The sequence below is a fragment of the Neisseria bergeri genome (assembly GCA_003044455.1).
Classification (GTDB): domain Bacteria; phylum Pseudomonadota; class Gammaproteobacteria; order Burkholderiales; family Neisseriaceae; genus Neisseria; species Neisseria bergeri.
The window spans coordinates 57,672-101,951 of sequence record POWY01000008.1; the positions used below are offsets into that span (position 1 = coordinate 57,672).

Here is a 44,280-nt window from a genome sequence, read left to right on the forward strand (position 1 = left end):
CAGCGTCAGCAGCGGGCCGCACACGATGTCCACTGCCACCACCAGCTGATAAAGCGACAGACCGCCCGTCAGCTCGGCATAAGGATAAGGATACCAAACCTTAAAAACCAGCAATGCCGCCAGCCCTGCAACCGATAGGCTGATTAAGAGGTGCCAGCCCGCACTTTTCAAGGCAAAACGCCATCTCGAAACTGTTTTTCCGTTTTCCATCATATCTTGTTCAAATCAAAACTAACCGTAAAAACAGAGCGCATTGTACAACAGATAAAGACTCCTTAAAATGCGGCGCCGTCTGAAAACCTGCCGTTCAGACGGCATCCTTCACCCGATATCAATGCACAGATATTTCAAGTCCCAATATGCCGCACCGTCGTCAAAGGCTTTCGGCGCAAAGCGGACAAGTTGGATCTGATTGCTTTCTTTGTTTCTCAAATATAGGGTGTTGGCAGGCTTAGGCAATAAAATCCTTATGCCGTCTGAAGCGTCCCTGTTCTCCCAAAACGCACCCTGCACGGGGATCAGGCGCAATCCTGCTGCCTGTTTGCCCGACAATCCGGCACGGTTGCCCCAGATTTCATCCGCCCAATCCCAAGGCACATAACATAACCTGCGCGCGTACCAAACCTGCGGCGGCAGATGGCAGGGAGAATTGGATGTCATCGATATCCGACTGCGCGCCAAATGGTTTGCCGCTGCGGAATACCAAGGGTGCTGATGCATCTAAAAAATAGCTGTTCATGATTGCACTTCCTGTCCTCAATCTTTTTGCAAGCCAGCGGGCGATAATCAATTCGACAGCCAATACTTGGAAGCGCATCAGAAAAAACGGATAGCGACATATGCGGTAAAAGCAAGGGCAATTACATAGATAAACCCCTTTATAAATTCAAAAGTCTCATCTATATCGCTATATTTTTCTTTCAGTTCGTCAGATTTTCGATAACGTTTCATTTTCAAGACCACTCCAGGCGGATTGGGTGGCCGCACTAGACGTGGTTGTGGTGCATTCAAGGCAGAAGGTATAGAACTGGTTTCGATTCATGAAATGCGTAAATTGGGTTGCAAAATTTCATATTCAGCCGTCCGGTTTATGAAAGCGGTCGATGGAGTGGGATGATTATTCTATTGTCGAACAGCAGTCAGGAAGTCAAATAAATTTTGGAGAAAACAAAATGACCCAATACGTTTTAATCTTATCCGTCGAACCCGTGCAGGGGTTTATCGCTTCAGCGCGTCGCAGCAGGGATTTGTGGAGCGGTTCGTGGCTGCTGTCGGAAACCGCAAAGGTGGCGGCAAAGTGTTTGTTTGAGGCAGGTGCCTGGATGGTGTTTCCATTCGTGGGAAAGCCGGTCTCCCTTAATCCTTGCGATACGATGGAAAATAATTTTTCGGTCGGTAATAAGATTTAAGTGCAGATTGATACGGCTGACGATGCTGTCGTCCGTGAATTGGTCGGACGGGCAAAATCAGCGGCGCAAGTTGGGGAAGAAAGAATTGGAAGTCCACCTCGAGAAACTGCAACAGCAGCTTGGCGACAGACAGACCGATGCACTCAATTGTTTTTCAAACTGTCGGTTGGTCTGCTCCAAGCGGTTTTTCAAATCTTTTTGGGTTTTTGCCAGATTGTCGGTGGATATGCCCGCCGCCTTCATGTCTTTGGCAAGTCGGGCTGTGCTTTTGATCTGCCTCTTTTGGGTCTGCTCTAGGTTTTCGGCTTGGCGGGCGAGTTTGTTCATTTCGCGGCTTTGGGCTGCGGTTGCGCCGCCGCCTTTTTTCATTTCTGCCAAAAGTTCTTTTTGCCTGTTGCGGTTTTCGGACAGTTTTTTGCTTATTTCGTTAAGGTTGTTTCGGTAGCGTTCGAGCTTTTGGACATCGTTCAGGGCTTTGTTGAGGCGGATTTGCTCTTGCTCGGTCTTTTTGATGTTGCCGCCCAAGACGCTTGCGGCTTTGCTGATGCGCTGGAACTGTCCGCTTGCTTTGTCGGCAGCTTTGAGAATAATATTTATGATCTTGTTGGTCATGAAGTGACCCACTGGCGCAAAGTTTCCAAAACCTGCTGTTTGTCCACGTCATTTGCTCTTCCACCCAAACGCCATTGCACGACTCATTGCAAACCTTCCTTACCCAATTTCATTTCAAGTAATCCTGTCCTTGTCTTACGAGCCGTAAACAAAACATAACCCAAAGGATCATTTAGTCCTTCTGCATAATTAGAAAGTGAAGCACTTTGCAGCTTATTTGTTACATGTGCACGCAAAAATACTAAGCTGGCTGCGGCCTCTTCTCCGATACCACCCCACAAACAAAGTTCCGCTTCGCGCAGGCTTTTACTGCTCAAATTTCATTTGTGTTTTGCCGACAACCGCCATGCAAGGGCGTAACCAGTTCGCAACGAATTTCATGCCAAGCATCCCTGCTTTCAGCCAGTGCCGGAGGAGCAAAATCAAGTATCAGCAAAGTCATTTTTTCGTCCTTTGTTGTTTAAGCGATGAGGTTCTTTATAAGAGAAATAAATATATTTCGTACCATCCACAAATTTGTCAACTTTCGACGAAACATTCAAATAGAAAACCTTAGCAGCCTGCCTGTCATTTCTACTTTTAAAGACGATATAAAAAGAAAATAAACAGATACGGTTACTAGAAATAGAAAGAAAGAAACATTCAGCGTGCCGAATTGGAAACGATACAGTATTGCCTTGCTGCGCCGTCTATACTGTCAGAGGTTTTGTCGCCCGTCCCGATTTTTATGAATCGACTATATGTCCGCATATGCAAACAGAAATGGAAAAATGCCCCCAGTAAAACTGGAGGCATTTTAAATTGGCACGCCCACGGGGAATCGAACCCCGGTTACCGCCGTGAAAGGGCGATGTCCTAACCGCTAGACGATGGGCGCATGTTGTGTATTCTTGTTGGCGCACCCGGAGCGATTCGAACGCCCGACCCTCTGGTTCGTAGCCAGATACTCTATCCAACTGAGCTACGGGTGCAGCACAATCACTTGTTCAAGTGATTAAGAAAGCGTGATAATACGGATTTATCTGAGTTCTGTCTATTATTTTAGACTTTTATTTTCAGTTATTTTTATAACTAATTGATTTTAAAATAAACTATTTTTCGACGCAAGTTGCAGCAATTCTGCCGCATGTTGCCGCGTCGTATCGGTAATGATTTCCCCGCCCAACATACGGGCAACCTCTTCGATCCGTTGGATTTCATCCAATATACTGATTTCGCTGACGGTTTGCTCTCCCTCGCTGTGCTTGCGCACCCGCCAGTGGTTTTCGCCACAGGATGCGACTTGCGGAAGATGGGTAACGGCAAGCACCTGATGTTTTCTGCCCAACGCACGCAAGGCTTTGCCGACCATTTCGGCTACTCCCCCTCCAATACCGGTATCGACCTCATCAAAAATCAGGGTGGGAACTTGGGTATATTGGCTGGCAACAACCTGCAAGGCAAGGCTGATACGCGCCAATTCACCGCCGGAGGCGACTTTGTTCAGCGGGCGGGGCGGATTGCCTTTGTTGGCGGCAACTTGAAACTGTACCTGCTCCAAACCGTGTGCCGTCGGGGAAGACGGCAGCAGAACGATGTCGAAACGCGCGCCTTTCATAGCGAGATGCTGCATATTTTCCGTTGTCTCTTCGCCAAGCCTGCCGGCAGCCTGATGCCGCATAGCGGAAAGGATGTGGGCGGCTTCTTGATATTCGGCAAGGTTGCGGGCAACGGTTTGCGTCAATGCTTCCAAATCGGCGGCAGCTTGAAGGCTTTGCAGGCGTTCTTCGATTTCTGCCAACTTGGCAGGCAACTCTTCGGGCTCGATACGGTATTTCCGTGCCATGCCCATCAGTTCGCCCATACGCTGTTCCTGTGCCGCCAATTCATTGGGGTTGATGTCGCTGCGTCCAGCCACATCGCGCATATTGGCACTGATTTCGCCCAATTCGGCCTCGATGCTTGCCAACATATTCAGGCTCTCGGCAAAGCGCGGCTCGATGTTTTGCAGATTGGCCAATAGTTTTTGACATTGATAGATATGGCGTTGGATGCCGTTGTCGCCGTCAATCTTGCTTCCGACTTCTTCGGCGGCCTGCAACAGCTCGGCAGAATGGGCAAGGCTGTCGTGGCTTTGGCTGAGGGTTTCCCATTCGCCTTGTTTAATGTCCAACTGATTCAGTTCGTTAAACTGCCATTCCAAACGCTCACGCTCAATGATGATGGTCTCGGCGTGTTCCTGCGCCTCTTGAAGGGCTTTTTTCGCATTGACCCAATTTTGATAAAGCTGCCTGACGATTTCCGCCTGCACCTTGCTGCCCGCAAATGCGTCCAACAATTCGCGCTGGGCGGCTTCCTGATTAAGCGAATGATGGGCGTTTTGCCCGTGGATGTCGATAAGCTGCCCGCCAATGGCTTTGAGTTGCGCCAAGGTAGCCGCCTGATTGTTGATAAAGCTGCGACTTTTGCCTTTAGCATCGATAATGCGGCGGATACTGAGTTCTTCTTCTCCGTCGTTTAAAAGCCCCTGTTCATACAATTCTGCTTTTAAAACAGGTAAATGGGAAATATCGAACAACGCCGACAATTGGGCTTCTTTTGCACCGCTGCGGACTTGGCTGTAATCGGCCTTGTCGCCCAACAGCAGACCAATCGCATCCAAAGTAATGGACTTGCCTGCGCCGGTCTCGCCGGTCAAGACGGTAAAACCGCTTTGAAAATCCAGATTCAGATTTTCGACAATGACAAAATCACGCAAAGAAAGTGTTAGAAGCATTGTTAGGATTCCTTAGCAATTCTACCGACAAAAGCAATATCAGCTTTAGATATACGAATTATAACTAAGATTTTTTAAATTAAAAATAAGTTTTTCCTTAATTTTGCTTAGTGCTTGTTTTTATCTGCTTATTTGTTGCAACGCCGTCTGAAGCAATGTGCATTTCAGACGGCATTTGGAATTTCAGTTGGGCAGGGTATCGGACGGTACGGTTTCCGGCTCTTCTTCATCCGTAGGCAGCATTTCTATCAAATCGGGCAAAACCAGTTCGCCCAGTTCAGTCAGCGGTGGCAGTTCTTCCAGACCGTCCAAACGCAAATCGCTGAGAAAAGTTGCCGTTGTCGCCCACAATGCGGGTTTTCCCAATGTGTCCCGATGTCCGATGACTTCAATCCACCCCCGATCCTGCAAGGTCTGCATCACGTTCTGCGACACCGCCACGCCGCGTATGCCTTCGATGTCGCCGCGCGTTACGGGCTGCTGGTAGGCGATAATCGCCAATGTTTCCATCACGGCGCGGGAATAGCGCGGCGCACGCTGTTCCTGAAGGCTGCCCAGCCGTTCGAATGCCGTCTGAACAACCTGAAAACGCCAGCCCTCTTGCGTATGCACCAGTTGCAACGCCCTATCCTGCCAACGCGTTTTCAACTGCGCCAACACATCAATCAGTTTGTCTTGCGACAGCGGCGGCACACACAGTTCGCGCATGGATTTTTCGTTCAGGGGTTCGGTTTGGGTCAGAAGCGCGGCTTCAATCAGCGCGTCGGGAGAAATTTTGTCGGTCATACGGGTATCCGTGCTGAAACGGCATGGGTTTGGATATGCCGTCTGAAATCGGTTGGAATGGAGAGAAGCTGCCTGAAAAATATTTTTCAGACGGCATTCTTTATGCTTCCGCAGGCTTCTGCCCTTTACGCTCTGCTTTTCTTGCCTCACGCAATGCCTTGAGTTCGGCTTCTTTCTGACGTGCTTTTTTAAGCCAAGTTTCCCATTGGTTCGGCGTTTCGAGGGTGATTCTGCCGATTTTGCCTTCGCGGAAGTCGGTGAGGATGTTTTCGGCGGCTTTTTGGTAATTGACCCGTCCGCCGCTGAGGACTGCGCCGCGTTTTTTGGCTATCCACTCGAGCCACGAGTTGTCATCCCAGTGGCTGCCGGGGTCTTTGTCGGCTTGGTAGCGTTCTTGCAACATAGGAAGGTAGTGGCGGCGGAGGTAGTCTAAAAGTTCGAGGGCGACTTCTTCTTCGTCCAATGCATTGCGTCCGACCGCGCCGCCGGCGGCGAGGTTGTAGCCGCTTTCTTCGACGATGATTTTCGGCCACAGCATTCCGGGGGTGTCGTACAGCCAGAAGTCGTCGGCGAGGAAAAGGCGTTGTTCGGCTTTGGTGATGCCGGGTTCGTTGCCGGTTTTGGCGGATTTTTTGCCTATCATTCCATTGATGAGGGTGGATTTGCCGACGTTGGGAATGCCGCAAATCAAAACGCGCAGGGGTTTGTCTATGCCTTGCCGGTGGGGAATCATCGCGCGGCAGGCTTGGGTGATTTTGCCGTGCGCGCCGGTTTCGGAGGAATCGAGGGCAATGGCGCGGGTGTCGGGGCGGCTGTTGTAGTGGTCAAGCCAGACCTTTGTGCGTTCGGGGTCGGCAAGGTCTTGCTTATTTAAAATTTTGAGTTTGGGCTTGCCTTTGGAAAGCTGCGCCAACAGTGGATTTTCGCTGGAGGCGGGCATACGCGCGTCCAGCATTTCAATCACCATATCAACGCTTTTTGCACGCTCGGCGATGGCTTTTTTCGCCTTGTTCATATGGCCGGGAAACCATTGGATTGCCATGTCTGTTCTTTCTTTTCAATATTTGAAATGCCGTCTGAAACGGAAGACGGGGTTCAGACGGCATAATGGTTTGACGGGATTAACGACCCGACAGGTTTTGCGCCTGTCTGTGCCGTATCAGCAATTCGTAACGCCCTTTCAACCTTCGGGCGAGTTTTTCGACAATATAGACCGAACGGTGCTGCCCGCCGGTACAGCCGATGGCGACGGTAACATAACTGCGGCTTTCGTCCTCCAAACGCGGCAGCCAACGCGTAACAAACCTTTCGATGTCGTCAACCATTTCCTGCACAAGCGGCTGCCCGTCCAAATAATCCCAAACAGGTTTGTCCATACCGGTGTAAGGCCTCAACTCGGGATCGTAATACGGGTTGGGCAGACTGCGCATATCGAACATAAAATCGGCGTTGTTCGGCACACCGTATTTGAACCCGAAGGACTCCAAAACCACCAGCAGTCCGGTACGCTCAACCCTCAGCCACTGTCGGACTGCATGGCGGAGCTGTTGGGCATTCATCTTGGAAGTGTCGATACAGTAGGCGATTTCCTTAAGCGGGAACAGCCATTCGCGCTCTTTTTTCAGGCTTTCCAACAGCGTCATGTCCTGACCGGCCAGCGGATGTCCGCGCCTGGTTTCGGAAAACCGGCGGACCAGCACGGCCTCTTCCGCCTCGACAAATAAAACTTCCACCCTGTGTCCGAGTCCGCGCAGATAGGCAATCTGCTCACGCGCTTGGGCAATGTCTATGCCGGAACGCACATCGACGCTGACCGCCAATTCGGTTTCGTCCGCACGTTCGATATGGTACGAAACCAGCGACGGCAGCATTTCCAAAGGCAGATTGTCCACACAAAAATAGCCCAAATCTTCCATTTGGCGCAGTGCAACGGATTTGCCCGAGCCGGAAAGCCCGCTAATCAGGACGATTTTCATGATTCTGTTCGTTTTCTTTAAGTTGCGTCTGATGGCGTTCCAAAAATTCGCGCGTACTGTCTTTGCCGCGCAACTGCAAAATGTAATTGCGTACCGCCGCCTCAACCAAAACGGCGAGGTTACGTCCGACGGCGACGGGCAGCGTTACCGAACGGACGTTGACGTTGAGGATGGATTCTGTTTCCGTACGTATGCTCAATCGGTCGAGCTGTTTCATGTACTCGTCGTCTGCGGCAACCAGGTTGATGATGAGTTGCAACACTTTTTTCGGCCGGATAGAAGTTTCGCCGAAAATATGGCGGATATTGAGTATCCCCAAGCCGCGCACTTCCAAAAAGTCGCGCAACATGGGCGGACAACGTCCTTCCAATGTTTCCGGACCGATGCGGAACAGCTCGACCGCATCGTCGGCAATCAGGCTGTGGCCGCGCGAAATCAGTTCCAATGCCAATTCGCTCTTACCCAAACCCGAATGTCCGGTAATCAGCACGCCGATTTCAAACACATCGAGAAATACGCCGTGTTTGACGGACGATGCCGCCAAGGTGCGTTGCAGGTAAATCCGCAACACGTCCATCAGATAGGGGCTTTCGAGTTTGGAAGTCAGCAGTGGAATATCGTTTTTGTGGCAGTAGTCGCGCAGCCCCGGGGAAACCGGCAAATCGTTTGCCACGATGACCAAAGACATGGAAATATCGAACAGGTCTCCGAACTGATAACCCGTTTCCCCCGATTCGAGGCGGTTCAGATATTCCGACTCTGCCAAACCGACCACTTGGATTTGGTTGGGGTGGATAAAATTCAGGTGTCCGACCAAGGCGAGGACGGGCTTGTCCGCCTCTACGCCGATACGGTTGTCCGCACCCGAATTGCCGGCGGCCCAGGCAAGTTGCAGTTTGTATTGGTTGTCATCAAACAGGCGGCGGACGGAAATACTGGGCATATTATTCTTCAGTCAGGATGGAGCGGGCTTCTTCCGCAGAAGCAACCGTCATCAACGATTCGCGGATGCTTTTTTGGGAAAACTTGCCGGCCAGTTTGGACAAGACCTCCAAATGCTCGCCCGTCGCGTTTTCCGGCACCAGCAAGATAAAAACCAGTGAAACCGGCTTGCCGTCGGGCGCGTCGAATACGACGGGTTCGCGCGTGCGGATGAACGCGCCCGTCGCCTGCTTCACGCTCGCGTGGCGGCCGTGCGGGATGGCGACACCCTGCCCCAAACCGGTCGAACCGAGTTTTTCACGGGCAAAAAGACATTCGAAAACATCAGCATGAGGCAATGATGCCTCGCGTTCCAAAAGCAGGCCCGCTTCCTCAAACAGCCTTTTTTTACTGCCCACCTCCATATCCAAAACAATATGGGACAAAGGCAAAATTTCGCCGATAAGGCTCATAAGCTTCTCTTTTCAGACATCGCAAAACAGAAGGATTGTACCGACTGCCGGGGCAAACCTCAATCCCGCATACGGTACGGGCTGACATAACACAGCGTTTTAAAAACATATTTTAACGCTTTTCGGCACAGATAGAAATGCCGTCCAAAGCAGTTTACGGCTCTTCAGACGGCATTGCCCTGCCTCATTTCGCGAAAAACGTATGGGCAAAAATGGCGGTAAACCACACCCAACCGATTCTGTTGTTTGCCAAAAACGTTTCAAAACAGATTTGCCGGACGCGGCTTTTGATGGCGGCATATTGGCGGTATTGCAGCAGCAGGACGATGGGGATTGCCGTCCAATATGCCCATGCCGCACCGATAACCGTACCCAATACTGCCATCAGCAGGGTAAAGCCGCCATGACACAGCATAACGGCGGCGATGTCGTAACGCCCGAACGTAATGGCGGAGGTTTTGATGCCGATTTTCAAATCGTCCTCTTTGTCCGCCATGGCGTAAACAGTGTCGTAAGCCAGTGTCCATAAAACATTGGCAGCAAAGAGTATCCATGCTTGAGGCGGCACGTTTCCGGCAACGGCGGCAAACGCCATCGGGATGCCGAAGGAAAAGGCAAGCCCCAGATAAAATTGGGGAATCGGGAAAAAGCGTTTGGTAAACGGGTAAGTCAGCGCAAGGAACAGGGCGGGCAGGCTCATCAGCCAAGTCAGATGATTCAGCGGAATCAGGCACAATGCGGCAAGCAGGCACAAAAATGCCGTCAGCAGCAGCGCTTCTTTTTTCTTGACCCTGCCCTGTGCGAACGGACGGTTTTTAGTGCGCTCGACAGCACCGTCAAAATCGCGGTCGGCAAAGTCGTTGATGACGCAGCCGGCACTCCGCATTAAAAACGTGCCGATTGTAAACGCCGCCAATACCGCCAAATCGGGAATGCCGTCTGAAGCCAGCCACAACGCCCAGTAGGTCGGCCACAGCAAAAGCAGCGTCCCGATGGGCTTGTCCGCCCTCATCAGCCTGAGATAAACGTCCAAACGGTCGGACAGTCGTAAAAGTAAAGGGGATTTAGGATTCATAATGACAAGCTACGGCTCGTTCAAAAGGTTGCTTGTGTAGCATGCACTTCCTATCGGTAGTGAGTCCATGCTACGGCTCGTTTAATTGAAACTCTCCTGATCTAAAAATTCTAACTCTATTTCCCGGCAAACTATATCTATGATAAAACCGGTCGGAAGATCATACCTACCGCCTATCAATGCCAGCGTACCTCCATAATCCAAGATTTCATCATCCTGCTTTAATTCGCCAAGCTCCAATACATTTTTGATCTTTTTATCTTGGTTCTTCGTAGCGTATTCATATCTAAATTTTAGATAGCTGAACTGCTTGAATTTAATTTTCACCCAGTCTGAATAACTGGGGGTAGGAAGCTCTTGAGGTAAATCCGGATAATCCACACAATTGACGATGATATGAAATTCATCATTTTTCAAAGTATAGTTTAATAGAGCACCTTCAAATATATACAGAAATTGATAATCTTTTTTTGGAATAGTATAAGTTGTCATATTATTTTATCTTTTCAAATACAATGGTTTTATAATTACTTAATTTCAAGTATTTTCCATCACTCTGATGAAATTTCAGTTGTTTAAACTCTTCCTTTTGCCGCGCAACTTGAAAAAACGGTATTTTATCCGATAAAGCGTTTCAGTTCGGGCAGAAAATACTCGGTCAGCAGCATTTCCTCGCCGTGATGGGAAAACCGCGACCGCCGAGCGGCAAAGTACCGCCCGCATTCTTCGCCGGAAACGGCAAACTCAAATGCCGAACGCGCCCCTTCCAAATCTGCCTGAAACAGACGCTCGCCCAAAGGACGCGTGCCGCAGTTCAAGATATCTTGCCAAAACGCCGAACCTATTCGGCACTCGCTCCTTGCCGCGATAACGGGGATACCGTCCAGCTTCAACAAAACTTCGCGCACCAGCCTCCCCCCGCATTCCGTCTCTAACTCGCCCAGTTTCAGCAGTTCCACCGAAAATATATGCGGCAAGGCACGCAATGCGGCCGTCAGCGACCGAGCTTTCAATAACCGGCTCATCGGCAGACTGATGCCGTCTGAAACGGAGGCAGGCAAGTCGGGCAGCCATTTCCCAAATAGGTGTTCCATATCTTTCCTAATATTTATACCGCGTCTGTTTTAGCCAACTCCAACCATTCCGCCTCAGGGAAACTGTCTTTCAGACGGCATTGCAGATAGTTCAGGCTGTCTTGCGCAACGCATTCGTCAGAGCTGTCATGAATATGGTTGAATACGAGGCTGTGCAAGCGAATGCCGTATTGTTTGAGCGCGGCAAAACTGAGCAGGGTGTGATTAATGCTGCCGAGCCGTCCGCTGGTAACGAGAATGACGGGATAATCTTGTTGCTGAATATAATCAATGGTTAACAGATTTTCCGTCAGCGGAACCATCAATCCGCCTGCACCTTCGACCAATACGATTTCGTATTGTGTCGCCAGTTGCTGCGTGGCGTTGCGGATTTTGTCCAAGTCCAAAGCCCTGCCGTCCAGACGGGCAGCGAGGTGGGGCGAGGCGGGATAGCTGAAGATTTCGGGCATGGTCAGTTTTTGCTTGTCGGCTTCCTGCATGGGTATGCCCATGATTTTGCGGTGGACGGCGATGTCGTCGGCGATGTTTTGGCAACCGGTTTGCACGGGCTTTTGCGTGATCACGCTTTTGCCCTGCTGCAACAATTGTTTTGCCAATATGCTGGTGGCGACAGTTTTGCCGATGTCCGTGTCTATGCCGCTGACGAAGTAAACGCCTTTCATTTGCTGTGTTCCTTCAAGATTTGTACGGTTTTGTCGGCAAGTTCGGTCAAGAGGTCGGCTGAAATGATGTAAGGCGGCATGAGATACACCAGCCTGCCGAATGGGCGCACCCAAATTCCCTGCGCCACGCAATCCGCTTGAAAACGCGCCATATCCACACCTTTTTCCAGCTCAATCACGCCGATGGCGCCCAAAACGCGTACGTCTTTCACGCCGCGAATGTTCCATGCGGTTTTCAGACGGCTTTTTAAGATGCTTTCGATGCGGCGGATATTCGCCTGCCAATCTTGGGATAAAAGCAGCTTGACCGAAGCGCAGGCAACGGCACACGCCAGCGGGTTTGCCATAAAGGTCGGCCCGTGCATAAACACGCCCGCTTCGCCGCGCGAAATCGTTTCGGTAACTTTTTGCGAAGTGACTGCCGCCGCCAGCGTCATATAGCCGCCGCTCAAACCCTTACCGATACACATAATATCCGGCACGACCTCCGCGTGTTCGCAGGCAAACATCTTGCCCGTGCGCCCGAATCCGGTGGCGATTTCATCAAAAATCAACACGATATCAAATTCGTCGCACAAATCGCGCAAACCGCGAAGATATTGCGGATGATAAAAATACATACCGCCCGCGCCCTGCACGACCGGCTCTAAAATAAAGGCGGCAATATCCGCATGATGCGCTTCAAACAAGGCGCGGACAGGCTGCAAATCCGCCCCGTCCCACTCATCGTCGAAACGGCTTTTCGGATTATCGACAAAATAACGCTGCGGCAACGCGCTGCCGAAAATATGGTGCATCCCCGTTTCCGGATCGCAGACGGACATCGCGTTCCAAGTATCGCCGTGATACCCGCGCCGCACCGTCGCAATATTCTGTTTCGCCGTCAAACCCCGCGCCTGCTGGTACTGCACCGCCATCTTCAACGCAACTTCCACCGAAACCGAGCCCGAATCCGCATAAAAAATACGGTTCAGCCCCTGCGGCAAAATCCCGACCAATAATTTGCCCAGCTCCACCGCAGGCTCATGCGTCAAACCGCCGAACATCACATGCGACATCTGCTTAATCTGCGCCTCAACCGCCTGATTCAAAACAGGATGATTGTAACCGTGTATCGCACACCACCAAGACGACATCCCGTCAATCAGCCGCGTGCCGTCCGCCAATTCGATAAACACCCCTTCTGCACGTTTGACAGGATAAACGGGAAGCGGATCGGTCATGGAAGTATAGGGATGAAGCAGATGGGTACGGTCGAAATCAAGCAATGATGATGTGTGTTGATGTTCAGACGGCATAAGTTTCTCTCTTTTCTTCTTACTGTATTCAAACGCAAACGCGTATTCTACTCCGACAGACCGCTTCCCACACCTTTCCATCCGTTTCGGGCACAAAACCGCGAAACAAATCGTTCCGCAGCATAAGCGCACACCGTTTCGCATTCCTCAAGCCTGATTGGAATCATACGACCCAACGCCCAATACCGTTTCACACAGCCTCCGCCCAACGCTTCAATCAGTCATAAACAAAACGGCAATCCATACGATACAGATCATAGCGACAATCATAACAACAGCGTTGGCAAAATCAGGGGACTCCGACATAGGCGCATAGCATCTGCCGATGCACGGCTTCTCATTCGGCTCTATGAATATCATACCCATCACAAAATCCACCGCCAAAACCAGGCACGGCTTCTTATACTTATGATAGATTTCCACCATCCTGTCCCATATATCCCAAACATTCATACCGTATATCCCGCAGGCAACAAATTCCGATTGAAGGTTACAGCCCTATTTTATAGTGGATTAAAGTTATAGTGGATTAACAAAAACCAGTACGGCGTTGCCTCGCCTTGCCGTACTGGTTTTTGTTAATCCACTATATTTTCAAACTGGAAAAATGCCGTCTGAACTTTCAGACGGCATTCCATTCACATTTATTCGTCTTTTTTGTGTTCGATGGCATTTCGGGAACGATTGCCGCCGTAAGGCTCTTCAACCGTATATTCCCCCTCGATAATATCGTCATCGTGGGAAAAGCCCTCTTTTCTGCCCGATTGGTTCATGTTGAAAAAATTTTCCGCACCTCCTGCCTGCAACACCGCCCCTCCCTTAAACGGCAGCAGCAGCAATACCGCCAACACCGAGGATACGAATCCCGGACTCATCAGGCAGACCGCCGCCACCGTATAACGGATAGGCCACAACATCTGATAAACAGACACCTTCCCGCCGCTTTTTACCGCCGCACCCGCCAATAAAAGACCGGACAGCCCCGTATGCCTGAGCATCAGCACGCCGGCAGCAAAACCTGCCGCCATCAAAAACAGCGTCCAACCGCCGCCCAGCCAATCGGCAACCCACACAATCGACATAATCTCCAAAAACAGCAGCACCAAAAAACCGATACCGAAAAATCTCATTGACCGTCATCCTTATATTTAAGTAAACAGCAAACCGCCCGAACAGGAGTCCAAGCGACCTGCCTGTAAATGATTACAAAACCATGTGCTTCAAGCCGAAACAATGTGAAATCACGCAATAATTATTTTTTAGCGTGTAAAACAAAACCGGCTGCATACCTGCAACCGGCCTCAAATCAGCACAATTCCTTATCCAAATCAGCCAACAGGTCTTTCAGAGCGTCTCCGATTTCCTGAAGCGTAACCGGACGGTTGCCGTCTGAACCCGACTCCGCACCTTCTGCATACGGCGCAAACGTACTCTTCAGTTTCAACAGTTTCACCACATCCAAACGGATGTAGCGTTCGCCGCCGTAACCGACAACCACACCGTGATCATGCTGCCATTGCGCAAAACCATAGGGGCTGATTTGCAACAGTCCGCACAGCTCGTCCAGCGTGAAATAGCGTTTTGCGGGAAGCGTCAAATCAACGTTGTTTGTCATAGTAGTGTTCCACCATGCCTTTGAGTTTCTGGCTGGCGTGGAAAGTTACCACGCGGCGGGCGGTAATCGGCACTTCCTCGCCGGTTTTCGGATTGCGGCCCGGGCGTTGCGGCTTGTCGCGCAACTGGAAATTACCGAAACCGGAAATTTTGATTTCCTCGCCGCGCGCCAGAGTGCTGCGGATTTCTTCAAAAAAGAGTTCGACGATTTCTTTGGCATCGTTTTTGGTTACATTGCTGACTTTGTCTACCAAAATATCGGCCAATTCGGCTTTAGTGAGAGTCATATGATTACCTTCTGTTGTAACAGTTGTGGATTATTACCAATTTTTATTTAAAATTCAAGCGAATATTTATTTTTTAACTGCGAAGCCGCGCCCCTGCCGCCGTTGCCGCGCCAATCAGTTTTCCGATAAGCGGCTCGACCATCTCATCCGTCAGCGTGTTTTTCATATCCTGCAAAATCACTTTGACCGCCACGCTCTTCATCCCTTCGGGCAGGCCCGTGCCGCGATACACGTCAAACACGCTGATTTCTTGAACTAGCTTGTTTGCCGCCGCTTTCAGGGCATTTAACAAATCATCATGCGTCACAGCTTCAGGCATTACAAATGCCAAATCTCGGCGTGCAGGTTGGAATTTGGATATAGACTGATAACGGGTTTTCTCACAACCCAATACCGCATCCATATCGATTTCAAATACCAGCGGTGCTTGTGGCAAATCATATTTTTGCAGCCATTTCGGATGCAACTCGCCAACAAAACCAACTACTTTGCCGTCTGAAACAATATTGGCGGCACGTCCCGGATGCAATGCCGGATGTTCGGTCTTAACAAAGGATACTTCCTTATTTTTCAAAAGACTCTCAACATCGGCTTTCATATCGTAGAAATCCACGTTGCGTGTTTTCTCGCCCCATTGCTCAGGCAGCACGGAGCCATACCACAAACCGCCGATACGTTCGTTTTGAACAAATTGATCAGCCGAATCTTTGCTGAACACACGGGCAATTTCAAATACGCGTACACGGTTTTGCTTACGGTTCAAATTGTTTTGCAAAACTTCCACCAAACCGCCGATAAGCGTAGAACGCATGACGGCATACTGCGCCGCCAACGGATTTTGCAGGCGGATAGGATGGGTATTGGCAGCAAAGTCCTGCTCCCATTGCTCATCCACAAACGCATAGCTGACCACTTCGCGGTAACCGCGAGCCGCCATTTCGTTATAAACCGCAAAACGCGGACGTTTGGTTTCAGGCAAAGCCAACATTTTCAGACGGCCTGAAGTATAGTCGTCAGGAATATTTTCATAACCGTAAACGCGGCCGATTTCTTCAATCAAATCGGCTTCGATTTCGATATCGAAACGGAAGCTCGGCGCAGTAACGCGGAAGCCTTCTTCAGTTTTCTCAGGCTGCAAACCCAAGTGTTGCAAAATGGTTTCCACCTGTTCGGCGGAAATGTCCACGCCCAATACTGTTTTCAGACGGCCTAAACGCAACTCGACCTGCTTCGCTTCGGGCAATTCACCCTGCGCTTCCACCATTTCTCCTGCCGCACCGCCGCAAATCTGCAAAACCAATTCGGTGGCGCGTTCGATGGCATCCGCCTGCAAACGGTAATCCACGCCGCGCTCGAAGCGGAACGACGAATCCGAACCGAAACCGTATTGGCGCGATTTGCCGGCGATGATTTCGGGCGCAAACCAAGCCGCTTCCAGCACGATATTTTGCGTGTCGTCTGAAACCGCGCTTGCCGCGCCGCCCATCAGCCCCGCCAAGCTCAACGCACCTTTTTCGTCGGCCACTACCAGCGTGTTTTCAGACAAAGAGACGATTTTCTCGTTCAGACATTCCAGCGTTTCACCTTCGCGCGCACGGCGGATGTACAGGCTGCCGGAAAGTTTGTCGGCATCGAAAACGTGCATCGGCTGACCGATTTCCAGCATCACATAATTACCGATGTCCACTGGCGCGGAAATACTGCGGATGCCGCTGCGTTCCAAACGCTGCTTCATCCAATCCGGCGTGGCCGCTTTCGCGTCGACGTTTTCAATCACGCGGCTGATAAAGCGGCCGCAATCGGCAGGCGCATCAATCTGCACGGGCTGTTTGCGGCTGCTCGTGATTGACACGGCATGGATTGCAGGCTGCTTGAACGCGCAACCCGTCAATGCGGACACTTCACGCGCAATGCCTTTGATGCTCAGGCAGTCGGCACGGTTTGGCGTGATTTTCAGCGTGAACACCGTATCGTCCAAATCCAGATATTCGCGGATATTTGCGCCGACGGGAGCGTCTTGCGGCAGAATGTGCAAGCCGTTCACGCCGTCATCAGGCAGACCGAGTTCGTCGGTGGAACACAACATCCCGTTCGACACCACGCCGCGCATCTTGGTCGGCTTGATTTTGAAATTGCCCTGCAACACCGCACCCGGCAACGAACACGGCACTTTAATGCCTGGTTTGACATTCGGCGCACCACAAACAATCTGAACCAACTCGCCCGTACCGGCATCAACTTGGGTAACGTTCAAACGGTCGGCATCAGGATGTTTCTCAACGGATTTCACTTCGGCAATTACCACGCCCGTAAACGCAGGCGCGGCAGTCTCGGCTTCTTCCACTTCCAAGCCGGACATGGTTAACAGGTGTTCCAGCTTATCTGCGGAAAGTTCGGTATCGGCTTGGGTTTTCAGCCATGAGTAGGAGAATTGCATGTTATGTTCTCAATCAACTAATTAACTTTTGTTTTAGTGGGTTTTGTTTTTAGACGGCGTTTAAGGCTACCTGAAAATGTGCAGGTTACTTTTTGGGGTTTCGGGGTAATTTGTTAGGGTTGGTTAATCTATACAGCACACTGCGGGTACTCAAAACGAAATATGATAAATATCCTTAATAACATCACGGTTATATATACGTTCATCGGTTTGAATGATTTTCACGCTTTCGCTTTCTGAAATCTTTATTTCTTTCAGCTTCTCAATCAGTTTGTCATATTCATTGGTATTTGCCAAAATAAAGGCATCTATTCCCATATAACTGTTCTCTTCTTTACGTCTGGCCGACACCTCTTTTTCAGACAAGGTTAAGACATAACATTTAGCTTCCCTGTGAACATATTTTGTAGCCATAGCTTCCAAATCTGCCTGTTTCCATCTTTCTCGCAATGTTGTTTTGGCACTTATTGTAACTGGTGTCTTCCGATTGTATAAAACAATATCCAAATTAACATTTGGAACAAATGCTAGTTGCGCTTGTGTATAAATCGGACTTATTCCTTCCCTAAGTAGGGATAAAATTAAAAGCTGTTCGAACACGCCGCCATTTACAGAATTGTTGTTAGAAAAATTTTTTTTATATTCTTTCCAATAAACAGAGATAAACTCACTTGGCTTCCATTGCTTCTGTATAGGTGTTTGCAAAATTAGTTTCTTTACCACCTCTTGGGTTACGCCATTATCTTCTTTTTTCTTAACCATTTAGACTCTCCAATTTTGCTAATATTTTCTCAGCCACTGCCTGAATCGCCGGCACGGCAACCGAATTGCCAAACTGTTTGTATGCGGAAGCATCCGCGACGGGGATTTTGAATTCCTCAGGAAATCCTTGCAGCCTTGCCCATTCGCGCGGGGTCATTTTTCTGATGCCCTCACGGTTTACCTCGCCTTTGATATTGGTGGTCGGAGTAAAATCAGTAATGCGTTTGTCGATTACCAAATTCCGCTCCCGCCCCATGCCGCCGACGACAATCGCATTGGCAATCCCGTCATCGGGAATAATTTCATATCCGAACCCATTACCCTTTTCTTCATGCCTTTGTTTATGTTTTCTTAAAGTATCGATGTATTGGGTGGACAAATAATATTTTGTCGGCACGGTATCTTTTTCCCGTATATCCTTAAAGGCTACCTGAATTCCTATTGGTTCGGGATATTCGAAATCTCTAATATTGGTATCTTCCCGAAAGCCGACAATAAAAATCCTTTCGCGGTTTTGCGGCACCCCGAAATCCTTTGCATTGACGATTTTCGGATCGGGCACAAAATACCCCAAATCTTCCCTCAGCGTATTCAATATCGTCTGCAAGGTCCTACCCCGGTCGTGGTTGGTCAACCCCTTTACGTTTTCCAAAAAGAACGCCTTGGGACGATGCCTGCGGATAATTTCCGCCACATCGAAAAACAATGTGCCGCGCGTGTCTTCAAATCCGCCGCGCCGGCCGGCAATCGAAAAGGCTTGACAGGGAAAACCCGCACACAGCACATCAAATTGCTTCGGAATACATTGTTTGGTTTCTTCCAAAGTAATATCGCCGAATGGCACTTCTCCGAAATTGGCTTCGTACGTCTGTTTGGCTTTTTCGTCCCACTCGCTCGAGAACACGCATTCCCCGCCCAAGTTCTGCATGGCGATGCGGAAGCCCCCGATACCTGCAAACAAATCGATAAAGGTAAATTTGGGTTTCAAGGCCGTCTGAAAAGTATCGTTGTTTTCAAAAAGGCGGTATTGTGCTGCTTTTTCTTTTAACCGTTCGTCCCGCCCATCTCCCTTAATCTTGTTTTTGCAAATCAATTCTTCTTGCTTGGATGATTTCTTTGACTTTTTCGGCATGGCAGCCTGCATTTTTAACGACATCGTTACTCCAAAAACGTAAAACCGTCCAGCCCTCGACCTTCAGACGGCCTGTTACTTCCACATCCCTTCGGATATTGCGTTCAATCTTGGCAATCCAAAATTCGCGGTTGCCCTTTATTTCCGCTTTTCTCTGTTCCCAATCCTTGCCGTGCCAAAACTCGCCATCGACAAACACGGCAACTTTGTATTTTTTAAATGAAAAATCAGGTTTTCCAAAAATGCTTCCGCTGTTTTTCCGATACCTGAGCCCCAAAGCCCACATCGCTTTTGCCAACACAAGCTCGGGTTTCGTCCCTTTGCTTTTGTTGGACTGCATACATTTTTTGCGTTGCTCGGGGGTTAATCTGTCCATTTCGGGCTACCTGAAAATGTGCAGGCTGCTTTTTCATATTCAGGCAGCCTGCACAATCATTTCGCAAACTGCTTCAAAAAGTTCAAATCGTTATCAAAAAACAGTCGCAAATCATTCACGTTGTAACGCAGCATCGCGAAACGGTCGAGGCCGATGCCGAAAGCGAAACCGGTGTATTTCTCGGGGTCGATATTCACGTTTTTCAACACGTTGGGATGCACCATGCCGCAGCCGCCGACTTCCAGCCATTTGCCGTTTTCTCCCATAATGTCGATTTCGGCGGACGGTTCGGTGAACGGGAAGAAAGACGGGCGGAAACGTACTTGCAAATCATCGCGTTCAAAAAAGCGGCGGATAAAGTCGGTGAACACGGCTTTCAAATCGGCGAAAGTTACGCCTTCTTCTACCCACAGACCTTCAGCTTGGTGGAACATGGGCGAGTGCGTAGCGTCGCTGTCCACACGGTAAACGCGGCCGGGGGCGATAATGCGGATGTGCGGCTCTTTTTTATCGAGCATATAGCGGATTTGAATCGGCGAAGTGTGCGTACGCAAAACATCGCCGTTTTCAACGTAAAACGTATCCTGCATCGCACGGGCAGGATGGTTTGCAGGGATGTTCAGGGCTTGGAAATTGTGGAAATCGTCTTCGATTTCAGGTCCATCCGCCACCTCAAAACCCATTCCGTGGAACAGCTCGACCACACGTTGCAAGGTCAGGGTTACGGGATGCAGGCTGCCGCCTTCCTGAGCGCGTCCGGGCAGGGTAATGTCAAGGGCTTCGGCATCAAGCCGGGATTGAAGTTTGGCTTCGTTGAGGGCATCGCGCTTATCGTTAAAGGCCGTCTGAAACCGGTTTTTGCACTCATTGATATGCGCGCCTATGGTTTTGCGCTCTTCAGGCGACATTTGACCCAAAGTTTTCAGAAATCCGGTCAATTCGCCGGTTTTACCGAGATAGCGTGCTTTAATTTGTTCTAAGGTATTGAAATCTTGCGCGGCTTCTACTGCGGCAATGCCTTCTGCAACGATACGGTTTACATTTTCCATAATATCAAGTCTGTCAATTAATGATATGCCACCTGAAACAATGAGGCCGCCTGTATAGCCTGACATATCAGACTCTTCAGACGACCTTATTTTCTTCACGGCCAATCCATTGGATAAATTTTCTGTATTTTAACGCAAATTTATTTAAAAAAATAGACTTTAAAGAAAGAAAATCAATCACATAGAATTTCTGCAAACAAAGAAAAAAGGAAGCCGCAGCTTCCTTTTCAATTTTTTGGATTAAGCAGCCAAAGCAGCTTTGGCTTTTTCAACCAATTGTGCAAAAGCGGCTTTATCGAACACGGCCAAATCAGCCAATACTTTGCGGTCGATTTCGATAGAGGCGCGCTTCAGACCATTCATAAATTTGCTGTAAGACAACCCGTTTTCACGCGCACCTGCATTGATACGGACAATCCACAATTGACGGAATTGGCGTTTGCGTTGGCGGCGGTCACGGTATGCGTATTGACCGGCTTTCATTACCGCCTGCTTGGCAACGCGGTAAACGTTTTTACGACGACCGCGATATCCTTTGGCTAACGCGAAGATTTTTTGGTGACGGGCACGGGCGGTAACACCGCGTTTTACGCGTGGCATATTCTAAACTCCTTAAGCGTAGGGTAACATTTTAGCAACAGAAGCCAAATCGCGATCATTTACCATAGAGGTACCGCGCAGTTGGCGTTTGTTTTTGGTGGTCTTTTTAGTCAAGATGTGGCGTTTGAACGCATGAGCGCGTTTCACACCACCGTTACCCAGTACTTTAAAGCGTTTTTTCGCGCTAGACTTGGTTTTCATTTTAGGCATTGGAAAACTCCATTCGTTATTAGATAAGGCATAAGGGGTTTTGAAATAAATTTCAAACACTTGAAACCCAAAATACCACGGTTTTTGCCGCTAATTAAACCTTATTTCGAGCGGCAATCGAAATAAGCCTTGAATTATAGCTTTATTTTTTCTTAGGCGCAATCATCATCACCATTTGGCGGCCTTCCATTTTAGGGAAGGACTCGATTTGCGCCACTTCAGCCAAATCTTCTTTTACGCGCTCTAAAAGTTGCGCACCAAGTTGCTGGTGAGCCATTTCACGTCCGCGGAAACGGAGTGTTACTTTAACTTTATCGCCGTCAGCCAAGAAGCGGTTGATGTTGCGCATTTTGATTTGATAATCGCCTTCATCGGTACCCGGGCGGAATTTGATTTCCTTGATTTGTACCTGCTTTTGGTTTTTCTTGGCTTCGTCGCGTTTCTTGGCTTGTTGGTATTTGTATTTACCGTAATCCATCAGTTTGCATACGGGCGGCTTGGCAGTCGGGGAAATTTCTACCAAATCGACATCTTGCTCTTCGGCCATAGCCAGAGCTTCACGAACTGAAACGACACCAAGCTGATCGCCTGACTCACTGATTAATCGCACTTCTTTGGCGGTAATTTCACCATTGATTCGTGCTTCGCGTTCTTGAGCGATGATGAATACTCCTATAAAAATTAATGATTGACGAGGGCATCAGTGATTTCTTGCTGCAATTGTGCAACAAAATCATCTACATTCAAAGAACCCAAGTCTTCTGCTTTGCGGCGTACCGCAACTTTGTTTTCTTGTTTCTCTTTATCGCCGACAACGATTTGATAAGGGAAACGGTATTGGCTGTTGTCGCGGATTTTGTAACCGATTTTTTCGTTACGCAAATCTAATTCGACACGGAATCCTGCCGCCTGCAATTTGGCAGCCACTTCGCGACAATAATCTGCCTGATTTTCGGTGATGTTCATAATCACCATTTGAACCGGTGCAAGCCACAATGGGAATGAGCCTGCATGGTTTTCAATCAGAATACCGATAAATCGTTCCAAAGAACCCAAAATAGCACGATGCAACATTACAGGGCGGGCGCGACCGTTGTTTTCGGTGACATATTCTGCATTCAAACGCTCAGGCAATACGAAATCTAGTTGCAATGTACCGCATTGCCAAGAACGACCCAAGGCATCTTTGACGTGATATTCGATTTTAGGCCCGTAAAACGCACCCTCGCCCGGCAATTCGCCCCATTCCACGCCGCAAGCGGTCAATGCATCACGCAGACCTTGTTCGGCCTTATCCCAAACTTCGTCAGAACCTGCACGTTGCTCAGGGCGGAGAGACAACTTCACGGCAACATCATGGAAGCCGAATTGTTTGTAAATGCGAACCAGCAATTCATTAAATGCGCGTGCTTCATCAACGATTTGATCCTCGGTACAGAAGATATGCGCATCATCCTGCACAAAACCGCGAACACGCATCAGACCATGTAATGCACCGCTTGGTTCATTACGGTGGCAAGAACCGAATTCCGCCAAACGCATTGGCAAATCGCGATATGAGCGCAAGCCGTTATTAAAAATCTGAACATGACCCGGACAGTTCATCGGTTTAACCGCGTATTCGCGTTTTTCTGAACTGGTCACGAACATATTGTCTTTATAGTTTTCCCAGTGGCCAGATTTTTCCCAGAAGGTTTTATCCATAATCTGAGGTGTTTTCACCTCTTTATAACCGGCAGCATTCAACTCTTTGCGCATATGCTGCTCAATCACTTGCCACAAAGCCCAGCCTTTAGGATGCCAGAACACCATGCCCGGTGCTTCATCTTGCAGGTGGAACAAATCCAATTGTTTACCCAGCTTACGGTGGTCGCGTTTTTCCGCCTCCTCGATGCGTTGGATATAGGCTTTCAATTCGTCTTTACTTGCCCAAGCCGTACCGTAAACACGTTGCAACATTTCATTGTTGCTGTCGCCGCGCCAGTATGCGCCTGCCAGCTTGGTCAGCTTGAAGTTTTTCAGGAAACGGGTGTTCGGAACGTGCGGGCCGCGGCACATATCGACATATTCCTGATGATGATACATACCCATTGCTTCCACTTCGGGCATATCGTCAATCAGGCGCAGTTTGTATTCTTCGCCGCGATCTTGAAAAATTTTAATCGCCTCTGCACGCGGGGTCATGATTTTGACCACATCATAATCTTGGGCAATCAATTCTTTCATACGTGCTTCAATGGCGGCAACATCTTCGGGCGTAAACGGTTTTTCCGTAGCAATATCGTAATAAAAGCCCTCTTCGATGACGGGGCCGATAACCATTTTTGCATTCGGATAAAGCTGCTTGACTGCGTGACCGACAAGGTGGGCGCAAGAGTGGCGGATGATTTCAACGCCTTCGCGATCTTTCGGGGTAATGATTTGGACACTTGAATCTTCGGTAATCGGATCGCACACATCGACCAGTTTGCCGTTTACCTTACCTGCCACTGCCGCCTTCGCCAAACCGGCACCGATAGACGCAGCAATTTGAGCCACGGTAACGGGGGATTCGTATTGGCGGACTGAGCCGTCCGGCAAGGTAATATTCAACATCAAACGCTCCGAAAGATTAAAAAATAACGGCATAAATGCCGTTATGGGAATTTGGTAGGCACGATTGGATTCGAACCAACGACCCCCACCATGTCAAGGTGGTGCTCTAACCAACTGAGCTACGTGCCTTCAAAGAATTTTTGCATTCTATCGGGTCGTTTTAATTTTTGCAAGAGGTATGTGCATTTCTTTATGCAACATTGCGGCAAGATTTGGGAATGCCGTCTGAAAAACCGTGGGAAATCATTTATAATACCGTCTTTTAAAATATATTTCGACCCCTGTCGCCCAACTGACATTCAATCTTATGCTTAAATTTACTTTACACAAAAAAGACGGTCTCGCCCGACGCGGCACGCTGGAGTTGAACCACGGCAAAATCGAAACGCCGGTTTTCATGCCGGTCGGCACATATGGTTCGGTCAAAGCGATGAACCCGCAAAACCTGCACGACATCAAGGCGCAAATTATTTTGGGCAACACTTATCATTTATGGTTGCGTCCGGGTTTGGAGGTCATCGAACGCTTTGGAGGGCTTCACGGTTTTATCGGCTGGGACAAACCGATTCTGACCGACTCGGGCGGTTTTCAGGTTTTTTCTTTGTCGGATATGCGCAAGCTGACGGAAGAAGGCTGTACGTTCAAAAGCCCGATCAACGGCGACAAGCTGTTTTTATCGCCTGAAATTTCTATGAAAATCCAAACGGTTTTGAACTCGGACATCGCGATGCAGTTGGACGAATGCACGCCGGGCGAGGCGACGCGCGAACAGGCGCGAAAATCGCTGCAAATGAGCCTGCGCTGGGCGGAACGAAGCAAAAAAGCCTTTGAAGATTTGAAAAACCCGAACGCGCTGTTCGGCATCGTGCAAGGCGCGATGTATGAGGATTTGCGCGAAGAATCGCTGCGCGGTTTGGAGGAATTTGATTTTCCCGGCCTTGCCGTCGGCGGGCTGTCCGTCGGCGAACCCAAACCCGAAATGTACCGTATGCTGCGCGCCGTCGGTCCGATGCTGCCCGAACACAAACCACATTACCTGATGGGCGTAGGCACGCCGGAAGACCTCGTGTACGGTGTGGCGCACGGCATCGATATGTTCGATTGCGTGATGCCCACCCGCAATGCGCGTAACGGCTGGCTGTTTACCCGTTTCGGCGATTTGAAAATCAAAAACGCCAAACACAAGCTCGACAAGCGTCCGATAGACGAAAGCTGCACCTGCTACGCCTGCCAAAACTTCAGTCGCGCCTACCTGCACCATCTGCACCGCGCCGGCGAAATCTTGGGCGCACAGTTGAACACCATCCACAACCTGCATTTCTACCAAGTCATCATGGCGGAAATGCGCGAAGCCGTCGAACAAGGCAAATTTGCCGACTGGCAGGCGCAATTCCACGAAAACCGCGCGCACGGCACAGACTGATTCCCGGCAATGCCGTCTGAAGCCGCTTCAGACGGCATTTTGCCGCTTTACCCTACCCGCACTATTTTTCAGAAACCGATCATGCCTCCATTCCTTCTAGAACCCTCCCTTTCCTATACGCAACAAAACCGTACCGCAGTTTTGCTGTTGAACCTCGGCACGCCCGACGCGCCGACTGCCGACGCCGTCCGCCCCTACCTCAAATCGTTTTTGTCGGACTTGCGCGTCGTCGAACTGTCCAAATGGCTGTGGCAGCCGGTTTTACGCGGCATCGTATTGCCTTTCCGCGCCAAAAAAAGCGCGCACGCCTATGAAAAAATCTGGTTTAAGGAAGGTTCGCCCCTAGAAGTTTACACAGCACGCCAAGCTGCCGTGCTTGCCGAACGTATGCCCGACCTCATCGTCCGCCACGCCATGACTTACGGCAATCCTTCGATAGCAGATGTATTGGCGGAGCTGAAATCCCAAGGTGTAGGCAGATTACTTGCGATTTCCCTGTATCCGCAATATGCCGCCTCAAGCAGCGGCGCGGCGTTGGACAAGGTATTCGGGCAACTGCTGCGCCAACGGAACCAAATGAGCGTCCGCACCGTTTCGCGCTTTTATGACGACGCCGGCTACATTGATGCGATGAAAAACCACATTCTCCGATATTGGGCGGAACACGGACGCGGGAAAAAACTGATGTTGAGTTTTCACGGCGTACCGCAGAAGCACTATGACCTCGGCGACCCCTATCCCGACGAGTGCCGCCACACCGCCAAACTGCTTGCCGAAGCACTGGAACTGACCGAAGACGAATATACCGTATCATTCCAAAGCCAATTCGGCAGGGCAAAATGGGTTACACCGAGCACGCAGGATTTGTTCGGCAAACTGCCCAAACAGGGGGTAACCGAGCTGGACGTATTCTGCCCGGGCTTTTTGGCAGACTGTTTGGAAACCATGGAAGAAATCGCCCTGATGGGGCGGGAACAGTTTTATGAAGCAGGCGGCAAAAGCTACCGCTACATCCCCTGCCTCAACGACAACCCCGACTGGATAGACGCACTCGTCGCACTTGCCGAAGAAAACCTTGGCGGCTGGCGTTGAAACTGTTTGACCCATGTCTAAAATGCCGTCTGAACGCCGTGTTCAGACGGCATTTTCCCGCTACTTTAGCGTATGATGGCATCTATGCCGGACAGCACATCAAGTGCAAGCTTACTACCGATTCGGCAAAAAAACCTTTCACCCGCTACGCAAAATCAACAACAAGGTTTCAAACATTAAGGAAATGCCAATGAACACAACCCGACTGCCGACCGCCCTCGTCTTGTGCTGCCTCTGCGCCGCCGCTTCTGCCGCCGACAACAGCATCATGACAAAAGGGCAAAAAGTGTACGAATCCAACTGCGTCGCCTGCCACGGCAAAAAAGGCGAAGGTCGCGGAACCATGTTTCCGCCGCTCTACCGCTCCGACTTCATCATGAAAAAACCGCAGGTGTTGCTGCACAGCATGGTCAAAGGCATCAACGGTACAATCAAAGTCAACGGCAAAACCTACAACGGATTCATGCCCGCAACCGCCATCAGCGATACCGACATTGCCGCCGTCGCCACTTATATCATGAACGCCTTTGACAACGGCGGCGGAAGCGTTACCGAAAAAGACGTAAAACAGGCAAAAGGCAAAAAAAACTAAACAGACAAAATGCCGTCTGAAACCGGCAATCCGGCTTCAGACGGCATTCAAACCAAACCTTTCTAACGCGGTACTTTCAGACCCATAGACCCGATATTGCCGTCCCCGTCAACCTCCTTCGCGGTCAGCATAAAGCCGCCGATGTCAATACGGTCGCCCTCGACCGGCTCCTGACTGTCGGAACGCTTATCGAAAAGCTCGGCAAGGCTCAAACCCTCTTCGCCCGCTTCCAGCTTCAAACCGTAAGCAAGTGCCAAATCGCCCGAACGTGCTGCCGGCGAAACGACAAACTCGCCGAAGAAATCAAAATTCTCACGGATGCCGATACCCGTCTCGGTAAAGTATTTCGCCATTTTATCGACCTTGCCGTCGGGCAGGATGTACCACGCCAAATCCCCCGCCTGAAGCACGGTGTCGGACTGCATTTCGATTCGGCTGCCGTTGCGTATCAATGCGAAACAGCGTGCGTCAAACGAATCGAAAATCGGTTCGACCGTATCGGGATGGTGTCCCTCCGCTTCAGATTCGGCAACCACTTTAAACGCCGACATTCTGACAATTTCCTTTTCCGCCAGCCAAATATCATGCGTATCTTTCGGTTCGGGCTTGTTGGGCATGGCAACCTTCAACAGCCGCGCCATCACAGGAATCGTCGTTCCCTGAATCAGCAGCGACAGCACCACCACGGCAAACGCCACATCAAACAGAAGGTGCGAATTGGGAACGCCCATCACCAACGGCATCATCGCCAGCGAAATCGGTACGGCTCCGCGCAAGCCCAACCAACTGATATACGCCTTTTCACGCAGGCTGTAATTGAATTTCCACAAACCGCCGAACACTGCCAGCGGACGCGCGACCAGCATCAGGAACGCCGCAATCGCCAAGGCTTCCGCCGCCCTGTCCAACACGCCGGCGGGAGAAACCAGCAGACCGAGCATGACGAACAGGGTTGCCTGTGCCAGCCAAGCCAAACCGTCCATCACGCGCAAAACGTGTTCCGTCGCACGGTTGCGCTGGTTGCCGACAATGATGCCGGCAAGGTAAACCGCCAAAAAGCCGCTGCCGCCTATGGTATTGGTAAACGCAAACACAAGCAGCCCGCCCGACACAATCATCAGCGCGTACAGACCTTCCGCAAGATTCAGACGGCGTACCAGCTTTGCCAATATCTTTCCGCCCGCCCAACCCGTCAGCAGACCGAAACCGATTTGCAGCGCAAGCATCCGGACAAACGCCGCCGCACCCGATTCCGCCGGCTGCATAATCATGGTAATCAGTGCCGTAACCAAAAAAACCGCCATCGGGTCGTTCGCACCCGATTCGATTTCCAAAGTCGCCTGCACCCGTTCGTTCAAACGCACGCCGCTGTTGCGCAAAAGGCTGAATACCGCGCCGGCATCGGTCGAACCGACAATCGCCGCCATCAGCACGCCGAACTTCCAATCCAAACCGAGGTAAAAAGTTGCAAACAGTCCCAGCGGAAGCACGGTGGCAAACACGCCCCACGAAGCGAGTACCGACGCGGGCTTCAACGCAATCCGAAAACTGGAAAGCTGCGTCCGCAAACCGCCGTCGAGCAGAATAACCGCTAAAGCAAGCTGGCTGATGAAATTCGCCATCACGACATTATTGAAGGCAATGCCGCCAACGCCTTCCTCGCCCGCCAGCATGCCGACGGCAAGAAACACCAGCAGCAAAGGCATTCCCAAACGTGCGGACAAAGTGGTCGAAACCACGCTCAGGAACAACAGTGCGCCACCCAGCAGAAACAGACTGTTCATCCAATCCACGCCAAAGATTCTCCCTTAAAATTCATGAAATTAAAATCGAAAGATTGTAACACGGCATTTTCTTTTCACGAAACTTTATTTCATGTCCGCCACCGCCTTCAGACGGCATTTTCCTGTTTCATGCCGCCTGAGACCGCCCAAACCCGCGTTCTCCTATATAATGTCGGACTTTGCGCCGCATTTCAGGATTCTTTAATGGCATTTGCCTCACTATTTACCCTGCCGGACGACATCACCGCCGTTTTGGACGATGTTGCCCTGATGACCAAAGCCGCCGCAAAAAAAAACCGCCGGCGTGATCGGCGACGATTTGGCATCCAATGCCAACCGGGTTACAGGCGTATCGGCAGAACGCGAGTTGCCGATTGTTTGGCCGGTGGCGAAAGGTTCTTTTGCCGACAAGCCGGTTTTGGCGCCTGCGGCTCTGCTGCTTTCCGCCTTCCTGCCGCAACTCATTACGCCGCTTTTGACGGCAGGCGGGATTTATCTGTGCTTTGAGGGCGTGGAAAAGCTGCCGCACAAGTTTCTGCACCGACATGACGTGCATGATGACGGCGGCGAAACGGCGGTTGACGAGCAGGATAAAATCAAAGGTGCCATCCGTACCGACTTTATCCTGTCCGCAGAAATCATCATCATCGCGCTGTGCGTGGTCGAGCAATACAGCCTGATAACGCGCTCGCTCGTGATGGCGGCAATCGGCATCGGCATGACTGTTTTGGTGTACGGAATCGTCGCCGTCATCGTCAAACTCGACGACTTGGGCATGCTGCTGATGCGCCGCCCACAAGCCTTTTCGCGCAGTTCGGGGCAAATACTGACTGCCTTTATGCCTTGGTTTATGCGCGGTTTGAGCGTGGTCGGCACGCTTGCCATGTTTCTTGCCGGCGGCGGACTGGTCGCCCACAACCTCGGCTTTCTGCACGATTTCCTGCACGCGCAACAATGGGACGCTGGCTGGGCGGAATACTTCGCCAACCTCGTTGTCGGACTGCTTTCCGGTTCGATTGCCTGCGCCCCCGCCTTGCCGCTGATGAATCGTTTCGGCAGGCATTGATTCCTTTTTCAAATACCGATGCCGTCTGAAAGACGTTCAGACGGCATCTTCCGAACAGACAGACGAATATGTTTTCCAAACTGGACAAATACTGGCGGCACCCCGCCCTCTACTGGCCTTTGCTCATCCTTTTTGCCGCCGCCACCCCCTTCACTTTCGCACCCTACTACCACTTTTGGCTGATGCCCTTGATTTTCGGCGCCTTCGTCCGCCTCATCGAACTGCGTCCGCGTTTTGCCGCCTCTTCCGCCTACCTGTTCGGCCTGACCGCATACACGACACAGTTCTACTGGATACACACTGCCCTGCACGACGTTTCCGGCCTGCCCGACCTCTATGCCGTACCACTGACCTTCCTGCTGCCCGCCTACCTTGCCCTTTATCCGGCACTGTGTTTCTGGCTGTGGAAAAAATTTACCCTGCCCCGGGGCATAAAGACCGGTCTGGTACTGCCCATCCTGTGGACGCTGACTGAGTTTGCCCGCGAGCGTTTCCTGACCGGATTCGGCTGGGGAGCAATCGGCTACTCCCAAATCACCCCGGACAGCCCGCTGGCAGGTTTCGCCCCATTGGGCGGCATCCACATGGTTACACTGGCGACCGCCTTTCTCGGTGTCTGGCTGGTTTTGGCGAGTGATAACACCGCACGTTCGGGCAAACGCCTGCTTCCAATTATCCTGATTGCCGCCCTGCTTGCCGCAGGCTACACCGCCCGACAAACCGACTTCACCAGCCCCGACGGCAGCCGCAGCACCGTCGCCCTGCTTCAGGGCAACATCGCCCAAACCATCAAATGGCGTGAAGACCAAGTTATCCCGACCATACAGAAATATTACGAACAGGTCGGCAAAACCACTGCCGACATCGTCATCCTGCCCGAAACCGCCATTCCCGTCATGCGCCAAAACCTACCGGAAAACATACTGGCGCAATTCGCCGAACAGGCGCAAAACAACGGCAGCGCGCTCGCCGTCGGCATCAGCCAATACACTTCGGACGGCAACGGTTACGAAAACGCCATCATCAACCTGACCAGTTATCAGGAAAACAATCAGGACGGCATCCCCTACTACGCCAAAAACCACCTCGTCCCCTTCGGCGAATACAAACCGCTGCCCTTCCTGACCACGCCGCTTTACAAAATGATGGATATGCCCCTTTCCGACTTCCGCAAAGGCGGCGGCAAGCAATCCGCCCTGATGATGAAAAACCAAAAAATCGCCTTCAACATCTGCTACGAAGACGGATTCGGCGACGAACTGATTGCCGCCGCCAAAGATGCCACACTGCTTGCCAATGTCAGCAATATGGCGTGGTATGGAAAATCCAACGCCATGTACCAGCACCTCCAACAATCGCAGGCGCGGGCTATGGAACTCGGACGCTATATGGTCCGCGCCACCAACACCGGCGCAACCGCCATCATCTCCCCCAAAGGCAACATCATCGCCCAAGCCCAACCCGATACGGAAACCGTATTGGAAGGACACATCAAAGGCTATGTCGGCGAAACGCCCTATATGAAAACCGGCAGTTCATGGTGGTTGATGGGCATATTGACCCTAACCGCACTGATTCTTTTCATCGTATTTCCTTTTCGGTTGAAACCTCGCCCTTTAGGGCGGTAGAATCAGACTTTATTTTTTTTGGGGGGTAATAACCCCTTCCAAATCAGGGCAACACATAGGGCGACGCTTTATGTGTCGTCCTGTGTGTTGAAACATCTTCCGAAACAAAGAACACTGATGCCTGCACAGCCCGTCCGGACGGGCTGTCTTTTTTCGAACCGACCATTTACATACAACAACGTATGTAATATAATCCTGAAATCGAATTGAGCCATCAGGTTTACAAAATCAATCAAACTTGCCTTACAAAATTTTCCTGTCTTTCAAACCTTAGCGCATATCTCCTGCCAAACATACAAAATACAAGCCAAGCAGTGATATACTGCATCCCAACACACCAAACCGCCGATACGCAGTTTCAGCCGAAAGGAAATGCCTCAAATGAATAACGCTTTCGCATTACCCGCCATCCAAAGCGGCAACGGCAGCCTCGAACAATACATCCACACCGTAAACAGCATTCCCATGCTGTCCCAAGAAGAAGAAACCCGCCTCGCCGAACGCCGGATAAAGGGCGACCTCAATGCTGCCAAACAGCTTATCCTGTCCCACCTGCGCGTCGTCGTTTCCATCGCGCGCGGCTATGACGGCTACGGGCTGAATCAGGCAGACCTGATTCAGGAAGGCAATATCGGACTGATGAAGGCGGTCAAACGCTACGAACCCGGCAGGGGGGCGCGCCTGTTTTCATTTGCCGTACATTGGATTAAGGCGGAAATTCACGAATTTATCCTGAAAAACTGGCGTTTGGTCCGCGTTGCCACCACCAAGCCGCAACGCAAGCTGTTTTTCAATTTACGCAGTATGCGTAAAAACCTCAACGCCCTATCCCCCAAAGAAGCGCAAAGCATTGCCGACGACTTGGGTGTCAAACTTTCCGAAGTTCTGGAAATGGAACAGCGCATGACGGGACACGACATCGCCATCATGGCAGACAACAGCGACGACGAGGACAGTTTCGCCCCCATCGACTGGCTTGCCGACCACGATTCCGAACCGAGCCGCCAACTGTCCAAACAGGCGCATTACGCCCTGCAAACCGAAGGCCTGCAAAACGCCTTGGCGCAATTGGACGACAGGAGCCGCCGCATTGTGGAAAGCCGCTGGCTTCAAGACGACGGCGGACTGACGCTGCACCAGCTTGCCGCCGAATACGGCGTATCTGCCGAACGCATCCGCCAAATCGAAGCAAAAGCCATGCAGAAACTGCGCGGTTTCCTGACCGAAGAAGCCGAAGCGGTTTGAAATATACACAATAAAATACCCGACAAAACAATTTGTCGGGTATTTTATTTGGTAAACATCAATGCGGTTTGTGCGTCGTGCCGTACACTATTTTATCCGTCCAAGCCATCGCAATCGCCGAAATCAAAAAGCAGACATGCACCAGACACTGCCACATCAGCTGCTTTTCCGACAGATTGGCGGAATTGATAAATGTTTGGAGCAAATGGATGGATGAATGCCGATAATCGACATCGACAGCCTCACCTTCGATACCGGTGCATTCACATGGCTCAACCATTCGGACCGGTCAGGATGGTCGTCGATGCGCAACCAGGATACGAACGTCTCATACCCGCCAATCAGCACCATGGTCAGCAGATTCGCAATCATAACCACATCAATCAGATTCAAAACAGCGAGCATGATGGCGTTTTCGTCCGACACACCCAAATTCATAGCCAGATGCCTCAACGATTTCAAAAACTTATAGGCATAAATCGCCTGTACCACAATCAACCCCGCATAAATCGGCACTTGCAGCCAACGGCTTGCAAAAATTATTTTGGCAAAAAAAAACCATAGCCTGTTCGGGTTTTGGAGATTTTGCTTGATGCATTTCCCTTCCTTGCAGCAACAAAAGCGCGTGATTCCAATCTACCGCTGCAAAATCTTCAATTTTTCACACCCGAAAACGCTTGCCGCCATACAACGGTAATGTCGCTCTCGCGGCTGCGGATATTGATGTCGCCGCCAGCTTTCAGGCTGCTTTCGCGGCTTTGGCTGTAGTTTTGGTTTTGTTCCTTGCTGGCGGTTTTAAAGCCGAAGCCGGCTTCGACGGACAAGAGGACGGCGCCTTGCTGTCCAGTTTGGTTTTTAAGGGCGTCGGCTACTTTGGCGACGCCATCGGCCAGTTGGTAGGCTTGGGCGCCGGCGTCATCTGATTATTTTGAAATTGCCATTTCAATGACTTGCTCAACATAGTTGTTTTCCAAATCAATTACGTCTCCTTTTCTTTGTTTTGATATTTTTAATTCGTCATACGCGTAAAAAATAGCAATTTTTTTCCCTTCACAAAATAAATGTCTGTCGGATTTATTCATCATATACATACTTTCATTCCTTACGATGCCTTCACCATCTATAAAACTAAAACTATTCGGTATGTTTCTTCTTTCCATTCCTGCCTCATATATTGACGATATTACTCCGGAAACGCTTCTGGTGATAATCTGTCCGGAATCAATATTAGCCCACCATTCATCCGACGCAAACAATCCTTTGTCTTTTTTGATGCCAAAGATACTTTCGTCATTCAATGACAGTAATCTTGTATTTTCAATATATTCCTTCGTTCTTCTGTTTGTCATATCTTGCTTAAAATCATAAACCAAATACATATCATCATCTAAATTTAAATAGCTCATTTTATATCTCCAATTTTTTCAAAATGAATAATCTGTTTCTCAAAAGCTTCTTTGCCGCCAGATTTCCCCAGCCCTGTATTGACTACCCCTTATATATTGCGCTCCATAAGGGGCGCATATTTTTAATCCTTGTAAAGCCCCTTAACTCTAGTCAGTGAAGGGGCTTAATCATGTTTATTTTCTATACTGTCAATCCCGAACACGTATATTTCCCTAAAGAATACATCATGAAAGTGTTCAAGGATAAAGGCTACGAATCCCAATGCATCACAACAGTTTCTTTTTATATCTGCAATCCGACTTTGAAACAAAAGACTGAAAACGAAGCGTATGAATACGGCATATTGTTTGTTAAAGAACTGATGGATAAGGAATGCAACCGTGAAAGCCTTGGAAGATAAAGCCTTGGCGGTAGCCGCGAACATGCCGGACGCGTTAGCGGACGGCGGGGCTGCGGCAACCGCCGAAGGCTGCCCCCCTAGGCTAATAGGGGGGGGAGCAAAATAAAACCCCAAATCCGAAGGGTGCGGAAAAAACAGAGAACCAAGAATTTCAATTCGAGTATTTCAGTCATTTTGTATCGAACGGCAAAGGCAGATTTATAGAAATACCGTTAAGGCGTGGCAGGGATGACGGAGCGTTCATAGACCAAATCACTTTCACGATACATGAAAATTCCATGACGAAAGTAACCGGAAAGGGCTTGGTATCAGATACGGAATTCGTTGTCCAGTATAGCGAGCTGCTTGAAGAAATCTTGGGATTCGGCATTACCCAAAAATTGCCGTTTAAAGGAAAGTTTTTCTATCAAAGCTGTTATCAACTCGGGCCCGATAACGTCGAATACGGAAAGGTTCATTACGGCGGCCAACGTGAAACGATTTTGGTTGAATTGAACGGTACAGGCTGCATGGCTGCTTTACCCGGTTGGGAAAACCGATTGTATGAATTTTTAAGTAAATGCGTCCGACCCAAAATAACCCGTATCGATGTCGCCCATGATTTTTTCAACGGAGAGTACACACCCGATCAGGCAATGTTAGACCACGATAACGGACATTACGACGTACACAATATGCGCCCAAAAAGCGAATGTCGCGGCACGGCATGGCGCAATGAAGACGGCAGTGGAAAAACCTTTTACATCGGCAAGCGTGGAAATTCAAAATTTACCCGTGTTTACGAGAAAGGCAGGCAGTTTGGAGATGTTGATAGCCCTTGGGTCAGGTTTGAAACAGAATTCAGGGCGGGGGATATAGAAATACCCTTGGATATCCTACTTTATTCGGGGTCGTATCTAGGCGGCGCATATCCGATTTGTAAGGCGATATTCAAGACAGAAGCCAAGCGCATGGAAGTAAAAGTTAAAACCGTTAATCTGATATTCGACGATAAGCTTTTTCATGCAAGGAATCAAGTCGGCAAGATGGTTAATTTCCTCCGCGATATAGGGTGGGACGATAGCAGGATAGTTGATGAGCTGGTGAAAGGAGTTGAAGGTTATCCAAAAGGTTTACAGCCTGAGCAATACGATTGCAAAAACCAAACGCAGAAATTCCAGTATATCCATGAAGAACAGAAAGCCATTAACGCATTGAACATTGAAACACTGTTTGATGATTTGATTGAAGAGAGAGAGTACGCATTTCCTCAAGACAGGGAAAGGCAACACATCAAGGATATTGAGTACGAGGAACGTCAAATATCCGATTTTTTAAACAACTGAAGGAAATTGAAAAATGTTTGAAACAAGCCAAGTAACCACATATCCGGTCACTTTGTTGGGCGCAAAACAATTCAAAGGCGAAATCGACGGTAACAAAATCGATTCATGCACCGTCTTGGTAGCCAGCCCCATGCCGTCAAACGGCAATGCCGTGGGCTTTACCGCGGCAAGCATGAAGTTTGGCGATAGCCATAATTTTGAGAAATTGAAAAACCTTAAATTCCCCTGTGCGGTTGATGTAACTGTTGCCATGGAATCAACAGGTAAAGGCTTAGTGCCGAAATTGTTGGATTTCCAAGTAAAGGGCGCAGCATCTAAAGCCTAAGAAAGGCTGAATCATGAGCAAATATCAACAGAAATTTATTGTGCAGGAATTGGGAAATCACGAATTCATCTATCCCGATCCGTTTGGCGATATTGGATTTACGCCTAACATCAAATCAGCCGGCAAGTATGAAAGCTATGAAGACGCATTCAGCTCAGCATTGGATGAGATAGGCGGGGAATTTGTAATTTTTGGATTCTATGAAAAAGAAGACTAAGTTTAAGAGGCTCGGCGGGCGGCTTCTAAAACCTTCACAAAGCCCGCAAAACCATTTTTTTATTAAAATTTCGTAAAGGAAACATCATGAAAATCATGAATACTTGCCGTAAATACGGCGCAAAACTGGCTGTTGTAACAGCTGCTCCCCTGGCTTTGGCAGCACAGGCAAATGCAACGTTGCCCGATACGGCAAAAAACGCTTTGGAAGCCGCAAAAGCCGACGGTATGGAAGCCGGTTGGATTGTAGTGGGCGTTTTCGCCGCGCTTTTTGTATTTTCCATCGTTAAGAGAGTGATGAAGTAAGACGGTATGTACTACCAAGTCGGAAATAAATGTCTTGAGAAGCACCAGGCTGAAAACCTTTATTTCAGCTTGGTAGTACCAAGAATCAAAGAAAACGGACAGATAATCAGGCCGGAATATAACGGCAGCCTGTGGAAAATGTCGGACGGTCAGCCGCTAAGCCTATCCTTGGCGGAATGCAGTCCGGAAGACAATTTGAAAAGCGGTTTTGAAACAGGCTGGATAGTATTCGGCGTGATGGCGTCCGTTTACTTTGTTTCCCTGCTGAAAAAGGTCTTGAAATGATGGATTTTTATTTCTATCTCGGCATTGCAGTCCCCGTATTGATCGGGGCGGTTCTGTTTAAGGATTGAGCGCATGAAGTTATGGTGTCAAAATCAGGCTTTCAAAACAATCATTGAAAGGCAGAACTATGAACAAGCCGTTTATCACGCAAGCGCAGTTGGCACTTTATAAATATCAGGCGGGGAGTAAGTATTTTGGGCAATCGATGGCATTAATTGCTCAGAAAGAATTTGAAGAATTTGTTAATAACGTAAAAGAGTACGATATTTTAGAGAGCTTCTCTTATTTCTTAAATAAGAGAGTCGCACATAATATTTGGAAGATTTATTTTTCTGATGAATCTGTTATTTTTATAAGAAAATCAGAAGAGAACGGAAAAACTGTTCATGAATTCGTTTATCAAGAGTACACCGATAGTTCTGATTTTAATTCTATGTTCGAGTAATTCTTATTCTGAACCTGTAAGATTAGAAAAATCACAAATTAAATTTCAATCAAGTAATAATTTAAAATCAAGTGGTTTTAAATTAGATTCAAGTTCTAAGAGTTTTGCCAAATTCACAGAAGCGGCAAATGTCGAACATATCCCCACGAGCGCAAAAGCCCGAATCAACGCCAAAATAACCGCCAGCGTTTCCCGCGCCGGCGTATTGGCGGGGGTCGGCAAACTTGTCCGCCAAGGCGCGAAATTCAGCACAAGGGCAGTTCCCTATGTCGGAACCGCACTTTTAGCCCATGACATCTACGAAACCTTCAAAGAAGACATACAGGCACGAGGCTACCAATACGACACCGAAACCGACAAATTTGTAAAAGGCTACGAATATAGTAATTGCCTTTGGTACGAAGACGAAAGACGTATTAATAGAACCTATGGCTGCTACGGCGTTGACAGTTCGATTATGCGCCTTATGTCCGATTACAGCAGATTCCCCGAAGTCAAAGAATTGATGGAAAGCCAAATGTATAGGCTGGCACGTCCGTTTTGGAATTGGCATAAAGAAGAACTGAATAAATTAAGTTCTTTGGATTGGAATAATTTTGTTTTAAATAGTTGCACATTTGATTGGAACGGCGGAGATTGTTCGGTCAATAAAGGTGATGATTACAGAAATGGGGCTAATTTCTCTCTTATCCGCAATCCAAAATACAAAGAAGAAATGGATGCCAAAAAGCTGGAAGAGATTTTAGCCTTAAAAGTCGATGCCAATCCCGACAAATACATAAGGGCAACCGGTTATCCCGGTTATTCCGAAAAAGTAGAAGTCGCACCCGGAACAAAAGTGAATATGGGGCCCGTTACGGACAGGAACGGGAATCCCGTTCAGGTTGTCGCAACATTCGGCAGAGATTCGCAAGGCAACACCACGGTGGATGTTCAAGTAATCCCGCGTCCCGATCTCACACCCGGAAGCGCGGAAGCACCGAACGCACAGCCGCTGCCCGAAGTATCGCCCGCCGAAAACCCCGCAAACAACCCGAACCTCAATGAGAACCCCGGCACGCGCCCCAATCCCGAACCCGACCCCGATTTGAATCCCGATGCAAATCCCGATACGGACGGACAGCCCGGCACAAGACCCGATTCCCCAGCCGTTCCGGGGCGCACAAACGGCAGAGATGACAAAGACGGGAAAGATGAGCAAGACGGTGGTTTTTTATGCAAGTATTTTCCAAAAATCCTAGCCTGTCAGGAGATGGGCAAACCTTCAGACGGCATGTTTGACGATATAAGCATACCGCAAGTAACAGACGATAAAACATGGTCTTCGGACGACTTTTTACCGTCTAACGGCGTATGTCCGCAGCCGAAAACCTTTCATGTTTTCGGCAAGCGTTATGAGGCAAGCTATCAGCCGTTATGCGTGTTTGCGGAAAAAATCCGTTTTGCCGTACTGCTCGCCTTTATCATTATGTCGGCTTTTGTCGTTTTCGGTTCGTTGAAGGGGAAATAAATGCCATTACTTGCCGGTCTGATTCCACTTTTAGGCATACTTCTGAAACTGCTGATTGTCAGAATCATCCTTGCAACAGGTCTGACATTCGTAACCTATGCCGGGTATATCATCGCACTGAACAAGTTCAAGGACTACACCGCAAACGCGATCAATTCCATGCCTTCCGACATACTGAACCTTCTTTTAATTTCGGGATTCGGTCAGGGGTTGGGCTACCTGTTCGGCGCATTCTCGTTCTTCATCGGTATACGCGCATTGAACAAACTGACGTTTGTCTTTCCAAGATGAGGTAGAAACATGATTTATCTGTTTACAGGAAATATGGGGACAGGCAAAACCTCCCGCGTCGTCTCTATGATTTTGAACAACGAAGACGGATTGTTCAAAATGAAATTGGAAGACGGCACGGAGGTAGACAGGCCGCTTTATTTCTGCCATATCGACGGATTGGATAAACGGAAATTTAAAGCCCACGAACTGACGGAAGAGCAAATCATGTCCGCCCCGCTTCGTGATGTCATACCGGAAGGCGCAGTGCTGATTGTTGACGAAGCCCATTACACTTATCCGGTACGCGCGGCAGGCCGTCCCGTTCCGCCCTATATTCAGGAACTGACAGAACTCCGCCATCAAGGGCATACCGTCATTTTAATGACGCAGCACCCGAGCCAACTTGATATATTCGTCCGCAACCTTGTTTCAAAGCATGTACACCTTGAACGCAAGGCAATAGGAATGAAACAGTATTATTGGTATAAATGCGTAACCTCGTTGGACAATCCGGCAGGCGTAAGCGGCGTAGAAGTCGCAAATTGGAAACCGCCTAAAGAAGCCTTTAAATACTACAAATCATCAAGCCAGCACCAAAAGTTCAAGAAAAAAGTACCTTGGGCGGTTTGGGCGTTGATTGTGATTGTAGGGTTTGTAGGCTGGAAAACTTACGGCATGTTTCAAATTTACAGTAAAGCAACAGGCGGCGAGATTGAGCAGGAAGCGCAAAAAGAAAGCGTTGTGCAACAAACGATGACGGAGCAGACGGCATCATCAGAAACAGCGTCTTTTGAGCATTCCAAAAATCTGAAACCTGAAGACTTTACGCCGACTTTACCCGAAAAGCCCGAAAGCAAGCCCATATACAACGATGTTAGACAGGTAAAAACATTTGAAAAAATCGCCGGATGTATCGACGGCGGAAAATCAGATTGCACGTGTTACTCACAACAGGGAACGCCATTGAAGGAAATCACAAAGGCAATGTGCAAGGATTACGCGAAAAACGGCCTGCCATTCAACCCTTACAAGGATGAACAGCAAAGGACGGAACAGGAGGCACAGTACGCGAAAGCGGACAAGCCACCAGTTCTCGTAATGGGCGGAAAGCCATAACAAAACTTGATGTATGACAACTGGGAAGAAAAGGGCAAGATATTCGAAGGTTCGGGCGGAGGCGTTGTCAATTAGAAAACCGCCCTTAATTGGGCGGTTCTTGTCGTGGGTTATTGACTTATCAGTATGATAACGGCTAGAATAAGCCGTATATCAATCGTGATAGTCAAAAGCAGTTTGCCAAATTTCAAAGTTATCTGCATTTGATTTTCCTGTAAGTTTCACACTTGGCAGGAATGCAAAAAAATCCCCTTGTTCTCAGGCTTGGGGATTTTTGCTTATCCCCACCGCTCTTTGATTTTTGCGCCTGAATCTATGTCATACAGTTCCTTTCATTCAAAATAAAAATCTTTCGGTTTCAGCCCCTACCCCTCAGGATGGCTTGAGCGGAGTGAAGGGGGTTAACTGCTAGAATGGCTGTTTTTTTTAAAGTGTCTCAGTCTGGAATCGCTTCGTTCGGGGGTTGTAGGTGCAGGAAAATAGGGCAGAAAAAAGGAAAAGGGGGAAGCTTTGTAAAGATTGGGCGCGCTTTTTGCCCAATCTTTACGAATACCCCCTTTTCCTTTTTTATGAACTGTTTTTCAATACCGGAAACCCACTAACGGAGTGATTCCAGACTGAGATACGCCTAAAAAAATCAGACATTCGGGTCGCAACAGAAACCTTTACCAAAACCAGTAACCATAATAGAATCAGAAACGGCAAAGGAATAGCTAACCCTTGCCGAAACCGTCCAGCCTGAAGATACCCAAAACTTAAAGTTTGAGGAAAAGAATAGGCGGGCGGTTTTTTCTTGTTTGTGAAATTGAGTAGTATCAAAGAACACGATTCTGAATAGATAAGGTTAATCCCATGCGTAACGCCGTAGGATTGGATATATCAAAGCTGACATTTGACGCAACCGCTATTGTTGGCAATGCCGAATATTCGGCAAAGTTTAACAACGATTCAAAAGGTTTAGATCAGTTTTCGGACTGGTTGAAAAGCTTGGGATGCGAGAATTTGCATATATGCATGGAGGCAACAGGCAACTATTATGAAGACGTTGCCGATTACTTCGCGCAGTATTACAGCGTTTACGTATTGAATCCGCTGAAAATAAGCAAGTATGCAGAAAGCAGATTCAAGCGAACCAAAACAGACAAACAGGATGCAAAACTGATAGCGGAGTATTGCCAGTCGGCGAAAGAAAGCGAGCTTGTAAAGAGGCAGAAGCCTACTGACGAGCAATACAGGCTTTCACGGATGACCGCAGCATATACGCAAATCAAAAGTGAATGCGCGGCAATGAAAAACCGTTATCAGGTGGCAAAAGATGAAGAAGCGGCCAAAGCATATTCAGAAATCATCAAAGCCATGAATGAACAGCTTGAAGTTTTAAAGGCGAAGATAAAAGAGCAGACGGAGAAGCCGAAATGCAAGGAAGGCGTGAAGCGTCTTGAAACCATACCGGCAATAGGCAGAATGACCGCAGCCGTATTGTTTCATCATCTCACATCTTCGAAATTTGAAACATCAAACAAATTTGCAGCGTTCGCAGGCTTAAGCCCGCAGCAAAAAGAATCAGGTACAAGCGTAAGAGGAAAAGGCAAACTGACCAAGTTTGGCAACAGGAAATTACGCGCCGTATTGTTTATGCCTGCAATGGTCGCATACCGCATAAGGGCATTTCCCGATTTCATCAAAAGACTGGAAGCCAAGAAGAAGCCTAAAAAAGTCATCATCGCCGCATTGATGCGTAAACTCGCCGTTATTGCGTATCACGTACACAAGAAAGGCGAAGATTACGATTCATCGCGTTACAAATCGGCGTAAATCCTGAAGGGGAAAAAGGCATTTTTTAAATGCCTGCTTTGCCGTGTCTGAAATTCAGTGAATTTTTAAATATTGAAATTCAATGAGTTGAAAATGAATTGTAAATATGCTATTGTTAATTAAAGTAGTATCTTTTCCTTTATTCACATGTGGTTTTCCTTGGCCTTCAAGCTTGAATTGCACTTGTGTTTTTTCAGTCCATCCCTTATTTGTACGAGGTAAATCTGGAAAAAGTTTGCCTGTGGCTGAGTTGGATGTGATATATTGATTCCATTTTAACGGACTTCAGAGAACGACATGAGCAGCGGAAATATCCACATCCACAGTATGACCGGCTTTGCCAACGCGGCGGCAGAGTGCGGCAGCAAACGCATCAACCTCGATATCCGCGCCGTCAACCACCGCTTTTTGGACATTCAAATCAGGATGCCGGATGATTTGCGTCATTTAGAAAGCGGCATCCGCGAGCAGATTTCATCCCATCTGGCACGCGGCAAAGTCGAATGCAAAATTCAAATCCAAGATGCGGAAAACAGAAACCAATCTTTGGAACTGAATCACGACTTGGTCGGACAACTTGCAGAAATCAACCAAACCCTCCGTAAACATCATGACCTGGCAAAATTGGGGGTTGCCGATATTTTACGTTTTCCCGGCGTATTGGCAAGCCAAAGGGAAAATACGGAAGAATTGGCAAAAAGCATTACCAAACTGACTGAAAAAGCGTTAAAAGACTTTACTGCTGCACGCAAGCGGGAAGGTAAGAAATTAGGCGAGCACCTGTTACAACGCCTCGAGTCTATGGAAGAAATCATCGGGGCATTGGGCGAAATCTTCCCCACGCTGGTGGAAGCGCATAAAGAAAAAATCCGCGCCCGCCTTGCCGAAGCAGTCGGCAGCATCGACAACGACCGCCTGCAACAAGAGTTTGCCCTGTTTGTCCAAAAATCCGATGTCGATGAAGAATTCAGCCGCCTGCGCACCCACATTGCCGAAGTGCGCCGTATCGTTACCGAACACAAAGGCAGCAGCGGAAAACGGCTGGACTTCCTGATGCAGGAATTAAACCGCGAAGCCAACACTTTGGGCAGTAAATCCATCGCTACCGAATGTACCCAAGCCTCGGTCGAGCTGAAAGTCCTGATCGAACAGATGCGCGAACAGGTGCAGAATATCGAATAGCCCTGCCTTTTTCTCCAAACATGACAATGCCGTCTGGAACTTTTTTCAGACGGCATTTTTATCAGCTTAAAACCTCTGTTGCAAGCAATTTGTAAGGCGGCGGCAGCTTTTGCACCGCCGCAGTGTAGAAAATTGTATAAGCTTTTGCCCAAATTTATCCCCGTTTAATGGCCTGTTAAACGGGGATTATCTTATGTCTTTAAAAGTAGTATGCCGCCCGCTGTCAGAACTTATAAATCAGGTGGTCGTCGTAGCTTGAATTGCGGTTGATGGTGCTGCTCACTGTCAGGGTTTGGCTGCCTGCAAAACGCTCCCATCTGGGCAGGCGCAGTTCGGCCACGAGGTCGAGATAGGCGGGCAGTTCGCTGCGGGTGCTGCTGAAAAAGATAAAGGATGGGCGCACCATTGCCATCAGGCGCAGGAACTCTACCATGCCGAAGTAGGCTGCCTCGCGGTAGTTGCCCTGCTGGGTGCATACGTAGCAACTGTATTTTTCACCCCGTCGGGCAAAAATACCAAAACTCAAATCAAGCCGTCCGGATACCGTTTTCGGTGGTACCGTTTTCGGCAAAGTAATCACGCATCCGGGCATTCAATATCGTCAGCAGTTTGCGCATACATGCCGTAACGGCAACCTTATACGGCTTACCCTTGGACAGCAGGCGTTGGTAGAAATCCCGAATAAGCGGTTCAAAACGTGTCGCTGCCACGGTAGCCATATA

The 44,280-nt window shown here is 49.1% G+C and carries 52 protein-coding genes, 3 tRNA genes and 4 pseudogenes (1 of these 59 cut by a window edge); 19 read left to right on the plus strand and 40 right to left on the minus strand.

The features are described from left to right. From DBY86_RS08645 to DBY86_RS08655, 3 genes are all read right to left on the minus strand, one after another. On the minus strand, positions 1-213 hold the 5' end (the start) of the coding sequence (locus DBY86_RS08645; protein WP_107819669.1) for a fimb protein. 573 nt of this gene lie to the left of the window's left edge; the window shows 213 of its 786 coding nt (coding positions 1-213); its start codon is at positions 211-213; the stop codon falls past the left edge of the window. Between the two features lie 108 nt (positions 214-321). Then, entirely contained in the window at positions 322-597 is a 276-nt protein-coding gene (locus DBY86_RS08650) for a hypothetical protein (RefSeq protein WP_107819670.1), read from the minus strand. After that, on the minus strand, positions 575-739 hold the full coding sequence (locus tag DBY86_RS08655) for a hypothetical protein (protein ID WP_159068576.1): 165 nt from the start codon (positions 737-739) through the stop codon (positions 575-577). Before DBY86_RS08655 ends, DBY86_RS08650 begins: the two co-directional genes overlap by 23 nt. Before the next feature lie 364 nt (positions 740-1,103). On the opposite strand from DBY86_RS08655, the gene DBY86_RS08665 reads away from it, so the two are divergent. Further along, positions 1,104-1,409 carry a type III-B CRISPR-associated protein Cas10/Cmr2 gene (locus tag DBY86_RS08665; protein ID WP_234403424.1) on the plus strand — a complete coding sequence of 102 codons (306 nt, stop codon included), beginning with the start codon at positions 1,104-1,106 and terminating at the stop codon, positions 1,407-1,409. A gap of 57 nt (positions 1,410-1,466) precedes the next feature. Here the strand turns inward: DBY86_RS08665 and DBY86_RS08670 are convergent, their stop codons facing one another. The 31 genes from DBY86_RS08670 to DBY86_RS08805 form a co-directional block, all read right to left on the minus strand. Continuing rightward, a complete protein-coding gene (locus DBY86_RS08670) occupies positions 1,467-2,021 on the minus strand; it encodes a nucleoporin Nup88 family protein (protein WP_107819672.1) in 555 nt (184 codons plus the stop codon). An 83-nt stretch (positions 2,022-2,104) separates the two neighbouring features. Beyond that, positions 2,105-2,338 (minus strand): hypothetical protein, encoded by a 234-nt coding sequence (locus tag DBY86_RS13090; protein ID WP_159068577.1) that lies wholly within the window; start codon positions 2,336-2,338, stop codon positions 2,105-2,107. Next, a complete protein-coding gene (locus tag DBY86_RS13980) occupies positions 2,335-2,463 on the minus strand; it encodes a hypothetical protein (protein ID WP_300905494.1) in 129 nt (42 codons plus the stop codon). The genes DBY86_RS13090 and DBY86_RS13980 overlap by 4 nt, the downstream gene beginning before the upstream one ends. 360 nt (positions 2,464-2,823) lie before the next feature. Next, positions 2,824-2,898: transfer RNA gene (locus tag DBY86_RS08675), tRNA-Glu, on the minus strand. A 17-nt stretch (positions 2,899-2,915) separates the two neighbouring features. Then, positions 2,916-2,992: transfer RNA gene (locus tag DBY86_RS08680), tRNA-Arg, on the minus strand. 110 nt (positions 2,993-3,102) lie between these two features. Then, a complete protein-coding gene (recN, locus tag DBY86_RS08685; protein WP_107819673.1) occupies positions 3,103-4,776 on the minus strand; it encodes a DNA repair protein RecN in 1,674 nt (557 codons plus the stop codon). 183 nt (positions 4,777-4,959) lie between these two features. Then, entirely contained in the window at positions 4,960-5,562 is a 603-nt protein-coding gene (gene scpB / locus DBY86_RS08690; protein WP_107819674.1) for an SMC-Scp complex subunit ScpB, read from the minus strand. Continuing rightward, complete coding sequence (locus tag DBY86_RS13985) at positions 5,528-5,659, minus strand: hypothetical protein (RefSeq protein ID WP_300905493.1); 132 nt, start codon at positions 5,657-5,659, stop codon at positions 5,528-5,530. The genes scpB and DBY86_RS13985 overlap by 35 nt, the downstream gene beginning before the upstream one ends. A 3-nt stretch (positions 5,660-5,662) precedes the next feature. Continuing rightward, the gene (ylqF, locus tag DBY86_RS08695; protein ID WP_107819675.1) at positions 5,663-6,604 is read right to left on the minus strand and encodes a ribosome biogenesis GTPase YlqF; all 942 of its coding nucleotides are present in this window, start codon (positions 6,602-6,604) and stop codon (positions 5,663-5,665) included. Between the two features lie 79 nt (positions 6,605-6,683). Continuing rightward, positions 6,684-7,538 carry an RNase adapter RapZ gene (gene rapZ / locus DBY86_RS08700; RefSeq protein ID WP_107819676.1) on the minus strand — a complete coding sequence of 285 codons (855 nt, stop codon included), beginning with the start codon at positions 7,536-7,538 and terminating at the stop codon, positions 6,684-6,686. Further along, positions 7,519-8,481: an HPr(Ser) kinase/phosphatase gene (hprK, locus tag DBY86_RS08705; protein WP_107819677.1), complete on the minus strand. Its 963-nt coding sequence runs from the start codon at positions 8,479-8,481 to the stop codon at positions 7,519-7,521. Before hprK ends, rapZ begins: the two co-directional genes overlap by 20 nt. A gap of 1 nt (position 8,482) precedes the next feature. Continuing rightward, positions 8,483-8,932: a PTS IIA-like nitrogen regulatory protein PtsN gene (gene ptsN, locus DBY86_RS08710; protein ID WP_107819678.1), complete on the minus strand. Its 450-nt coding sequence runs from the start codon at positions 8,930-8,932 to the stop codon at positions 8,483-8,485. A 184-nt stretch (positions 8,933-9,116) separates the two neighbouring features. Beyond that, a complete protein-coding gene (gene ubiA, locus DBY86_RS08715) occupies positions 9,117-10,007 on the minus strand; it encodes a 4-hydroxybenzoate octaprenyltransferase (RefSeq protein WP_107819679.1) in 891 nt (296 codons plus the stop codon). An 81-nt stretch (positions 10,008-10,088) separates the two neighbouring features. Then, on the minus strand, positions 10,089-10,499 hold the full coding sequence (locus DBY86_RS08720) for a hypothetical protein (protein ID WP_107819680.1): 411 nt from the start codon (positions 10,497-10,499) through the stop codon (positions 10,089-10,091). A 125-nt stretch (positions 10,500-10,624) separates the two neighbouring features. Continuing rightward, complete coding sequence (locus DBY86_RS08725) at positions 10,625-11,101, minus strand: chorismate--pyruvate lyase family protein (RefSeq protein WP_107819681.1); 477 nt, start codon at positions 11,099-11,101, stop codon at positions 10,625-10,627. 14 nt (positions 11,102-11,115) lie between these two features. Continuing rightward, positions 11,116-11,763, minus strand: a complete 648-nt coding sequence (gene bioD / locus DBY86_RS08730) for a dethiobiotin synthase (protein ID WP_107819682.1) — start codon at positions 11,761-11,763, stop codon at positions 11,116-11,118. Further along, the gene (gene bioA, locus DBY86_RS08735) at positions 11,760-13,061 is read right to left on the minus strand and encodes an adenosylmethionine--8-amino-7-oxononanoate transaminase (protein WP_107819683.1); all 1,302 of its coding nucleotides are present in this window, start codon (positions 13,059-13,061) and stop codon (positions 11,760-11,762) included. Before bioA ends, bioD begins: the two co-directional genes overlap by 4 nt. A 213-nt stretch (positions 13,062-13,274) precedes the next feature. Next, positions 13,275-13,514, minus strand: coding sequence for a hypothetical protein (locus DBY86_RS13730; RefSeq protein ID WP_107819684.1), 240 nt, complete (start codon positions 13,512-13,514; stop codon positions 13,275-13,277). Positions 13,515-13,705: 191 nt separating this feature from the next. Beyond that, on the minus strand, positions 13,706-14,191 hold the full coding sequence (locus DBY86_RS08745; protein WP_107819685.1) for an FxsA family protein: 486 nt from the start codon (positions 14,189-14,191) through the stop codon (positions 13,706-13,708). A gap of 176 nt (positions 14,192-14,367) precedes the next feature. Then, positions 14,368-14,676: a hypothetical protein gene (locus DBY86_RS08750; RefSeq protein ID WP_107819686.1), complete on the minus strand. Its 309-nt coding sequence runs from the start codon at positions 14,674-14,676 to the stop codon at positions 14,368-14,370. Continuing rightward, positions 14,660-14,962 carry an integration host factor subunit alpha gene (locus DBY86_RS08755; RefSeq protein ID WP_003675494.1) on the minus strand — a complete coding sequence of 101 codons (303 nt, stop codon included), beginning with the start codon at positions 14,960-14,962 and terminating at the stop codon, positions 14,660-14,662. Before DBY86_RS08755 ends, DBY86_RS08750 begins: the two co-directional genes overlap by 17 nt. A 73-nt stretch (positions 14,963-15,035) precedes the next feature. Then, on the minus strand, positions 15,036-17,399 hold the full coding sequence (pheT, locus tag DBY86_RS08760) for a phenylalanine--tRNA ligase subunit beta (RefSeq protein WP_107819687.1): 2,364 nt from the start codon (positions 17,397-17,399) through the stop codon (positions 15,036-15,038). A gap of 150 nt (positions 17,400-17,549) precedes the next feature. Then, a complete protein-coding gene (locus DBY86_RS08765; protein ID WP_107819688.1) occupies positions 17,550-18,161 on the minus strand; it encodes a PDDEXK family nuclease in 612 nt (203 codons plus the stop codon). Then, positions 18,154-19,254 carry a DNA cytosine methyltransferase gene (locus DBY86_RS08770; protein ID WP_107819689.1) on the minus strand — a complete coding sequence of 367 codons (1,101 nt, stop codon included), beginning with the start codon at positions 19,252-19,254 and terminating at the stop codon, positions 18,154-18,156. Before DBY86_RS08770 ends, DBY86_RS08765 begins: the two co-directional genes overlap by 8 nt. Then, positions 19,232-19,669, minus strand: a complete 438-nt coding sequence (locus tag DBY86_RS08775; RefSeq protein ID WP_107819690.1) for a very short patch repair endonuclease — start codon at positions 19,667-19,669, stop codon at positions 19,232-19,234. Before DBY86_RS08775 ends, DBY86_RS08770 begins: the two co-directional genes overlap by 23 nt. A 56-nt stretch (positions 19,670-19,725) precedes the next feature. Beyond that, positions 19,726-20,718 carry a phenylalanine--tRNA ligase subunit alpha gene (gene pheS, locus DBY86_RS08780; protein ID WP_107819691.1) on the minus strand — a complete coding sequence of 331 codons (993 nt, stop codon included), beginning with the start codon at positions 20,716-20,718 and terminating at the stop codon, positions 19,726-19,728. Positions 20,719-20,958: 240 nt separating this feature from the next. Continuing rightward, positions 20,959-21,318 (minus strand): 50S ribosomal protein L20, encoded by a 360-nt coding sequence (rplT, locus tag DBY86_RS08785; RefSeq protein WP_002214103.1) that lies wholly within the window; start codon positions 21,316-21,318, stop codon positions 20,959-20,961. A gap of 12 nt (positions 21,319-21,330) precedes the next feature. Continuing rightward, entirely contained in the window at positions 21,331-21,528 is a 198-nt protein-coding gene (gene rpmI / locus DBY86_RS08790) for a 50S ribosomal protein L35 (RefSeq protein WP_002232040.1), read from the minus strand. A gap of 142 nt (positions 21,529-21,670) precedes the next feature. After that, positions 21,671-22,192, minus strand: coding sequence for a translation initiation factor IF-3 (gene infC / locus DBY86_RS08795; protein ID WP_079453755.1), 522 nt, complete (start codon positions 22,190-22,192; stop codon positions 21,671-21,673). 17 nt (positions 22,193-22,209) lie between these two features. After that, on the minus strand, positions 22,210-24,123 hold the full coding sequence (gene thrS, locus DBY86_RS08800) for a threonine--tRNA ligase (RefSeq protein ID WP_107819716.1): 1,914 nt from the start codon (positions 24,121-24,123) through the stop codon (positions 22,210-22,212). Between the two features lie 52 nt (positions 24,124-24,175). Then, a tRNA-Val gene (locus tag DBY86_RS08805) sits at positions 24,176-24,252 on the minus strand. Between the two features lie 178 nt (positions 24,253-24,430). Here DBY86_RS08805 and tgt point away from each other — a divergent pair. The 3 genes from tgt (at position 24,431) to DBY86_RS08825 (ending at position 27,230) form a co-directional block, all read left to right on the plus strand. Next, on the plus strand, positions 24,431-25,546 hold the full coding sequence (gene tgt / locus DBY86_RS08810) for a tRNA guanosine(34) transglycosylase Tgt (RefSeq protein ID WP_107819692.1): 1,116 nt from the start codon (positions 24,431-24,433) through the stop codon (positions 25,544-25,546). Between the two features lie 81 nt (positions 25,547-25,627). Further along, positions 25,628-26,638: a ferrochelatase gene (gene hemH, locus DBY86_RS08815; RefSeq protein WP_107819717.1), complete on the plus strand. Its 1,011-nt coding sequence runs from the start codon at positions 25,628-25,630 to the stop codon at positions 26,636-26,638. Positions 26,639-26,828: 190 nt separating this feature from the next. After that, positions 26,829-27,230 carry a c-type cytochrome gene (locus DBY86_RS08825; RefSeq protein ID WP_107819694.1) on the plus strand — a complete coding sequence of 134 codons (402 nt, stop codon included), beginning with the start codon at positions 26,829-26,831 and terminating at the stop codon, positions 27,228-27,230. 62 nt (positions 27,231-27,292) lie between these two features. On the opposite strand, the gene DBY86_RS08830 is transcribed toward DBY86_RS08825, so the two are convergent. Next, positions 27,293-29,014 carry a potassium/proton antiporter gene (locus DBY86_RS08830; RefSeq protein ID WP_107819695.1) on the minus strand — a complete coding sequence of 574 codons (1,722 nt, stop codon included), beginning with the start codon at positions 29,012-29,014 and terminating at the stop codon, positions 27,293-27,295. A gap of 204 nt (positions 29,015-29,218) precedes the next feature. Here DBY86_RS08830 and DBY86_RS08835 point away from each other — a divergent pair. The 3 genes and pseudogenes from DBY86_RS08835 to rpoH all read left to right on the plus strand — a co-directional run bounded on the left by DBY86_RS08835 (position 29,219) and on the right by rpoH (position 32,953). Further along, positions 29,219-30,080 (plus strand): annotated as a pseudogene (locus tag DBY86_RS08835) (DUF808 domain-containing protein). Between the two features lie 68 nt (positions 30,081-30,148). Then, entirely contained in the window at positions 30,149-31,708 is a 1,560-nt protein-coding gene (gene lnt, locus DBY86_RS08840) for an apolipoprotein N-acyltransferase (protein ID WP_107819696.1), read from the plus strand. A 381-nt stretch (positions 31,709-32,089) separates the two neighbouring features. Continuing rightward, positions 32,090-32,953, plus strand: coding sequence for an RNA polymerase sigma factor RpoH (rpoH, locus tag DBY86_RS08855; RefSeq protein ID WP_199901075.1), 864 nt, complete (start codon positions 32,090-32,092; stop codon positions 32,951-32,953). 156 nt (positions 32,954-33,109) lie between these two features. Here the strand turns inward: rpoH and DBY86_RS08860 are convergent, their stop codons facing one another. From DBY86_RS08860 to DBY86_RS08870, 3 genes are all read right to left on the minus strand, one after another. Further along, positions 33,110-33,469, minus strand: a complete 360-nt coding sequence (locus tag DBY86_RS08860; RefSeq protein ID WP_234403425.1) for a YqhA family protein — start codon at positions 33,467-33,469, stop codon at positions 33,110-33,112. Positions 33,470-33,606: 137 nt separating this feature from the next. Next, a complete protein-coding gene (locus DBY86_RS08865; RefSeq protein ID WP_234403426.1) occupies positions 33,607-33,777 on the minus strand; it encodes a hemagglutinin repeat-containing protein in 171 nt (56 codons plus the stop codon). Positions 33,778-33,876: 99 nt separating this feature from the next. Beyond that, positions 33,877-34,359, minus strand: coding sequence for a hypothetical protein (locus DBY86_RS08870; protein ID WP_049254300.1), 483 nt, complete (start codon positions 34,357-34,359; stop codon positions 33,877-33,879). A 170-nt stretch (positions 34,360-34,529) separates the two neighbouring features. Here DBY86_RS08870 and DBY86_RS08875 point away from each other — a divergent pair, with 170 nt between their 5' ends. The 12 genes and pseudogenes from DBY86_RS08875 to DBY86_RS08935 all read left to right on the plus strand — a co-directional run bounded on the left by DBY86_RS08875 (position 34,530) and on the right by DBY86_RS08935 (position 43,558). After that, positions 34,530-34,760: a hypothetical protein gene (locus tag DBY86_RS08875; protein ID WP_107819699.1), complete on the plus strand. Its 231-nt coding sequence runs from the start codon at positions 34,530-34,532 to the stop codon at positions 34,758-34,760. A 22-nt stretch (positions 34,761-34,782) separates the two neighbouring features. Next, positions 34,783-36,085 (plus strand): annotated as a pseudogene (locus DBY86_RS08885) (replication initiation factor domain-containing protein). A gap of 13 nt (positions 36,086-36,098) precedes the next feature. Beyond that, positions 36,099-36,410 (plus strand): hypothetical protein, encoded by a 312-nt coding sequence (locus tag DBY86_RS08890; RefSeq protein ID WP_107819701.1) that lies wholly within the window; start codon positions 36,099-36,101, stop codon positions 36,408-36,410. 13 nt (positions 36,411-36,423) lie between these two features. Further along, entirely contained in the window at positions 36,424-36,627 is a 204-nt protein-coding gene (locus tag DBY86_RS08895; protein WP_107819702.1) for a hypothetical protein, read from the plus strand. A gap of 86 nt (positions 36,628-36,713) precedes the next feature. Next, positions 36,714-36,932: a major capsid protein gene (locus tag DBY86_RS08900; protein WP_199901076.1), complete on the plus strand. Its 219-nt coding sequence runs from the start codon at positions 36,714-36,716 to the stop codon at positions 36,930-36,932. 6 nt (positions 36,933-36,938) lie between these two features. Further along, positions 36,939-37,217: a hypothetical protein gene (locus DBY86_RS08905; protein WP_107819704.1), complete on the plus strand. Its 279-nt coding sequence runs from the start codon at positions 36,939-36,941 to the stop codon at positions 37,215-37,217. 127 nt (positions 37,218-37,344) lie between these two features. Continuing rightward, positions 37,345-37,662, plus strand: a complete 318-nt coding sequence (locus DBY86_RS08910) for a DUF1132 family protein (RefSeq protein WP_107819705.1) — start codon at positions 37,345-37,347, stop codon at positions 37,660-37,662. Positions 37,663-37,765: 103 nt separating this feature from the next. Continuing rightward, positions 37,766-39,172 (plus strand): annotated as a pseudogene (locus DBY86_RS08915) (IgG-binding virulence factor TspB family protein); the annotation flags it as partial. Beyond that, on the plus strand, positions 39,173-39,463 hold the full coding sequence (locus tag DBY86_RS08920) for a DUF2523 domain-containing protein (protein ID WP_107819707.1): 291 nt from the start codon (positions 39,173-39,175) through the stop codon (positions 39,461-39,463). Between the two features lie 9 nt (positions 39,464-39,472). Further along, a complete protein-coding gene (locus DBY86_RS08925) occupies positions 39,473-40,561 on the plus strand; it encodes a zonular occludens toxin domain-containing protein (protein ID WP_107819708.1) in 1,089 nt (362 codons plus the stop codon). Positions 40,562-41,413: 852 nt separating this feature from the next. Then, positions 41,414-42,376, plus strand: a complete 963-nt coding sequence (locus tag DBY86_RS08930; protein ID WP_107819709.1) for an IS110 family RNA-guided transposase — start codon at positions 41,414-41,416, stop codon at positions 42,374-42,376. 297 nt (positions 42,377-42,673) lie between these two features. Next, positions 42,674-43,558 (plus strand): YicC/YloC family endoribonuclease, encoded by an 885-nt coding sequence (locus DBY86_RS08935; protein ID WP_107819710.1) that lies wholly within the window; start codon positions 42,674-42,676, stop codon positions 43,556-43,558. A gap of 223 nt (positions 43,559-43,781) precedes the next feature. Here the strand turns inward: DBY86_RS08935 and DBY86_RS13735 are convergent, their stop codons facing one another. Next, positions 43,782-44,084, minus strand: coding sequence for a hypothetical protein (locus tag DBY86_RS13735; protein ID WP_234403427.1), 303 nt, complete (start codon positions 44,082-44,084; stop codon positions 43,782-43,784). Position 44,085: 1 nt separating this feature from the next. After that, positions 44,086-44,280: pseudogene (locus DBY86_RS08950) on the minus strand (IS110 family transposase); the annotation flags it as partial.

Bases quoted from the DNA above. Each gene is read 5' to 3' on its own strand.
- DBY86_RS08655 (WP_159068576.1), bottom strand. From the start codon at position 739: ATGAACAGCTATTTTTTAGATGCATCAGCACCCTTGGTATTCCGCAGC.
- DBY86_RS08665 (WP_234403424.1), top strand. From the start codon at position 1,104: ATGGAGTGGGATGATTATTCTATTGTCGAACAGCAGTCAGGAAGTCAA.
- DBY86_RS08670 (WP_107819672.1), bottom strand. From the start codon at position 2,021: ATGACCAACAAGATCATAAATATTATTCTCAAAGCTGCCGACAAAGCA.
- DBY86_RS13980 (WP_300905494.1), bottom strand. From the start codon at position 2,463: ATGACTTTGCTGATACTTGATTTTGCTCCTCCGGCACTGGCTGAAAGC.
- recN (WP_107819673.1), bottom strand. From the start codon at position 4,776: ATGCTTCTAACACTTTCTTTGCGTGATTTTGTCATTGTCGAAAATCTG.
- scpB (WP_107819674.1), bottom strand. From the start codon at position 5,562: ATGACCGACAAAATTTCTCCCGACGCGCTGATTGAAGCCGCGCTTCTG.
- DBY86_RS13985 (WP_300905493.1), bottom strand. From the start codon at position 5,659: ATGCCGTCTGAAAAATATTTTTCAGGCAGCTTCTCTCCATTCCAACCG.
- ylqF (WP_107819675.1), bottom strand. From the start codon at position 6,604: ATGGCAATCCAATGGTTTCCCGGCCATATGAACAAGGCGAAAAAAGCC.
- rapZ (WP_107819676.1), bottom strand. From the start codon at position 7,538: ATGAAAATCGTCCTGATTAGCGGGCTTTCCGGCTCGGGCAAATCCGTT.
- hprK (WP_107819677.1), bottom strand. From the start codon at position 8,481: ATGCCCAGTATTTCCGTCCGCCGCCTGTTTGATGACAACCAATACAAA.
- ptsN (WP_107819678.1), bottom strand. From the start codon at position 8,932: ATGAGCCTTATCGGCGAAATTTTGCCTTTGTCCCATATTGTTTTGGAT.
- ubiA (WP_107819679.1), bottom strand. From the start codon at position 10,007: ATGAATCCTAAATCCCCTTTACTTTTACGACTGTCCGACCGTTTGGAC.
- DBY86_RS08720 (WP_107819680.1), bottom strand. From the start codon at position 10,499: ATGACAACTTATACTATTCCAAAAAAAGATTATCAATTTCTGTATATA.
- DBY86_RS08725 (WP_107819681.1), bottom strand. From the start codon at position 11,101: ATGGAACACCTATTTGGGAAATGGCTGCCCGACTTGCCTGCCTCCGTT.
- bioD (WP_107819682.1), bottom strand. From the start codon at position 11,763: ATGAAAGGCGTTTACTTCGTCAGCGGCATAGACACGGACATCGGCAAA.
- bioA (WP_107819683.1), bottom strand. From the start codon at position 13,061: ATGCCGTCTGAACATCAACACACATCATCATTGCTTGATTTCGACCGT.
- DBY86_RS13730 (WP_107819684.1), bottom strand. From the start codon at position 13,514: ATGAATGTTTGGGATATATGGGACAGGATGGTGGAAATCTATCATAAG.
- DBY86_RS08745 (WP_107819685.1), bottom strand. From the start codon at position 14,191: ATGAGATTTTTCGGTATCGGTTTTTTGGTGCTGCTGTTTTTGGAGATT.
- DBY86_RS08750 (WP_107819686.1), bottom strand. From the start codon at position 14,676: ATGACAAACAACGTTGATTTGACGCTTCCCGCAAAACGCTATTTCACG.
- DBY86_RS08755 (WP_003675494.1), bottom strand. From the start codon at position 14,962: ATGACTCTCACTAAAGCCGAATTGGCCGATATTTTGGTAGACAAAGTC.
- pheT (WP_107819687.1), bottom strand. From the start codon at position 17,399: ATGCAATTCTCCTACTCATGGCTGAAAACCCAAGCCGATACCGAACTT.
- DBY86_RS08765 (WP_107819688.1), bottom strand. From the start codon at position 18,161: ATGGTTAAGAAAAAAGAAGATAATGGCGTAACCCAAGAGGTGGTAAAG.
- DBY86_RS08775 (WP_107819690.1), bottom strand. From the start codon at position 19,669: ATGGACAGATTAACCCCCGAGCAACGCAAAAAATGTATGCAGTCCAAC.
- pheS (WP_107819691.1), bottom strand. From the start codon at position 20,718: ATGGAAAATGTAAACCGTATCGTTGCAGAAGGCATTGCCGCAGTAGAA.
- rplT (WP_002214103.1), bottom strand. From the start codon at position 21,318: ATGCCACGCGTAAAACGCGGTGTTACCGCCCGTGCCCGTCACCAAAAA.
- rpmI (WP_002232040.1), bottom strand. From the start codon at position 21,528: ATGCCTAAAATGAAAACCAAGTCTAGCGCGAAAAAACGCTTTAAAGTA.
- thrS (WP_107819716.1), bottom strand. From the start codon at position 24,123: ATGTTGAATATTACCTTGCCGGACGGCTCAGTCCGCCAATACGAATCC.
- tgt (WP_107819692.1), top strand. From the start codon at position 24,431: ATGCTTAAATTTACTTTACACAAAAAAGACGGTCTCGCCCGACGCGGC.
- hemH (WP_107819717.1), top strand. From the start codon at position 25,628: ATGCCTCCATTCCTTCTAGAACCCTCCCTTTCCTATACGCAACAAAAC.
- DBY86_RS08825 (WP_107819694.1), top strand. From the start codon at position 26,829: ATGAACACAACCCGACTGCCGACCGCCCTCGTCTTGTGCTGCCTCTGC.
- DBY86_RS08830 (WP_107819695.1), bottom strand. From the start codon at position 29,014: ATGAACAGTCTGTTTCTGCTGGGTGGCGCACTGTTGTTCCTGAGCGTG.
- lnt (WP_107819696.1), top strand. From the start codon at position 30,149: ATGTTTTCCAAACTGGACAAATACTGGCGGCACCCCGCCCTCTACTGG.
- rpoH (WP_199901075.1), top strand. From the start codon at position 32,090: ATGAATAACGCTTTCGCATTACCCGCCATCCAAAGCGGCAACGGCAGC.
- DBY86_RS08870 (WP_049254300.1), bottom strand. From the start codon at position 34,359: ATGAGCTATTTAAATTTAGATGATGATATGTATTTGGTTTATGATTTT.
- DBY86_RS08875 (WP_107819699.1), top strand. From the start codon at position 34,530: ATGTTTATTTTCTATACTGTCAATCCCGAACACGTATATTTCCCTAAA.
- DBY86_RS08890 (WP_107819701.1), top strand. From the start codon at position 36,099: ATGTTTGAAACAAGCCAAGTAACCACATATCCGGTCACTTTGTTGGGC.
- DBY86_RS08895 (WP_107819702.1), top strand. From the start codon at position 36,424: ATGAGCAAATATCAACAGAAATTTATTGTGCAGGAATTGGGAAATCAC.
- DBY86_RS08900 (WP_199901076.1), top strand. From the start codon at position 36,714: ATGAAAATCATGAATACTTGCCGTAAATACGGCGCAAAACTGGCTGTT.
- DBY86_RS08905 (WP_107819704.1), top strand. From the start codon at position 36,939: ATGTACTACCAAGTCGGAAATAAATGTCTTGAGAAGCACCAGGCTGAA.
- DBY86_RS08910 (WP_107819705.1), top strand. From the start codon at position 37,345: ATGAACAAGCCGTTTATCACGCAAGCGCAGTTGGCACTTTATAAATAT.
- DBY86_RS08920 (WP_107819707.1), top strand. From the start codon at position 39,173: ATGCCATTACTTGCCGGTCTGATTCCACTTTTAGGCATACTTCTGAAA.
- DBY86_RS08925 (WP_107819708.1), top strand. From the start codon at position 39,473: ATGATTTATCTGTTTACAGGAAATATGGGGACAGGCAAAACCTCCCGC.
- DBY86_RS08930 (WP_107819709.1), top strand. From the start codon at position 41,414: ATGCGTAACGCCGTAGGATTGGATATATCAAAGCTGACATTTGACGCA.
- DBY86_RS08935 (WP_107819710.1), top strand. From the start codon at position 42,674: ATGAGCAGCGGAAATATCCACATCCACAGTATGACCGGCTTTGCCAAC.